This window comes from Nitrospirillum guaranorum (genome assembly GCF_034653275.1).
Classification (GTDB): domain Bacteria; phylum Pseudomonadota; class Alphaproteobacteria; order Azospirillales; family Azospirillaceae; genus Nitrospirillum.
In genome coordinates this window covers 223,256-279,772 of record NZ_JAYEES010000004.1, presented here as the reverse complement: position 1 = coordinate 279,772, position 56,517 = coordinate 223,256, and the positions used below count along the sequence as shown (strand labels likewise).

Below are 56,517 nucleotides of genomic sequence, written 5' to 3'. Positions count from 1 at the left end.
GGCTGGGGTCACCCCCGGGGGATCACTCCCAGTCCAGCGCGCCCTTCTTCCATTCGTAGATGAAGCCGATGGTCAGGATGCCCAGGAAGGCCATCATGGACCAGAAGCCGAACAGGCCGATGCGGCCCAGCGACACGGCCCACGGGAACAGGAAGGCCACTTCCAGGTCGAAGATGATGAACAGGATGGCGACCAGGTAGAAGCGCACGTCGAACTTGCTGCGGGCGTCGTTGAACGGCTCGAAGCCACATTCGTACGCCGACAGCTTCTCGCTATCCGGCTTCTGCTTGGCGACCAGCATGGAGCCGAACACCATCGCCGCCGCGATCACCCCGGCGATGGCCAGGAAGATGATGATCGGCAGATACTGGCTCAGCAGCTCGGTGGACATAACCTGACTGGACATGAGTGTGCCCCAAATTTCGTCCCGGTTGGCCCGACGGGGCTTGCGGAAGGTGCCAGCCGCAACCAAGTGCATGAAGCCCAGGCCCACACATCTGATTGTCGGTTTTTGGCCCCACCCGGCCTGCCCGCCGGTTCTGGACATAACCTCCGAACCCATGCGGGGGTCCGGACGCCTGCAACAAAAGCCCGGCTTGGGGCCGGGCGTGTTGGAATATAGGCGGGTGCCGTGCCCAAGGAAAGCAAATTACGCCATGCGCGCCGTAGGGGCCAAGGCGCTGAAAATACGGGGGAAATGTCCGGAAACGAAGTTGTTGAGATCCACTCTCAACCGTTGCTCTACCGCAGGTGCGAGAACCCCGTAAAGCAAGCAGGCCGCGCTGTTGCCAGCGCGGCCTTGCTAACGCATCGAACCGTCTATCAAGGTTCGATGAAGTGGCGCGAGTGACGGGACTTGAACCCGCGGCCTCCGGCGTGACAGGCCGGCGCTCTAACCAACTGAGCTACACCCGCGTCGTCTGCAACGTTGCTTTTCGGCCTTATTTCGCCCCGTCCGTTTCATCGTTCGGTGCGTTTCGCGCCGTCAGCGTCGCTGCGGTGCGCGGTTTGTAGTAAAAACGCCCACCCCTTGTCAAACAAGAAAAACGCGGCGGCGCCGATTTTTTTGTTTTTTTTCTAATATGCTGATTTCACGCGACTTTTTGAGCGCGACGCAGGCTGTCCAGCCGGTCAAGCGCATCCAGCAGGCGCATCGGCACGCCGCGATGGTCCACCGCATCGGGCCCGCCGAAGGCCGTCATGCTCAGTTCCAGGGCCTGGGCCAGCGGCTCCGCCACCGTAAGGTTGCCCTGCTCCACCGCCAGTTCCAGCGCGCTCAGAATCCGATCGCCCAGGCGGCGCTCATCACTCTCCATGACCCTATGCTCCGGTTCGTTGCCAGGCAGGCCCCCCGGGCTCATGCGGCCGGGGCTGGTTCGAGGGTAGCACTTTCCGGGAAGGCGCCCGACGGGAAAACGACCACTGCTGTGGGATAGGGGCAGCCATGTGCGCGCCGGCCGGCGACCCCGCCACTGCAAGTAGCGACGGCGGGACGGGGGCCCCGTGCTCAGAGCACGCGGGAGCGGCCGAGCGACGCTTCCATCATGTCCAGGCTGTGCATCATACGGCGCCAGGTCTCCTCGCTGATGGCATGGATGCGGTGCAGGCGCGCCAGTTCGTCGCGCTTCGCCCGCACGGCGACCAGACGCAGTTCCGCCTCGATGGCCAGGCGCCGCCGGTTCTGGGCCAACGCGTCCACCGGCATGTCGGGGTCCTCCACCTGCCGGCGGTAAAACTCCATCAGGCGCAACGCCGCCTCGGTATAGAGGTCGGCCTCGGACGCGGCGGGGGAGACGGCATGGTGGGCCTGCTCCAGCCGGCGCAGGGCGGCGCGGGCCAAGGCGGCCTCCGCCACCCTCTCCTCCTCCACCGCCGCATCCTCCTCCGGCATGTTCAGGCCCCGCAGCAGCCAGGGCAGCGCCAGGCTGGCCAAGAGCAGCGACACCAGGATCACGCCCGAGGCCAGGAAGATGGCGACGTCGCGCCCGGGGAAGGGCACCCCCTCCCGCAGCCATTGCGGCAGGGACAGCACGCCGGCCAGGGTGACGGCCCCGCGCACGCCGGCCACGGCGGTGACGTTGATCAGGCGCAGGGTGGAGCCGGACGGCCCGCCGGGGCGGCCGCGTCCCCGCCGCCGCCCCAGGGCCCGCCCGATGGCCAGCGACAGCCAGACCCAGACCACCCTCAAGCCCATCAGCGCGCCGCAGATGATGAGGACGTGCAGGCCCAGCCATCCCAGGCTGACCTGCGTTTCCATGGGGCCTGTGTGCGGCGCGCCCGCCTGCATGGCGATCATGGGCGCCTGGACCAGGATGCCGGGCAGCTGCCAGCCCAATAGCACGAAGATGACACCGTTGAGGGTGAACTGGATCATGTCCCCCACCGCCGTGCCCTGCAGGCGGGTGGCCACCTCGCCCGCCTCCTCCAGCGGCAGCAGGTTCAGCGTCATGCCGGCGGCCACGGCCGCCAGGATGCCGGACATGTCCAGATGCTCCGCCGCCAGATAGGCGGCGAAGGGCACCAGCAGCATGGTCAGGATGGTGGCGCCGGGGGAATCGCCCCGCGCGCGGACGATCCAGCCCTGGGCCAGGCGCACGGCGGCGACCACCACCAGCCCCACCAGCAGGCCGCCCCCCGCCGCCCAGAGGAAGGCGGCGGTCGCGGCCCCGATGGAAAAGGTGCCGGTCAGCGCCGCCGTCACGGCGAACTGCAGGCACACCAGGCCGGAGGCGTCGTTCAGCAGCGCCTCCCCCTCCAAGATGTGCTTCAGGCGGCGGGGCATGCCGCCGCCGCCGCCCGTCATGCCGGAAACGGCTACGGCGTCGGTGGGCGACAGCACGGCCGCCAGGGCGAAGGCGGTGGACAGCGGAACCGCCGGCAGCAGCCAGTGGATGACATGGCCCGCCCCCACAACGGTGAACACCACCAGGCCCACCGCCAGGGTCAGGATGATGCCGCCCAGGCGCCGCAACTCCGTCGCCGGGAACCGCCAGGCGTCCAGGAACAGCAACGGCGGGATGAACACCAACAGGAAGAGGTCGGGGTTGAGGACGATGGGAACACCCGATGCCCAGCCCAGCGCCGCCCCCAGCGCCACCTGGACCAGGGGCTGGGGCACCCGCGTCACGAACCGGCCGATGACGCCGGAAACCGCCACGGTCACCAGCAGAATCAGGACGGCGGTCATTGTTTCCATGGGGCGGGTCTAGTCCAGGCGCGGGGGGCGTGCGGGTCAGTGTCCAGGCCGGTTCCGGCCCACCAGCAGGGCCGCCGCCAGGACCACGATGCCCAGGACGATGACCAGAACGTTCATCCACGGGCCAGCGGCACGGTCGTGATTCATATCCCAGACGCGTCCGCCGATCATGGCCAAGCCCAGGAGGATGAGCAAGATGCGGTGCTGCCGGGTCAACCCGCCGGGCGCGCCATCTGGCGGCAGCAGGTCCTTCATCGGCCCCCGTCCCCCGCGACCGGCAGGACCAGGGCCGCCGTCCCGTCCTGGCTCAGGGCCCGGTGCGCCCGGGCCAGAGCCACGCCCAGCAGGGCGACGCAGATGAAGTTGACGATGGCCATGGCCAAGCTCCACAGCAGGCTGACGGCCACGTCGGGGGGCGAGGTCGTACTGGCGGTCAGCCAGTCGCCCATCAGCAGGCGGTTGATGAAGAAGCAGGGCACCTGCAGCGCCGCCTGGCTTGCCAGGACCACGCCCGTCAGGCGCCAGCCGAGGACGGACGAGGCGTTCCAGTAGCGGCTGAAGGCCGGCGCCTCCCCCGCCAGGACGGCCATCAGGCCGATGCCGAGGCGCACGGTGACATGCAACACCAGGACGCTGACGGCGATGGCACCCGCCAGGACCGCCAACCACACACCCGGACCCGCCAAATCCTCGGACGCGGAATCCGTGACCAGGGCGCGGGCGAACATCAGCACCATCAGGGCGATGAGGAGCATGAAGAAATAGAGGATCTGCCAGCCGGTGGCGGCCCATTCATTGCGGCCGAACCCCGGCTGCAGGAAGGTGACCGGCTCCTGCCCCGTGCGGACCCAGCGCCCCCAGGCGGACAGGGAGCGCATGTGCGCCCAGGTCTGGAAGACGACCAGCACCAGGAAGATGAAGCCGAACTCGCCCCACTGCTCCTGGGCGGGCTCATGGCCCAGATATTGGATGCTGCGGAACTGGAAAAAGAGGGCGGCGGCCAGGCTGAACACCGCCGGCATACCCAGGAAACGGGCGATGCGCGCGGGCGCGGCGAACACCTCGCGATAAAGGTCGACCACTTCCCCCAAGACCGACTGGCCGTTCGACGCCATGCCCCCTCCAGAACCGGACGCCGTCACCGCCGTCCAACATGCGCAACAGCCCCCTGGCCTCACCAAGAGGGGTGAGGGCGGAATGGGCCCGCGCGTTTCCCGATCACAAAAATGCCCCGTACCGCGGGATCGCCCCATCACGGGCAGACCCCATATAGGCGACCGGGGGCGATGATTACAGGTTTGGCCCCCTGGTCAAAGTGACAATCCAGGGCCAAACGGCTTGGCGCCACATCCCGCAGCCCCGCCCGGCACGTCCCTGCGGGAGCCCGGCTGCGCGAACAGAATGGAGGGAATCGCCGTCGTGAGATCGTGGCGGATGGTGGGCGGTGAGGGATTTGAACCCCCGGCCCGATGCGTGTAAAGCACCTGCTCTACCCCTGAGCTAACCGCCCATCGCGCGCTTGGCCGGCCCCTTTTTGTCGGGGGGGCCGCCGGAGCAAGAGGCTTTAGCCGCCCGCGCGCCGTTTGGGAACCCCTTTCGCGCCGGCGACTTCCGAAAATAATACGCCCCGGAAACAAAAAAGACGGGAACACCCATCGATGTCCCGCCTTTTATAAGCACTGGCCCGGGACCGGGGCCGGCCGTGGCCGGTGTCCTCCCGAGCGGGCCCGCCGTGCCCATGGGGGCGGCGGGCTTTACCGCGCGTCGTCGGGGGCTGGACCGCGGATGCGGTGGCCGGCCCCCAAGACTGGCGCATAAAAACGGCGCTTGCGCCGTTCTTAGTTCAGCGCGTCCTTCAGGCCCTTGCCGGGCTTGAACTTCGGCTGCTTGCTGGCAGCGATGGAGATCGCCTCACCGGTGCGCGGGTTGCGGCCTTCCGAAGCGGCGCGCTCGGCAACGGCGAAAGTGCCGAAACCAACCAGGCGAACCTCATCACCCTTCTTGAGGGCTTCGGTGATGCCCTCGAACACCGCATCGACCGCCTTGTTCGCATCAGCCTTGGACAGCTCCGCACTCGCGGCGACGGCGGCAACGAGATCGTTCTTATTCACTTAAGGCCCCCCTTCTTGAAGCAGGAATCTGATCTTGGATTTCGTCCCGGTCGCGGGGCACGCGCCGGGATTGGGATTCGGTTCGGACGTACGGCCCCGGGGTTATCCGCCCCGGGGCCGTCGCGTCAGGCCTTCAATTCACACGATTTCGGTTCGTACTTCAATGCCGAATCACGTCGTCCTTACCGTCTTCCGCGGCTTTCGCGGCAACGGGCTCAACGGTTTCGGGCTCCGACCATTCGATCGGCACCAGCGGCTGCACCAGCGCGTTGGCCAGAACCTCGTCCGCCGTCGTCACCGGGATGATGGTCAGGCCACGCTTGACGTTGTCCGGAATGTCAGCGAGGTCCTTCTCATTATCCTTTGGAATCAACACGGTCTTGATGCCGCCACGCAAAGCCGCCAGCAACTTCTCCTTCAGGCCGCCGATGGGCAGGACCCGGCCGCGCAGGGTGATTTCGCCGGTCATGGCGACATCCTTGCGCACGGGAATGCCCGTCAGTACCGACACGATGGAGGTCGTCATCGCGACGCCGGCGGACGGACCGTCCTTAGGCGTAGCTCCTTCGGGCACGTGGACGTGGATGTCCTTGCGCTCGAAAAGCGTCGGTTTGATGCCGAACTGGGTCGAACGGGACTTCACGAAGCTCTCGGCGGCCTGCACCGATTCCTTCATGACGTCGCCCAGCTTGCCCGTGGTGGTGACGCGGCCCTTGCCGCGCAGCATCACCGCCTCGATGGTCAGCAGCTCGCCGCCCACCTCGGTCCAGGCAAGACCGGTGGTGCAGCCCACCAGATCCTCCTTCTCCGCCTCGCCATAGTGGAACCGGCGCACGCCGGCGTACTTGTCGAGGTTGCGGCGGGTGATCGACACCTTGTCGACCCCCTTCATCAGGATCTCCTTGATGGCCTTGCGGGCCAGGTTGGCGATCTCACGCTCCAGGCTGCGCACGCCGGCTTCCCGGGTGTAGTAGCGGATGAGGTCGCGCAACGCGTCGTCGGAGATGGTGAACTCGCCCGCCTTCAGACCGTGCGACTTCAGCTCCTTGTCGATCAAGTGGCCGCGGGTGATCTCGATCTTCTCGTCCTCGGTGTAGCCCGACAGCCGGATCACCTCCATGCGGTCCAGCAGGGGCTGGGGCATGCGCAGGGTGTTGGCCGTGCAGACGAACATCACGTCGGAGAGGTCGTAGTCCACCTCCAGGTAGTGATCGTTGAAGGTGCCGTTCTGCTCGGGATCCAGGACCTCCAGCAGGGCGGAGGACGGGTCGCCCCGCCAATCGGCGCCCAGCTTGTCGATCTCGTCCAGCAGGAACAGCGGGTTCGACGACTTCGCCTTCTTCATGCCCTGGATGACTTTGCCGGGCATGGAGCCGATGTAGGTGCGGCGGTGGCCGCGCACCTCGGCCTCATCCCGCACGCCGCCCAGCGACACGCGGACGAAGTTGCGGCCCGTAGCCTTGGCGATGGACTTGCCGAGCGAGGTCTTGCCCACGCCGGGCGGGCCGACCAGGCACAGGATCGGACCCTTCACCTTGTCCATGCGCTGCTGCACGGCCAGGTACTCCAGGATGCGCTCCTTGACCTTCTCCAGACCGTAGTGATCGGCATCCAGGATGGCCTCGGCCCCCTTGATGTCCTTCTTCACCTTGGTGCGCTTCTTCCACGGAATGGACAGCATCCAGTCCAGGTAGTTGCGCACGACGGTCGCCTCCGCGGACATGGGGCTCATGGTCCGCAGCTTTTTGACCTCGGCCAGCGCCTTTTCCCGGGCTTCCTTGCTGAAGCGGGTCTTGGCGATACGCTCCTCGAGCTCGGCGACCTCGTCCTTGCCATCCTCGGACTCGCCGAGTTCCTTCTGGATGGCCTTCATCTGCTCGTTCAGATAGTACTCGCGCTGGGTCTTCTCCATCTGCCGCTTGACGCGGTTGCGGATGCGCTTTTCCACCTGGAGCACGCCGATCTCGCCTTCCATGAAGGCGTAGACTTTCTCCAGCCGCTCACCCACCGTCGCCGCTTCCAGAAGCTGCTGCTTCTCCGGAATCTTCAGCGCCAGGTGCGAGGCGATGGTGTCGGCCAGCTTGCCCGGCTCCTCGATCTGGTTGACCGAGACCAGGACCTCCGGCGGGATCTTCTTGTTCAGCTTGATGTACTGTTCGAACTGGGCCACCGCGGCGCGGGCCAGGGCCTCCGCCTCCTGCGCTTCGCCCGTCTTTTCCTCGATGGGCTCGGCATAGGCCTGGAAGAAGTCCTCGTTGCGCTCGAAGCTGACGATGCGCGCGCGCTGCCCGCCTTCGACCAGCACCTTCACCGTCCCGTCGGGCAGCTTCAGCAGCTGCAGCACGGTGCCGATGGTGCCGACGGAATAGATGTCGTCGGGCGTGGGATCGTCCTGGGCGGCGTTCTTCTGGGTGACCAGCAGGATCTGCTTGTCATCCTTCATCACGTCTTCCAGCGCGCGCACCGACTTTTCGCGCCCCACGAACAGGGGCACGATCATGTGCGGGAACACCACGATGTCGCGCAGGGGGAGGACCGGGTAAAGGGTTCCTCGGGTGGCTTCCAACATAGATCTGACCTTCCACTCAGAATCTCAGCGGCCAGCCCGTGATGGGCCTGGCCCGCCATCCACCAGCCGCCCCGTCATGGGCACGGCGTCGGGAGGTCGCCCTGGTAACGTGGCACACCGACACACCCCCTTCAAGGGCTTGAACCCGACGAAATCTGCGCTACGGAAGGGTTGGGCGGCGGGAAAATCGCGCTTTTGCAAGCATGTGCGCCGGCATGTGGGGCTTGAGCGTTCCCAAGTGCCTGGATTCCGGGCCAATTATGCGGCGAAGGCAAAATAAAACCCGGGAAACCCCCACAATCGGGGACTTCCCGGGTCTTGAAACTATCCGAACTGGCTATCGCGGATGCACGGAGCCCGTCAGGCGACGGGTGCCGCCTCCGCCTTGCGGTCGGCATAGATGTACAGCGGCTGGGCGCGGCCCTCGACCACCTCGCCATTGATGACGATCTCATCCACGCCCTGGAGGCCCGGCAGATCGAACATCGACTCCAGCAGGATGGACTCCATGATGGAGCGCAGGCCACGGGCGCCGGTCTTGCGCTGAATGGCCTTGTTGGCGATGGACTTCAGGGCCTCTTCGGCGAAGGACAGCTTCACGTCCTCCATCTCGAACAGGCGCTGATACTGCTTCACCAGCGCGTTCTTGGGCTTGGTCAGGATCTCGATCAGCGCTTCCTCATCCAGATCGTTCAGCGTCGCCACCACGGGCAGACGGCCGACGAATTCCGGGATGAGGCCGAACTTCAGCAGATCCTCGGGCTCCACCTCGCGCAGGACGTCGCCGGTGCGGCGGTCGTCCGGGCCCTTCACATCGGCGCCGAAGCCGATGGACGTGCCCTTGCCGCGGGCGGCGATGATCTTTTCCAGGCCGGCGAAGGCGCCGCCGCAGATGAACAGGATGTTGGTCGTGTCCACCTGCAGGAATTCCTGCTGCGGATGCTTGCGCCCGCCCTGCGGCGGCACGGAGGCGACGGTGCCTTCCATGATCTTCAGCAAGGCCTGCTGCACGCCCTCGCCCGACACGTCGCGGGTGATGGACGGGTTGTCGGACTTGCGGCTGATCTTGTCGACCTCGTCGATGTAGACGATGCCGCGCTGCGCCCGCTCGACATTGTAGTCGGCGGCCTGCAGCAGCTTGAGGATGATGTTCTCCACGTCCTCGCCCACGTAACCGGCTTCGGTCAGCGTGGTGGCGTCGGCCATGGTGAAGGGGACGTCAATGATGCGGGCCAGCGTCTGGGCCAACAGGGTCTTGCCGCAGCCGGTGGGGCCGATCAGCAGGATGTTGGACTTCGCCAGTTCGACGTCGCTGTGCTTGGTGCCGTGTGCCAGCCGCTTGTAGTGGTTGTGCACGGCGACCGAGAGCACGCGCTTGGCGTGGCTCTGCCCGATGACGTAGTCGTCCAGCACCGCGCAGATGTCGCGCGGGGTGGGAACGCCGTCGCGGGACTTCACCAGCGTCGTCTTGTTCTCTTCGCGGATGATGTCCATGCACAATTCCACGCATTCATCGCAGATGAACACCGTGGGGCCGGCAATGAGCTTCCGCACCTCGTGCTGGCTCTTCCCGCAGAAGGAGCAGTAGAGGGTATTCTTCGAATCGCTGCCGGTCGACTTGGTCATAAAAGCTCCGTACATCACCGGGACAGTCACCCGGAGCCATCACGATGACGGAACCGGGGCCCGATCCTCCCGGGATCGGCCGGCGGACAAGGGGATGAAACACCGCTCACCCGCCACTGCCCACCCATTCAACACCACGGAACGCTGGGCTTTCAACCCCCCGTGTGTCTCTTCGTGTCCGAACACCCATACCGGGGTATCCCGGTGGGGGCGGTCCGGCGGAAGGTCAGTCCCGCCGGAACCCGGACGCTAAACCGTTGGCACCTCAGGCCGCCTGGGCGGTCCCACCGGCGCCGGGACGGGTGGCGATGACGTCGTCGATCAGACCGAACGCCTTGGCCTCGTCCGCGGTCATGAAGTTGTCACGCTCCATCGCCCGTTCGATCTTGTCGATCGGCTGGCCGGTGTGGCGCACATAGATTTCGTTGAGGCGGTGCCGGATCTTCAGGATCTCGCGCGCCTGGATTTCGATGTCCGCCGCCTGGCCCTGGGCGCCGCCCGAGGGCTGGTGGATCATGATGCGGCTGTTGGGCAGCGAGAAGCGCCGGCCCTCGGAGCCGCCCGCCAGCAGCAGCGAGCCCATGGAGGCCGCCTGGCCGATGCACAGGGTCGCCACCGGGCAGCGGATGTACTGCATGGTGTCGTAGATCGCCAGACCCGAGGTCACGATGCCGCCCGGCGAATTGATGTAGAAGGAGATTTCCTTCGTGGGGTTTTCCGCTTCCAGGAACAGAAGCTGGGCGCAGATCAGGCTGGACACCGCGTCGTTCACGCCACCGACGAGGAAGATGATCCGTTCCTTCAACAGGCGCGAATAGATGTCGTAGGCGCGCTCACCCCGGTTGGTCTGCTCGACCACCATGGGGACCAGCGTGTTCATCTGCGGCTCAAAGTCGATCATGCCTGCTCCAGCGCTGCGTCCGACCCGGGGGCCATCCCCGGGCCCGTTGCCGGTCCGGGGGAGGGACGATCCCTCCCCCATTCCGTTTGAATACCGAGGCCCGTCAGAAACCGAAGACGGGAGACGCGACCTTAGGCCGCCTCTTCCTCATCGGGGTCCTGCATCAGCTCTTCAGCCGACACGGGCTTCTCCGTCACCTTAACCTGTCCCAGGATGAAGTCGACAACCTTGTCTTCAAAAACCGGGGCCCGCAGGCTTTCCACCGCCTGGGGGTTGTTCTTGAAGAAGTCGAAAACCTCACGCTCCTGGCCCGGGTAGCGCCGCACCTCGGCCAGCACGGCCTGGTTCAGCTCTTCCCTCGCCACCGTTATATTGTTCTTCTGACCGATCTCGGAAAGGACCAGGCCCAAACGAACACGCCGGACGGCGATGTCGCGGTACTCCTTCCGGAGCTCCTCCTCGTCCTTGCCGGCATCCTCGCCCGCGTCGCCGGCCTTCAGCTCGTCCTGCAGGCGCTTCCAGATCTGGTCGAACTCGATGTCGACCATGCCCTGCGGCACCTCGAAGCTGTGCAGCTCGGCCAGCTGGTCCAGCAGGGCGCGCTTGGCGCGCAGGCGGCTCATGACGGTGTAGTCGCCGCCCAGGCGCTCACGGATCACGGTCTTCAGCGCGGCCAGGTCGTCGAAGCCCAGGCCCTTGGCGAACTCGTCGTCGATGGTCGCCTCGACCGCCTGCTTCACTTCCTTCACATCCACCTCGAACACGGCGGCCTTACCGGCCAGCTCGGCGGCGTGGTAGCCCTCGGGGAAGGTGACGTTGACGGTTCGGTGGTCACCGGCGCGGGTGCCCTCCAGCTGCTCCTCGAAGGTGTCGATGAAGCTGCCGGAGCCCAGCTCCAGCTCATGGCCCTCGCCCTTCATGCCCGGGCGCTTCTCACCGTCAACCGAACCGTCGAAGTCGATGACGACGATGTCACCCTTGGCGGCCGGGCGGTCCTCGGTCAGCGGCGCGGAGGTCTTGCGGCCGGCGGCGATGCGGCCCACGGCCTCGTCCACCTGCTCATCGGTGATCTCGACCACCGGCTTCTCGATGGCCACACCGCTGAGGTCGGCGGGCTCGAATTCCGGCAGCACCTCGTAGGCCAGCTTGAACTCCAGGTCGCTGGCGCTCTCAACCTCGAACTTCACCAGCTCGACCTTGGGCTGCAGGGCGGGACGCAGGCTGTGCTGCTCGACCACCTTGGCGGCGCTGTCGGACATGGCCTTGTCCAACACCTCACCCATCACCGACTGCCCATAGCGCTGCTTCAGCACCGACATCGGCACCTTGCCCGGGCGGAAGCCCGGCATGCGCACGGTCTTGCCAATTTCCTTCAACTGGGCGTCCACGCGGCCGGCCACGTCGGCGGCGGGGATGACGACCGTGTATTCGCGGCGCAGGCCTTCGGTGCTGGTCTCGGTGATGTTCATGGGACTATTCGAACCTGTCTCTTTGATCGGCCCCGGATGCCGGCGTTCCCGGCCTCTGGGTGCCCGGGGCCGGACGGACCACGGGCGGTTGGGTTGATATCTCGTGCTTGGTGCGGGCGAAGGGACTCGAACCCCCACGACTTTCGTCACCGGAACCTAAATCCGGCGCGTCTACCAGTTCCGCCACGCCCGCGGCCAAACCCGGCTCTAGGATCGCTTGGGCGCCCCTTTCCCAGGACCCGCCCCCGCCGGCGCCGGCGGCGCCAATAGGGAATAGGCATGGGAATGGCGCCCGGACCCTTCCAGGCGCCGTCCGATCTATAGCACCCGCGCACCCGCGTAAATAGGAATCTAGGCCAGGGGTGGGGCCTATCAAAGGGCCGAGAGCCATCCGCCCCGGCCCCGCCGGCCAGGCCGGAAGCGGCGGCCAATCCCGGGCGTTCTGGACGAATCATCGCCGAAGCCGGCTATCGGGGGCAACGAAGTGCTTGTTATGCTGCATCTCCCCCTAGGACCACCCGCGCCAACCGAGGTTCCCCGCCGCATGACCACCGCACCGTCGACGCCTCTCATCCCCGATCTGCCCCGCCCCGCCCTGACCGCCGACCGGCTGCCCGGCCGCACGGTGGATCTGGAACGGATAGACCTGGACCGTCACGCGCCGGGCCTGTGGCGGGCGATCGGCCAGCACGCGGGCCTGTGGGACCACATTCCCGGCGGCCCCTTCGCGGACGAGGCGGCCTTCACCCAATGGCTGCGCGACCGCCTGCCCCGGCCGGGGCAGACCATGTACGCGGTGATGGACAAGACGGGCGGCGCGCCGGTGGCCGCCGGCCTGCTGCTGCTGCTGAACGCCAATCCCGACATGGGCACGGTGGAGATGGGCCTGGTCTACGGCCCCCTCCTAAGCCGCAAGGTGACGGGGACGGAGGGCGTGTTCCTGCTGATCGACTACGCGCTGGGCCAAGGGGCGGGCCAGGCGGGCTACCGCCGCCTGGAATGGCGCTGCGGCCCGCCCAATGTCGCCTCGGTCAAGGCGGCGCTGCGCTACGGCTTCACCCATGAAGGCCTGCTGCGCCAGACCATGTGGCTGAAGGGCCGCAACTGGGACAGCAACGTCTTTTCCATTCTGGACGCGGAATGGCCCGCGCGCCGCCAGCGTTTGGCCGCCTGGCTGGAGCCGGGGAACTTCACCCCGGACGGCCAGCAGAAGACGCCGCTGGGGGCGTTGTAAGGGCTTAGGTCGCCCTTAAACGGCGGGCGCGGGCATCCGCCGGCAGGAGGGGCCATGCCGGCGGCTTGGCCCCCTCACCCCAGCAACACCTTGGCGCAGGCGTCGACGATGGCGTCGGCGTCCAGGCCCTGGACCCGGTACAGGTCGGGGATGTCGGCGGATTGGCCGAACGTCTCCACACCCAGCGCCGCCACCGTCTGGCCGCGCACCGAGCCCAGCCAGGACAGGGTGGCCGGATGGCCGTCGATGACGGTCACCAGCTTCGCCCCCGCCGGCAGCGCCGAAAGCAGGCGGTGGACATGGGCGTCCCCGCCCCGCCCCTGCCGCTGGGCCGTCGTCCAGCCGGCGTGCAGCCGGTCGGGGGAGGTCACGGCCAGCAGGCCGGCGCCCGGGCAATCCTCCAGCACCTGGGCGTGGGCCTCCAGCGCCTCTGGCGCCAACGCGCCGCAATAGACGATGGCGAATTCCGCGTCCGGCGCCGGCGGGCGCAGCCAGTATCCGCCCGCGATGACGGCGTCGCGGTCCAGGCCCCGCTCCCGCTTGGGCTGGTCCACCTGGCGGGTGGTCAGGCGCAGATAGAGGGAGCCGCCGTCCGGCCGCTGCATGTGGTCGAAGCCCCAGGCCATGATGGCCGCCAGCTCATCGACGTAGGCGGGCTCATAGCTGGAGACGTTGGGCAGGCCCATGCCGATCAGCGGCGTGGCGATGGATTGGTGCGCCCCGCCCTCCGGCGCCAGGGTGACGCCCGAGGGGGTGGCGACCACCATGAAGCGGGCATCCTGGTAGGCCGCGTAGTTCATGGCGTCCAGGCCGCGCTTGATGAAGGGATCATAGAGCGTGCCGACGGGCAGCAGCCGGGCACCGAACAGATCATGGCTGAGGCCCAGGGCCGCCAGCATGAGGAACAGGTTGTGCTCGGCGATGCCCAGCTCGATGTGCTGGCCGCCGGGCGCGCCCTGCCAGCGCTGGGCGGAAACCACCTTCTGCTCGCGGAAGATGTCCTGCGTCTCGGTGCGCGCGAACAAGCCGCGCCGGTTCACCCAGGGGCCCAGGTTGGTGGACACGGTGACGTCGGGGGAGGTGGTGACGATGCGGGCGGCCAAGTCGTCATCACCTTTGGCGATCTCACCCAAAATCTTGCCGAAGCCCTCCTGCGTGGACATGCGGGCGCCCAGGTCCACGGTCAGGGTGGGCGGCACGGGGATGACGGCCCCCTTCAGGCGGCGGCTGCCCTTGCCGCCACCCGTACCCTGCGCGAAGGGCACCTCCGCCAGGAAGGCGTCCAGCGCCGCCGGGTCGATGTCCAAGCCGGCGTGACGGTCCCATTCCTGGCCGTCGGTCAGCCCGCAGGCGGCCTTGAAGGCGGCCATCTGGTCGGGGTTCATCAGGCCGGAATGGTTGTCCTTATGCCCCTGGAAGGGCAGGCCCCGGCCCTTGACCGTATAGGCGATGAAACAGGCCGGGCGGTCGTCGGTGGCGCCGTGGAAGGTTTCCAGCAGCGTGGGCAGGTCATGCCCCGCCAGGTTGGTCATGAGGCCGCCCAGGGCCGCGTCGTCATGGGCGTCCAGGATGTGGCGGATGCCGCGCGTGTCGCCCAGGTCGTGGGTCAGCGCCTCGCGCCAGGCGGCCCCGCCCTTGAAGGTCAGGGCGGAGTAGAGCTGGTTGGGGCAGGTGTCGATCCATTGGCGCAGGGCGTCGCCGCCCTCCTGCGCGAACGCGGCCTCCAGCTTCTTGCCGTACTTCAGGATCTGCACATTCCAGTCGAGAGAGCGGAACATGCCCTCGATGGGTACCCAAAGCCGGTCGGACACCACGCTGTCCAGGCTCTGGCGGTTGTAGTCGATGATCCACCAGGTGTTGCGCAGATCGTGCTTCCACCCCTCCAGCATGGCTTCGAAGACGTTGCCCTCGTCCATCTCGGCGTCGCCCACCAAGGCCACCATGCGGCCCTCAGGCTGGTCCGACAGGCCCTTCAGGCGCACATAGTCCTGCACCAGGGAGGCGAAGGCGGTGACCGCCACGCCCAGGCCGACGGAACCGGTGGAGAAATCCACGTCCTCGGTGTCCTTGGTGCGCGAGGGGTAGCTTTGCGCCCCGCCCAGGGCGCGGAAGCGCTCCAGCTTCTCCCGCGTCTGGCGGCCCAGCATGTACTGGATGGCGTGGAAGACGGGGCTTGCGTGCGGCTTCACCGCCACCCGGTCCTGCGGCCGCAGCACATCGAAGTACAGCGCCGTCATGATGCTGGCCAGCGAGGCGCTGGAGGCCTGGTGGCCGCCCACCTTCAACCCGTCGCGCGAGGGTCGGACGTGGTTGGCGTTATGGATGGTCCAGGCCGACAGCCAGAGCACCTTGCGCTCCAGCGCCTCCAGCAGGCGGATCTTGTCGGGGTGGGTGACGGGGACGGTGGAGGCGGCGTCGGGCATACCGTGGTTCTTCCCTAGGAGTGGGGCGCGCCATCGCGGAGGAAGCGGCACCCGATCGTTGCCCAGGGTTATAGACCCGGCCGCGCCGGGCCTGAAGTCCGGTATTTAAAAATTTGCCCCTTGAAAGTTTTGACGCCGTTTCACCGCTGGCGGGGCCGTCAGGCGTCCAGCGCCCCCGCCGGGCCCCCCATTTGGTCCCCCATCGGCCCATCGCCTGTTTGGCCCCCACCCCCGTCCACCCCGCGCAGCACCTCCTCGATGGCGGCGCGCAGGACTTCCGGCAGGTAGGGCTTGTGGATCAGGGCGCAGCCGGTGGCCGACGCCTCCTGGATGCGGGCGGGGTCGGTGTCGCCGGTGACGATGATGCCGGGCAAATGGCGCCGCACCTCATTGCCCAGGCGGGCCACCAGCTGCACGCCGTTGAGGGGGCCGGGCAGTCGGAAGTCGCTGATCACCAGGCCCGGCAGGCGCACGGCGTCGCGCATGGCGGCCAGGGCGTCGTCGGACCCGGCGGCGGTGATGACGCGATAGCCCCAGCTCTCGATGATGGCGCCCAGGGCCAAGCGCTGCAGGGCGTCGTCCTCCACCGCCAGGATGGTGCGCGGGTCGCTCGCGCGCTGGGCCGGGCGCTGGCCGTCGCGGGGGAAGGGCAGAAGACCGTCGGGCGCGGCGGGGTCGGCCGCCGCCCCCGCGGCCGCCGGCGCGCACGGCACCAGGACCGAGAAGACGGAGCCGCGGCCCGGCCGCGAGCGCACGGTGACGCTGGTGCCCAACAGGCGGGCCATGCGGCGAACGATGCCCAGCCCCAGTCCCAAGCCCTTGGTCCGGTCCCGCTCCGGATTGTTCAGCTGGACGAAATCCTCGAACACCGTGCCCAACTGATCGGCGGCGATACCCACGCCCGTATCCCACACCTGGACCAGCATGGATCGGCCCCGGCGGCGGGTGGAAACGAGGACGCGCCCGCCCCGGCCGGTGTAGCGGATGGCGTTCGTCAGCAGGTTGCGCAGGACGCATTTCAGCAGGACGGGATCGGTGTCCGCGACCTCCAGCGCCGCCTGCGGGCCGGTCTTGGCGGCCGTGCGCAGGCGGATGTCCACCCCCGCCTTCTCGGCATCGCCCCGGACGGCGCTGACCAGGCCGGCCACCATCGCCTCCAGACCGAAGCGCTGCGCGTTCACCGCCACCGTGCCGGCGTCCAGCACCGACACGTCCAGCAGGGCGCGCAGCAGTTCCTCCCCCGCCGACAGCGCCTCACCCATGCCGCCGATGAGCTTGCGGTCCAGCGCGGTGGCCAGACCGTTGGCGGGCGCCGCGTTGGGAAGGCCGCCAGCGCCGGCCGCGACGGCGGCGCGGCCGTTGGCCGCTCGCTCGCTCAGCATGTTGTGGTAAAGCCGCATGGTCTGCAGCGGCTGGCGCAAATCATGGCTGATCGCCGCCAGGAAGACGGACTTGGCGCGGTTGGCCCTTTCCGCCTCATCCGCCCGCGCCTGGCTTTCGGCCACGGCGGCGCGCAGGGACTCGTAAAGCTGGACGTTGGTCAGGGCCACGGCGGTGGAATGGGCGACCGCCTGCAGCAACGCCACCTCCTCCGCCTTCGGCATGCGCACCGTGGCCCAATAGGCACCGATGGCGGCCACCGGCTCATCCGCGCGCACCGGCACCATCACCAGGCTTTTCACGAAGGTGGGGCGGTAGGCGTCGTGGGGGATGCGGTCGTCCTGGTAGATGTCGGCAATGACCGCCGGCTGGCGGTTCAGCATGACCCAGCCGGAAATGCAGGTAGACAAGGGGAAGCGCCGGCCCTTCCACAGGGGGCCGATGGCATCCTCATCCGCGTAGTGGCATAGGTCGCCGTCCCGCAGGACGAAGGTGACGCCGTCGGCACCGCTCAGCGCCCTGGCCGCCATGCGCACCACGGCCATGACGCTGGGCACGTCGCGGCAAAAGGACAAGGCCTGGACCAAGTCCACCAAGTCGCCCACGGGCCCGGTGAAGGTGACAGGGGGGAATGGGGCGGGGGCGACGGGCGCGGCCGGGATGGGTGCCGACCGCACCGGGGCCGCCTCAGAGGACATCGCGTCTTTCCATCCCATGCCGACCGTCCCTGACACGCCTTCGGGGGCATACCGGTATGGCGAAATGCCAGCCGGCCCGGCCACCAGCGAGAGTGGCCCAGGTGGACGATATGGGGGATTCCGCCAACTATTCCAGGCCGTTCCCGGGGCCTACCACCTCAGGTTAGGGCGGAACGGCCAGTTCAATCGCCGTCACGGGCCGCGCCTCGGGAAACGCGCCGATATCCCGGATGGAATGGGTTGAGAAGGAAGATGTCGCGGGAAAAGGGCTTGAGCCCACCGGCGGCCACCACCGTCAGCTGGCGACCCGCTCGTTGAACAGGCGGCTGAAGCTTTCGGCCGACAGGGTGCGCTGGTCCGGGGCGCAGCTTCCTTCGGGCAGGTTGTTGCGCACCATGAAGCGCACGTGCGGGATGTGGAAACTGTCGGTGGTGATGGTCAGGACCTCCGCCGTTTCCGTCACGCTGCCGGAAACCACCCGACGATACTGCGCGCCAACCTGCAACGGATCGTCCAGGCGCGACCGGCGAAAAAGAGAGAAGCCCACACTCGCCCCCCTAATAAAGCAGGCCCGGCACTCCGCCCAGTGAACAGGGCGTTTATTGGCGCCGATGCCAGACGTTCGGGATAAAGGCCCCGTCGCCTTGCCCCGCCCGCGATATTCCGACGTGCGTCAACATCATTCCCACGGTTCCCAATACTTCGGGAAGCGGGTCCGCCCCAAGCCCGGGCCAGACACGAATGCCGGAAGCCCAGTGGGGGCGGAAATGGATATTGCGCCGGTCAGTCACGCCCCTGGTTGGGGCAAATGCCGCGAAGCAGTTTGAATCTATACCGAGAGTATCCCATTGTTTTAGTGCGAGCAATGCTTTTGGCATACCGCGAATACGGCATTCTGAATATTCCCGACGCGGCGGGGCCTCTCGGTTGGTCTGCGGGGAAAGGGAAGGCTTAGTCGGCGGTGCGAATGCCTGGCAGTTTATCTACAATTTTATAGGATTTTTATTTGGCATGCCGCCGCCGGCCCTGCGGTCATGCCGCCAACAGGTCCGCCAACAGGGCCGGCACTTGTTCGGGCAAGTCCTCGGCCACCAGGCCGGGACCGAAGCGCAGGGCGGCTTGGGCGTGCAGCCAGGCTGCGGCCAAGGCGGCATGCCAGGCGTCCATGCCGCCGGCCAGCAGGCCCAGGCACAGGCCCGCCAGGACGTCGCCCGACCCCGCGGTGGCCAGGGTGGGCGGGCCACTGGCCTCGATGGCGGCGCGGCCATCGGGATGGGCGATGACCGTGTCCGGTCCTTTCAGCAGGATAACCGCGCCCAGGTGGCGGGCGGCGACGCGGGCGCGCGTCAGCTTATCCCCCGCCAACGCGGCATGCCCCGGCCCGAACAGGCGGGCGAATTCGCCCTCGTGCGGGGTCAGCACGGCACGGCCCGCCAGATGGGTCCGCAGCGCGTCCGCCTGGCCGGCGAAGGCGGTGAAGATGTCGGCGTCGAGCACCAGGCCGAAACCGGCGCCCTCTCGGCTGGCGTCCACTCGGTTAACGTTCCTTGGGCTGCCCGCGCGCCGGCCGGCGGCGGCGACCAGGACGCGCAGCAGCGCCTGGCCATCGTCATCCGTGCCGGCGCCAGGGCCCAACACTGCGGCCGTGATGCGCGGGTCGGCCAGGATCGTTTCCGCGGCGGCCAAGTCCGCCACGGGGCGCACGATCTGGCTGGGACTGGACAGGCGATAGACCAGCTCCGCCGCGGGCGGACTGGCCACGGTCACCAGGCCGGCGCCGGCCCGCTGCGCCGCGCGCGCCGCCAGGCGCGCGGCCCCGGTCATGACCGCCCCGCCCAGCACCAGCGCGTGGCCCCGCCGGTACTTGTGGTCATCGACGCGGGGGCGTGGCAGGTGGCCCGCGAACAAAGCCGGCCCGTTCTCCCACACGTCCGTGGCCACGGCCGGGTCCGCCAGCACGGTATCGGGAATGCCGATGTCGGCCACGATGGTGACGCCGCAGGCCACGCGACCGGGCAACAGCAGATGCCCCGGCTTTTTGCGGAAGAAGGTGACGGTGACGTCGGCCCGGACCATGACATCCCCCACCGGCACGCCGGTATCGGCATCCAGCCCGCTGGGCACGTCCACCGCCACCACGACGGCCCCGCCCCGGCGCGCATCCGCCATGGCGGCCACCAGCGCCGCCGCCGCCCCCGTCAGGTGCCGGGACAGTCCCACGCCGAAGAGGGCGTCGACCACCACCGTCGCCCCGGCCAGCACGGCCGGCGCAGCCTCCAGCACCGACTCCCGTCCCCAAATCCCCATCCAACCGGCCGCCGCCAGGGCGGCATCACCCGCCAGGCGATCCAGATCACCCAGCAGGGCCAGACGCACGGGCCACCCGGCGGCTGCCAGATGGCGCGCCGCCACGAAACCGTCGCCGCCGTTGTTGCCAGGTCCGCAGAGCACCGTCACCGGGCCCAGGCCGAAGCGCGCCATGACCACGCCGGCCACCGCACGGCCGGCATGTTCCATCAGTTCGATGCCGGGCACGCCCCCCGCGATGGCGGCGGCATCGGCGGCGCGCATATGGGCCACGGACAGCACGGCGCGGGCGGAGGCGGGGATCGGGACCATGGGCGGGCACTCGGACGATGGAACGACCAGGGGTTGATGCCGCCGGCGGCGGGACAACGCCACGCTGGCGGCGGCGGGGGTGTCCAGGTATAATGACGTCGTCCGTAACCACCCGTCGAGGGCATATGTCCACCATTTGGGGACCGGGTACGTTGATCCTGGCCAGTTGGGCCACCATAGCCGCCTGGGGCGGCCATCTTATCAACAAACGACAAAGACGCCTGCGGGCCGTGTTCGCCCATGACCTGTCCTTGGCGACGGAGCGCTTCCGCAAACGGCATGACCTGGACGCCCCGGGCGCCGCTTTCTGGGAACGGGAGTTCCGGCGTTATTTCGGCCTGATGGCCGCCCCGCCCAGATGGGCAGCGAAACAGCCCCTGGGCGCGCCCGACAGCCTGGTCGATGACTATTGGCACGAGCTGGTGCTGTGCACCGCCCTGTATGCCGCCTACTGCCGGGCCTCGGCCGGCCGCTTCATCCATCATCATGTCGGCGCCGGCAGCGCGGAGGCTTATGCCCGGACCTGGATCGCCTATAAAGAGTGCTACGGGGCGCCCGATCCATTGGCATGGCCGGCGCCCAGCCTCCTGGCCATGGCCTGGGTGGACAAGACGCGAGGCGGCGGCGCTGCCGACTCGTCCGCCACCGGCTGGGATGGAGGCGACGGCCAGGGCCACCATCACGGCGGCGGGGACGGGCATGGCCATTGCGGCGGCGGGCACGGCGGATGTGGCGGCCATGGCGGATGCGGGGGCGGCAGCTGCGGCGGACACTGACATCCGCCGCAGGTCGGGCTATGCCGGACCGGCCGCGTCGAACCGCCGCACCAGGGTCTTGGGCGCCATTGCGCGCCACTGGCGGTACAGCAGGCCCGCCACCTTGTCCAATGAGCCGTGGTCAGGGATGGCGGACAAGCGCGCCAGCACGATGGGCCAGCCCACATAATGATCGGTCAGATGATAGACAGCCGGTTCGATGGCCATCAGCAGGGCGCGCTCGTCCGTGTCCACGCCGGTGACGACCAGGGTGTCGCCATCCTCGCGCAGGCGGGCCAGAAGCTTGCCGCGCACCTTCAGCGCCGGCGTCCCGTAGGAGGTGCCGTCCTCCACCCCCGGCCAGGCCAGGGCCCGGGCGCGGATGTCGTCAAACGTGAAGGTCATGGCAACGTGAAGGTCATGGCGTGCCGCCCCAGATGCCTGTCGGGCGGGCAGTTTAGCGCCTGGCGCCGGAAAAGCAAAAAGGCGCCCGGTGAGGGCGCCTTTGCCATCCTTATATATACTATAAGGAAGATGGGGCGATGGATGGGACTCGAACCCACGACCGCTCGGACCACAACCGAGAGCTCTACCAGCTGAGCTACCACCGCCGCCGTGAGGCGGGTTTCTGCACCACCTACCCCCACCCCGTCAAGCATTCTGATAAAATAATCTTCACATGCCGGGGTCGCGTCCGGCGACAGGCCGCAATCAAGGCACTGGCATTCCCTCAAATCGGGCGCGCCGCCACCCCAAAGAACAAAATACAGGCTGTTGATTAATTTTTGTGCTGTCGTTTGCACAAGAAGCGCGCATACGTTGGAGCCACCGGGGCCGGAGGGCCGGGCCCGCCCCATCCGCTCGGTTGGCATGGGGCGTGCTATCCTGTTGCCCCGGTCTGGCCGGGCCACATGGGGGCGGCGACGCCTGTTGCGGGACGCGCCCCACCCGTGTTGTCTATGGGCCAGACATCGAATTGAAAATCGTGGGGGGTTTCCGGCATAAGTTCCCAGGCATGCGGTCCCGTTGGGCCCCGCAGACCCGGCACCGGCGCCGATCATCCCCCGCCCTTGAAGCGAAGGCGTGGCCGTAAGCGATGAAAAAGATCGAAGCCATCATCAAACCGTTCAAGCTGGACGAGGTGAAGGAAGCGCTGCACGAAGTCGGCATCAAGGGCATCACCGTGACCGAGGCCAAGGGCTTCGGCCGGCAGAAGGGCCATACCGAGCTGTATCGCGGCGCGGAGTATGTCGTGGACTTCCTGCCCAAGGTGAAGATCGAGATCGTGATGGACGATCAGCTGGTCGATCGCGCCATAGAGGCCATCCAGCAGGCGGCGCACACCGGCCGCATCGGCGACGGCAAGATTTTCGTGACTCCGGTGGAGGATGTCATCCGCATCCGCACCGGCGAACGGGGGCCGGACGCCGTCTGACGCCGGTCCGCCGGACATCGCCCCCGCCGGGGCGGGGTGCGGCGCGTGCGACGACGGCGTGGACGGAAACGGCCGGGCGCTTCGCCGTCCGGGATATCAATGGTCATGGATCATTGATCATACGTTTGGGGCTGGCGGCCCGGGATGGGAGCAACCCAGGGCGCCGGAACATTATGGGATGGGGGGCGCAGCGATGTTCCCGCCCATGTACGCGAAGTCAGTAGTCACCCAACATCTCCCAGAACTTTAGGGAACCCATCAAGATGTCCGATATCGCGAAGTTCTTCGACCTGGTTAAGGAGCACGACGTCAAGTACGTCGACTTCCGTTTCACCGATCCGCGCGGCAAGCTGCAGCACACCGCCCAGCACATCAGCACCGTGAACGAGGAGATGTTCACCGACGGCGTGATGTTCGACGGGTCGTCGATCGCCGGTTGGAAGGCCATCAACGAGTCGGACATGATCCTGATGCCCGACCCGGCCACCGCCGTGCTGGACCCGTTCGCCGCCCAGCCGCTGCTGACCGTGTTCTGCGACGTGCTGGAGCCGTCCACCGGCCAGCCCTACAAGCGCGACCCGCGCTCCATCGCCAAGGCCGCTGAGAACTACATGGCCAGCGCCGGCATCGGCGACACCGCCTACTTCGGCCCCGAGGCCGAGTTCTTCGTGTTCGACGACGTGAAGTTCGAAGTCTCGATGAACCGCGTCATGTACGAGTTCGACAGCGAGGAAGGCCCCTACACCTCCGGCAAGGCCTATCCGGAAGGCAACCTGGGCCACCGTCCGGCCGTCAAGGGCGGCTACTTCCCGGTCGCCCCGATCGACGCCGGCCAGGACCTGCGCGCCGAGATGGTGACCGTGATGGCCGACATGGGCGTCGAGGTCGAGAAGCACCACCACGAGGTGGCCGCCTCGCAGCACGAACTGGGCATCAAGTTCGGCACCCTGGTCAGCATGGCCGACACCATGCAGATCTTTAAGTACGTGGTGCACAACGTCGCCCACGCCTACGGCAAGACCGCCACGTTCATGCCGAAGCCCGTGTTCGGCGACAACGGTTCGGGCATGCACTGCCACCAGTCCATCTGGAAGGACGGCAAGCCCCTGTTCGCGGGTTCCGGCTACGCCGACCTGTCCGAGACCGCCCTGTATTACATCGGCGGCATCATCAAGCACGCCCGCGCCCTGAACGCCTTCACCAACCCGCTGACCAACAGCTACAAGCGCCTGGTCCCGGGCTATGAGGCGCCGGTGCTGCTGGCCTACTCCTCCCGCAACCGGTCGGCTTCCTGCCGCATCCCGTACGTGAACAGCCCCAAGGGCAAGCGCGTCGAAGTCCGCTTCCCGGACCCGGGTGCGAACCCCTACCTGGCCTTCGCCGCCATGCTGATGGCTGGTCTGGACGGCATCCAGAACAAGATCCACCCCGGCGACGCGATGGACAAGAACCTGTACGACCTGCCGCCGGAAGAGCTGAAGGAAGTGCCGACCGTCTGCCGTTCGCTGCGCGAGGCCCTGGAGTCCCTGGCCGCCGACAACGCCTTCCTGAAGAAGGGCGATGTCTTCACCGAGGACTTCATCAACAGCTACATCGACCTGAAGATGGAAGAAGTGCTGGCGTTCGAAACCTCGCCGCACCCCATCGAATACAAGATGTACTATTCCGTCTGATTGGATTGGCTTCCTTCGGGAAGCCCCCTATCGGGAAAGGGCCGTCCAGCCGGGCGGCCCTTTTCTTTTGCGCGGAACGCGCCGCCGCCCCCTCTTTCGCACCCTTGCCCACCGCCGTCCTGTACCGGAGGATAGAGCCAGCCCCCTGTCCACCACCGTCGGCAGACGTTAAGCTCAGGGGATAACGTGTCTTTTCCCGCCCGGGGCACCGTCTGGACAGCACCAGCCGCCCCGATGCCGGGATAGGCACGACGGCGGATCGCAAGCGGAAGCATGGCTCATGGCACAGTCCTCCGGCCCCCGGTCGCTTGAAATGGGAACGGCGGAGATGGCCGCCACCGCCCCGTTCCTGCCCCCGGCCGATTTGTCCAACCGGATCGCGCGCACCGCCGGCGGGTTGACCTTGCGGCTGCGCCTGCTGCTGGCCTTCAGCCTGCTGACCCTGGGTGTGGCGCTGGTGGGCGGGCTGGCCATGGACCGGCTGGGCGCGCTCAACGACAAGGCGGCCGTCATCCGCGACAACTGGCTGCCCAGCACCGCCGTGAACGGGCAGATGATCTCAGCCATCAAGAGCCACCGCCTGGCGGAGGCGCGGCTGTTGTTCGCTCCCGAGGCGGATCTGGAGCGCAGCCTGCAGGCGCTGGACCAGCGCAACCAGGATGTGGAGATCGCGCGCCGCGACTATCAGCAATACATCGTGATGAACACGGAGGATGAGCAGCGCCTGCACGCCTTCGACCAGGCCTGGGCCGCTGGGCAGCAGTACCAGATGCGCCTGCGCGAGCTGGTGCGGGAACACAACCGGGACGAAGCCATCGCCCTTTACAACGGTCCGCTGCGGGATGCCGACACCCAGGCGACCGACGCCATCCTGCGCGACCTGGCGTTCAACGTGAACCAGGGCCGGGCCACGGCCCGCGAAGGCAACACCATCTATGCCGCCACCCGCCTGCTGCTGTGGTCCGCCATCGGCCTGGCGGTGGTGGCGGGCGCCACCCTGGCCTGGCTGGCCATACGCACCATCGCCGCCCCCATCCAGGCCATGACCCTGGCCACCGAGGCCTTCGCCCAAGGCCATTACGACCATCCCCTGCCCTGCACCGACCGGCGGGACGAGATCGCCGGCCTGGCAGCCGCCCTGGCCGTGCTGCGCGACAAAAGCGCGGAACGCGACCGGTTGATCGCCGCCCGCACCACCGAGGCGCAGTCCCTGTCCGCCGCCAAGACCGAGGCGGAGACCAACCTGGCCACGCTGCGCCAGCTGCAGGACCAGCTGGTGGAATCGGAGAAGCTGGCCGCCCTGGGGTCCCTGGTCGCGGGGGTGGCGCACGAGGTGAACTCCCCCCTTGGCGTGGCCGTCAGCGCCAGCAGCACACTGGCGTTGGAGACCAAACGCTTCCTGGCGGCCATCGAGGCCGGACAGTTGCGGCAGAGCACGGTGGACCGCTTCGCCCGGGTGGCGCGTGACAGCACCGACCTGCTGGAGCGCAACCTGGACCGCGCGACCACCCTGGTGCAGCACTTCAAGCAGGTGGCGGTGGACCGCGCCAGTTCCCAGCGCCGCCGCTTCAACCTGGGCGAAATGGTCTCCGACACCCTGACCACCCTGGGCCCCATGCTGCGGCGCGCCTCTTTCAGGGTGGAGACCGCCATCCCGGATGGCATCGACCTGGACAGCTACCCCGGCCCCCTGGGCCAAGTGCTGACCAACCTGATCCAGAACGCGGAACTGCACGCCTTCGACGCCGCCCTGCCGGCGCGGGAACGCCAGGCCACGGGGCAACTGCTGCGCATCGAGGCCAGCCGCAACGCGCGGGATGTAACCCTGCGCGTGCAGGACAACGGCGCCGGGATGGGCGAGGATGTGCGGCGACGCTTGTTCGAACCATTTTTCACCACCAAGATGGGCCAGGGGGGATCGGGCCTGGGCATGCATATCGTCTACAACATCGTCACGGGCATCCTGGGCGGGGCCATCGCCGTGGCCTCCACGCCCGGTGAGGGGACGACCGTGACGCTGACCGTGCCCCTGACGGCGCCGCATGCCGCCGACGACGCGTCCCTCGGGCCCGGCACCCGCGCCAGCGCGCTGGGCGGGCCCTCCCCCGACGCGCCGTCCCCCTCACCAAGGGAGCCCGGCTGATGGCGAACCCGGCCGAGGCTCTGATCCATATCGAAGATGACCGGGGAACCGCGCGGCACAGCGGCCCGGGCTGGCGCATCCTGGTTGTCGACGACGACGAGCAGGTGCACCTGGCCACCCGCCTGGCGCTGGAAGGCATGGATTTTCGCGGCCGGCCGCTGACGCTGGACAGCTGCTATACCGCCTGGGAGGCGTTCGAGTACCTGGCCGGCACGCCCGACATCGCCGTCGTGCTGCTGGACGTGGTGATGGAGGATGAACGCGCCGGCCTGGATCTGGTGCGCCGCATCCGGGAGGAATTGCGCAACGACCAGGTGCGCATCGTGCTGCGCACGGGCCAGCCGGGCTACGCCCCCGAGCTGGAGGTCATCCGCCAGTACGACATCAACGATTACAAGGCCAAGACCGAGCTGACGGTCACCCGCCTGGCCTCCAGCATCATCACCGCCCTCAGGTCCTATGAGCAGATCGTGGCGCTGGACCGGCACCGCCGGGGGCTGGAGCAGGTGATCAAGGCCTCCGCCGACCTGTTCAGCGAGCGCAGCCTGAACGAGTTCAGCGCCGGCGTCCTGATCCAGCTGGCGGCCCAGATGGGCATGGAGCCCGAGGGCCTGTTGTGCGCCCAGGGCACGGTGGACGGCCCCGTCATCGTGGCGGCCGCCGGCCGCTTCGCCGGCCACATCCGCAAGCCCTTGGCCAGCCTGGGCAATGTTGAGATCGAGGCCGCCTTGCTGGAGGCGTTCTCCCGCCGCGAGGGGTTCAAGAGCCGGGGCGGCGACATCCTGTACCTGCAATCGGGCAGCGCCCACCCGGCGGCCATCTACATGTCCACCCCCACGCCGGTGGATGAGCAGAAGCGCGACCTGGTGCGCCTGTTCACCATCAACGTGGCGCTGGGCTTCGAGACCGCGACCCTGTTCGAGCACCTGCGGTCCGTCGCCTTCACCGACTCGCTGACCGCCCTGCCCAACCGCGCCGGCTTCATCGCGGCGTTGGACCGGGCGGCGTTGGACCGGGCGGCGCCCGGCCAGAACCTGGTGGTCATCCTGCTGGATCTGGACCAGTTCCACTTCATCAACGCGCGCCTGGGCTTCCAGGTCGCGGATGCGCTGCTGCGCGCCGTTGGGCACCGCCTGGTGGCCAATTTCCCCGAAGCCGTGGCCATCAGCCGCTTCGGCGGCGACCGCTTCGCCCTGGCCCTGCCCGCCCCGGTGCAGGCGGACCTGTCGCTGGCCCTGCTGGAAAGCCGGCTGGAGGTGGCGTTCGAGACCGGGTTCGATGTCGCCGGCCGCCATGCCAGCCTGTCGGCCACCAGCGGCTGCACCTTCACCGGCGCCGATGCGACCGGGGAGGATGGGGGCAGCCGACCGGCGACCTGCTGGTGCAGCAGGCGTCATTGGCCTTGAAGGATGCGAAACTGCGCGCGCGGGGCCGGCTGATCGCGTTCAATCCGGAACTGGAACGGCGCAACCATGCCGGCCTGGCGCTGCTGGCGGAATTCCGCGCCGCCCTGCGCAACCGCGAACTGGTGCTGCACTACCAGCCCAAGCTGGACCTGATGACCAGCCGACCCGTGGGGGTGGAGGCGCTGGTGCGCTGGCAATCCCCCCGGCACGGCCTGCTGATGCCGGCCCAGTTCCTGGATCTGGCGGAGGCCAGCGGCCTTGTGCTGCCCATGGGCCTGCAGGTGCTGGAAATGGCCATCCGCCAGCGCCGCGCCTGGCGGACGGAGGGATTGGACATCCCGGTGGCGGTGAACGTCTGCGCCCTGCAGGTGCAGCAGGCGGATTTCCTGCAAGGCATCGACGGTGTGCTGATGGCGCAGGAGGCCTCAGCCGAAGGCATCGAGATGGAAATCACCGAATCCGTCTTCGTCGGCGACGACGCGCGCACGTTCGACCATATCCAGGGCCTGCGGGACCGGGGCTTCGGCGTGGCCTTGGACGATTTCGGCACCGGCTATTCCTCGCTGAGCTACCTGAACCGCCTGCCCGCCACGACGGTGAAGATCGACCGCCGCTTCGTCCAAGGCATGAACCAGGACGCCAAGTCGGACATGCTGGTGCGCGCCATCATCCAGGTGGCGGCCGTCATCGACGCCAAGGTGGTGGCCGAGGGCGTGGAAACGGAGGACCAGGCCGAGCGGTTGCGCGCCCTGGGCGTGCCCGTGGCCCAGGGCTTCCTCTACAGCCCCGGCCTGCCGGCCGAGGAACTGGCCATATGGTGGCTGAAGCAGGACGCGCCGGGAGTCAGGAACTAGGTTGGGTTCTTGCGGGCGCGTGTCGGCTGGCTATTTCCTTTTTCGGGGCCGTGTCGGCCCCAGGGCCACCGCCAACCGCCACGCCGCCGTCACGGCGCCGGTCAGCGTGGCCTCGTCGGCGGCCCCCAAGGCCACATGGGTGGCGCCGCTCCGGCCCCAGCCGCCCGGGACCGGCTGGAAAACGGCCGGCGCCGCCGCCACACGCATCTCCTGCTCCTCCACCGCCAGCTTGACCATGCCCCGCCCGAGGTCCGGATCCAGGGTGGCGAAGATGCGGTTCCCCGCGCGGAAATCGGCATGGCCCATGTGCGCGCCCTCTTCCACCCCGGCCAGCGAGCACGCGATACGGCGGAAATCGTCTGGCGTCATGGCGGCAATTCCCCAAAGCGACGGGACAGGTGGTGAAGCCAGTGTATCATCAACGGCTTAAGGCATGGATCGAGGATGGGAGGGAACACCGTGGCCTACACCTTGCGCAAGGCGACATTGGCGGACAAGCCGGCGTTGCAGGCCTTGATCCAGGCATCCGCCCGGGGCCTCAGCGGCGACCACTACACGCCCGAGGTGGTGGAGGGCGCGCTGGCCGGCGCCTTCGGTGTGGACAGCGACCTGATCCATGACCAGACCTATTTCGTGGCGGAGGAGGCGGACGGCCTGTTCGTCGGTTGCGGCGGGTGGAGCCGGCGCATGACCCTGTTCGGTGGCGATGCCCGCCCCGACCGCAGCCCGCAGATGCTGGATCCGGCCCGCGACCCCGCCCGCATCCGCGCCTTTTTCGTCCATCCCCAGCGCGCGCGCCAGGGCATCGGCCGCGCCCTGCTGGAAGCCTGCGAGGCGGAGGCGCGGGCGGCCGGCTTCCAGGCGCTGGAACTGATGGGCACCCTGCCCGGCGTGCCGCTCTACCGCGCCCTGGGCTTCCACCCCACGGGCGAGGTGCTCCACCCCCTGCCCAACGGGCAGACCATCGCGTTCGTGCCCATGCGCAAGGAATTGGTGGCTTAACCCTGGCGGATCGCCGCCGCCAGGATGCGCACGGCCGGAGCCATGGCCGCCTCCGCCGTGCCGGCGAAGCCCAGGACGAAGCCGCCGGCAGGTGCGACTCCCTGGTAATAGGGGGAGAGGGCGGCCGCCTTCACGCCCCGCGCCAGGACGGCGCTGGCGATGGCGGCGTCGTCGCCCGGCACCCGCAGCCGCGCCACCAGATGCAGGCCGGCCTCGGGATTGCCGGTGGCGTCCAGCACATCGGGGGCGTGCTCGGCCAGAGCCGCCACCAGGGCCAGGCGCCGGGCGCGATAGAGGGGGCGCATGCGCCGCACGTGTGCGGCAAGACGACCCTGGGTGATGAAGCGCGCCAGGGTCTGTTGCGTCAGGCCGGGCGCCCCCCGGTCCTGCATCCATTTGGCCTCGGCGAACCGGTCCGCCAGGACCGGCGGTACGATGAGGTACCCCAGGCGCAGGCCCGGGGCCAGGACCTTGCTGAAGGTCCCCAGGTACAAGACCCGCCGCCCGCCATCCAGGGTGTGCAACGGCGTCAGCGGCCGGCCGCCATAGCGGTATTCCCCATCGTAATCATCCTCCAGCACCCAGGCATCGGCCCCCTCGGCCCAATCCAGCAGCGCCAGGCGGCGCCCCAGGCTGAGTGTGGCGCCCAGGGGATATTGGTGGGTGGGGGCGACCAGGGCCAGGCGGGCGCCTGGACGGACGGCCAAGCCGGCGGCGACGTCCATGCCGTCGCCATCCACCGGCACCGGCACGACCTCCAGCCCCGCCGCCGCCAGCACGGACCGGCCGGCAACATAGCCCGGCTCCTCGAACCAGACGGCGTCACCGGGGAACAGCAGGGTGCGGGCCACGAGGTCGATGCCTTGCTGGGCGCCACTGACGACGATGATCTGCTCAGGCACGCAGGCGATGCCCCGCGCCACCGCCACATAGGCGGCGATGGCGGCCCGCAGTTCCGCCCTGCCGCAAGGGTCGCCGTAGGCCAGCAGGTGCGCCGGGCGTCCGCGCTGCGCCGCCATCCCCGCCTTGGCCCAATCCGCCCAGGGGAACTGGTCCAGCGCGGGGATGCCGATGGCCAGGGGCAGCGGGGGCGCCGTCGGCGCCGTGGGGCTGGCGGACGCCAAGGCGCCGGGGATGGCGCGGGGTGCGGCCGCGGCCACCCCCTCCGCCACATACATGCCGGCACCGGCACGGCCCAGCACATAGCCCTCCGCCACCAGCCGGTCATACGCCTGGACGACGGTGATGCGGGCCAGGCCCTGGTCGCGCGCCAGTTCCCGGCTGGACGGCAGCCGCGTGCCGGCAGGCAGGCGGCCGGACAGGGCGGCATCGCGAAAATAGGCGACGATCTGGTCCTGCAACGACATGGGCGCCCGCCGGTCCAGCATCAGGCTGTTCCAGAGGGGGGCGATGGCGGACATGGACGGGTAATCCTGATACCGGAACCGACCTACTGGACTTATCAGAATGTGATAACTGGCGCTATGGGACGATCCAGTTTGGCGGGAGACTGCGCGTCCCTTATCGCAGCATGGAAAGCCAGCCGCCATGTACCGCCCGACGCACTTCAAGGAAGACCGCCTGCCCGTATTGCACCAGGCCATGGCGGCCATCGGCCTGGCCAACCTGGTGACGGTGGGCGCGGACGGCGTGCCCCAGGCCAGCCCCCTGCCCCTGCTGCTGCGCGCGGATGAGGGGCCCTACGGCACGCTCTACGGCCATGTCGCCAAGGCCAATCCGCAATGGCGGGAGACGCCGGCGGGAAGCGCGGCGCTGGCCATCTTTATGGGGCCGGACGCCTACATCACCCCATCCTGGTATGCCACCAAGGCGGAAACCGGCAAGGTGGTGCCCACCTGGAACTACGCCACCATCCACGCCCGGGGCCCCATCACCTTCTTCGAGGACACCGGCGCCCTGTTGGATCTGGTGACCAGCCTGACCGACCGGCATGAAGGGGGCCGCGCCGCGCCCTGGGCGGTCGGCGACGCGCCCGCTGACTTCATCCAGGCGCAACTGCGCGGCATCGTCGGCTTCCGCCTGACGCTGACCAGCCTGGAAGGCAAATGGAAGATGAGCCAGAACCGCCCCGCCGCCGACCGCGACGGCACGGCGGACGGCCTGGCCCGGGATGGGGCGGCCGATGTCGCGACCCTGGTGCGGGCGGGTGGTGCCAATCCGCCTGGATGAGGGCCATAGCCGGCCGCGTTCAATCGGAACCACAACAGCCGGCTACAGCTGCGTCCGTCCGCGAGCGGATCCACGCCTAAACGCGATCGCGCCTGTAGGCGATCCGCTCTAATGGGCCCCCTCGAACAACGCGTCGATTTCCTGCTGGGTGCGCAAGGCATCAGCCGACAGGCCGGTGGTGCTGGGGATGACCACATCCTTCACCGGCGCGGCCGGCTGCGCCGCCACCGCTTGCGTGGGCGAAACGGCACTGAACAGGGCATCGATGGTGGTCTGCGACGGCGCCTGCAGGGCGGGACCATGCAGCAGATGGGCATCGGGCCGGGCGTCGTCATGCTTATACGGCAGCAGCACCTCGCGCGGGGCATCCGCCGGCGGCATGGCCGGTGTGGTTGAGGCCTGAGGCAGGGTGCGCCACAGGCCGGTGATCACGCCCACGCGCTCCTCGATATAGCTCAGGGTGTTCACCACCTTGGCGGTGCGCTGGCCACAGATGTCCTGGAAAGAGCAGGCCATCATCACGTCCATGCAGGCGTTCTCCAACGCCGTCAGCAGTTGGCCGTCGACCATGCGGCCCGGGCGCAGGCGACGCAAGGCACCGGTCATGCGTTCCACCGTGGTCAGAATGCGGTTGGTCGCCTCCTCCGTCGCGGTGACGATGGCATCCAGTTCCGAGGTCGCCGCGCTGATGCGGTCGGCCTTGGGATCGCTGGGTTTGATGGCCGCGATCTCACGCTTCACCAGACGGATGGTGTTGGCCATGGCCTCCACCTCCGCCTTGAGAAAGGCGATTTCCGGGTTGCCCAGTTGGCCGCTGGTTTGGGCCGGCGCCGCGTCATTGCGGGAGGCCGCGATCAATCGCTGGACACTGGCGATGGTGCGCCGAAGCTCATCGGTTTCCACCGAGCGGGCGCGGCGCTGAACCTCATAAAAGAAATCACGGCCCTTGGCCGTGGCCAGCAGGGACTCCTCCATCTGCCGGTATTCATCCAGCGTCAGGCCGGACCCCCGGGTCGTCTGCATGCCCATAACGCCCTCTCGCAAATATGCCGCGCGGCCGGCCTGCCCCGGCTTACGGTGCTCAATCCTAAGTTCCTCATGAGCATGACTTTTCCGTCAATATAGGCTTCCTCCGTAGACGTATGTATTTCAGATGAGTTTTACCTTACGCAATGTGGGTAGTTCTCGTCACATTTGTGATAAAATCTATTACATCTGCCCGGCACTTACCTCCTAAGAAATAAAAGTGTCGCCCTCTTGCGTATAAGCGCGGCACCTGGTTGGTGCGACGGCCAACGGCTGCCACCATCGTGACGGCGGCCGCTCGCCGGTGGTACCATCGCGCTCAATGGTAGGTCGCCCGTTCCCAGGGCGGCCCCTTCCCGAGACGAGTGACAGATGCGGACCTTCCTCCACAGCCTTTCCCGCCTTGCGAGGCGTATGGTCGCCCCGTTACTGGCCGCCCTGTTACTGGCTGGGGTGGTGACGGGGACGGCCGGCGGCGCGCTGGCGGCGGAATCGGAGGCGGAGGCCAAATCGGTGGCGCTGGAGGCCAGTTGCAAGCCGAACAAGGTGGAGGCGGTGCAGCGCTTCGTCGGCAACAATCCCGACATCGTCTACAAGATCACCTGCCAGAACGGAAAGGACCTGGCGGTTTATGTCCGCTGCCAGGGCCGCACCTGCTTCCTGGTGCGCTGATGCCCATGCGGTGGTGGTCGGCCCCCCTGGCCTTGGCAGGCCTGATCGCCACGACGGCACCGGCGGGGGCCACCTTCTCCATCATCGCCTGCGACCACGGCCGCTGTGGGGTCGCCGTCGCCACCAACAACCTGGCGGTGGGGGCCAGCGTGGACTACGCCCAAGCCGGCGTCGGCGCCGTCGTCACACAGTTCGAGACCAATCCCGCCATGGGACCCAAGGGCCTGTCCCTGATGGCCGCCGGCCATACCCCGGCCGATGCGCTGGCCATCCTGCTGCGGGAGGATGGTGACTTCGATGGTGAGGGCGTGGAGGCGCGCCAGGTGGCCTTGGTCGACGCCCAGGGACGCACCGCCGTCTTCACCGGACGCGAGGCGATGGCGTCCGCTTACGCGGGGGACAGGCAGGGGCCGGGTTATGCCGTGCAGGGCAACGGCTTGGCGGGCCCCGCCGTGCTGACGGCCATGGAGGATGCCTACAAGGCGGCGCGCGGCGGGCTGGAGGATAGGCTGCTGGCGGCGCTCGAGGCTGGCCAGGCGGCGGGCGGGCAAAGCATCGGCAAGTTGTCCGCCGCCTTGGTGGTGCGCACGTCCGATGGCTTCCCCCAGGATTTGGACCTCCGCGTGGATGCCAGCGCCCAGCCCCTGCCCGACCTGCGGGCCCTGGTGGAGCGCCACCATGCCTGGCAAGCGGTGATCCGCGCCGACAGGGCGGCCGGCAAGGGCGACAAGGCCGCGGCGCGGGCGGCCCTCGCCGAAGCGGCTCAACTGGCTCATGGCTGGGACCGGGTGTGGCGCCGCGCCGCCCGGGTGGCGTTGATGCTGGGCGATACCGCCGCCGTGCGCGATTATCTGGCGCGCATGGTCGCGGCCAATCCGGTGTGGGGCCGGCAGGAGGCAGCCGATCCCGCCTATCGCGACCTGGCGTCCCCGGCTGACGCGGCTAGCGCCCCCAGCCCCGCCAAGTGAAGGTGGGGCGGCGCTTGGCCAGGAAGGCCTGGCGTCCCTCTTCGAAATCCACGTTGCGCGCGGCCTCCTCCAGGAAAGTGGCGGCACCGGCATCGGTGACGGCCGTGGCGCCATCCTGGACGGCCTGGATGATGCGCTTGGCCGCCTGGATGGAGAATTGCGATAGCCCGCAGAGGGTCGCCGCGTACTCGCGCACCGCGTCCGCCAGCGCGGCGTCCTCCACCACCCGGTCCACCAGGCCGATGGCCAGCGCCTCCTCCGCCCGGATCAACCGGCCGCTGAACAGCAAATCCTTGGCGCGGGCGGGCCCGACATGGTCGACCAAGCGCCGCGTGTCTTCGAACGGATAGACGAACCCCAGTTTGGCCGGGGTGATGCCGAAGCGGGCGCCGGCCCCGGCGAAGCGCAGGTCGCAATGAAGCGCCAGGCCACAGCCGCCCCCCACGCACAACCCTTGCACCATGGCGATGGTGGGCTTGGGGCAGCGCTCCAGCGCCAGGTTGGCGGATCGCACCGCGGCGTTGAAACGGGCGGTGCCCTCCACCGTGGCGAACAGCTCGGCGAATTCGGCAATGTCGGCCCCGGCGGAAAACGCGGCGCCGCCGGCCCCGGTCAGCACCACCACCCGTACCTCGGGGGCGGTCCCCAGCCCATGCAGGACGCCGGGTAGGGCCAACCACATCTCCAGCGACAGCGCGTTGTGCTTGTCCGGGCGGTCCACCGTCAGGGTGGCCACCCCATCCCGCACCGCCAGGCTAAAGCCCGCAACCTGCTCATCCATCCCGTCCACCGGTATTTGAACCAAACGCCGCGGCATAGTGGCCGGGACCGGCCGGCCCGGGCAATGGCCTTAGCCTCTTAGGGGACGGAAATAGCGCAGGACGGACTGCAGTTCCGTACGCAGGCCGGAATCCTCGCGTAACCGCGCCTGCAGAGCGTTGTCGCGCTTGGCCAGATAGACCACGTGGTCCTTGGGTGGCAAGGAACGGTAGGAGGGCTTGGCGGCCAGCGTTCCATCATCCTGCACCGTCGACAGGAAAAAGGAGGAGCGCATGAATTTGGAGAATAACTTGTTCGCCCCCTCTGCCGGCTCTCGCGAAATGATGGAGCAAATATAGAACAGACGGAAGTAGTAATAATTATTGTAGATACGCTGAACAATGAAGAACTGTTCGCTGGGGGCAGAAACTTTTGAGATCAGCTGCTGGTCCTTGAAGCCCGCATAAAAATAGTTTGACGCCTCGCGCGCGAACAGCAGCGGCTTCTCCCGTTCCTGGCTGATGCGCTTGCGATAATCGATCAGCGTACGGCCCACCAGGGTCTGGATCATGCGCCGTTCCACGTCCAGGTCCGGCGGCAAGCCCATCAGGAATTCCATGGCGGGCAGCAATTGCACGGGGTGGGTGATGGCGACGCGCTTGGCCCGGCCCTTTCCCAGCAAGGAGGCCTGCAGCCATTCGATGATGTCATGCGCCTGCCAGCGCAGGCGGGTCATCATGGGGATGGTGGACAGGCCGCTGGCTTGCAGGAACAGACGCAACTGATCCCGCCACGATTTTTGCGGCAGGGTGAAATATTCCACATCGGTCAGGCGCAGGGGCGAGGCAACACTTTCCCCCGCCACCGGCTCCGGCCGGTGGTTGAGGCTGCGTCCGAAGATGACGCCCTTGGTCTTCCGTTCCCGTTCCGCCAAGCTCATGACAGCAGTCCGTCCGCCCGCAACGCCCCCGTCCGTTCTCCGCCTCACCCGCCCGCGACGCTTCGCGCGGTAATCTTCATGCGCGGGAAAGGTATCATATTTGATCACATTGATTAACTAATAGCGCGCACCACTTTCGCGAGCAGGCATATAAAATGACATTGACCGCCGCCTGTCCGTTCTGTCGCACCCCTAGATAGCGCAGGGTTGCCCAACGGCCCGACGTACCATAACCAAGTCTATGTCACCGGCGTAGGCGGCTTTTCAGGTGGCATCGCCGCTTGGTCTTCCGCTTGCCGCTCGTAGATGCACAACCTAACCAGGCAAAATCCGCAAGGGATGCCGTCGCCCATGCCCCCCTCTTCCCCTTCCCGCAGTTCGACCGTCACAGCCGTGCCCTCACCCGGCGGGGAGGGCTACGCCTATGGCCTCTCTGGCGTAAAGGCCGCGATTGGTCTAACTACGCGGGTGGGCGACCTCTTGGGGCTGCCCTTCACCCGCGACGGTAAAGGCGACCCTGTGCAGCGGAGCGATGGCCAGAACCTGGCCACCAGCAGTGATGAATACTTGGTCGGCCGGGTCGCCCAGGGCGACGCGCAGGCCTTCCGGGTGCTGACGGATCGGCATTTGGACCGGACGGTCACGCTGGCGCGCCGCGTCCTGGGCGGGGCGGCCGATGCCGAAGACGTGGCGCAGGAAGCCTTCATGCGCCTGTGGCAGCATGCCGAGCGTTTTCGCCCGGCCGAGGCCCGCTTTTCCACTTGGTTCTACCGAATCACCGTGAACCTGTGCCTGGACCGCAAACGCCGGCCGGCGCACGACGCGCTCGAGAACGTGCCTGAACCGGTGGACCCATCCCTCGACGCCGTCGCCCTGGTGGAACGCTCGGAACTGGGCCGGCTGGTGGCGCGGGCGGTGGATGATCTGCCCGAACGGCAACGGGCCGCCATTTCCTTGTGCTATGATGCGGGCTTGAGCAACGCCGAGGCCGCCGCCGCCATGGACGTCAGCGTCGGCGCGCTGGAAACACTGTTGGTGCGGGCGCGGCGCGCCTTGCGGGCGACATTGGCGCCCCTGGCGCCGTCCGATGCCCAGGACGGTCGACGCTCACGAACGGGAGGACCGCGATGATGGATGGGATGATGACGATCGCGGAGTTCGAGGATCTGGTCGACCTGCACGGACCGGACCCGGAGTTGTGGCGGGCGGCGGACCGCCCCCGGGCGGCTGCCCTGCTGGCGCAATCGGATGCGGCGCGGGTGGTGCTGTCCCAGGCTCGCCTGTCCGAACAGGCGCTGACCGCCATGCCCCTGGACCGGGCCGGCGCCGAATTGCGCCGCGCCATCCTGGCCATCCCCAACACAGCGCCCGCTGGGCGACCTGCGCGCGTGACGAACCGCAGGTTGCCCTTCGCCGGAGCGGGACTGCCCGGCCGGAGCCCTGCCTTCGCCGGCGGAAGCCGCGCGGTGTGGGCGGGCGGTATTCCCGCCGCCTTGGTATCCGGGCTGGCGGCGGCCGTGGTCGGCATCGTGTTGGGGGTGCATGGCGTTTCCCCTCTGGCTCTGCCGTCCAGCGACGGGCGAGCCTCCGCGACGACCGAATATATGAAGGCCATGACTGAAATCGACACGGAGATTGGACAGTGACCGAGGGGCGTGCGCACTCCGACCCGGGCACCTCCCCTGGAAGCCCCTCCCTGTCCAAGCTGGTGATCGTCCTGCTGGCCATCTCCGTCTCGATCAATCTGCTGGTCGCGGGCATGGTCGTGGGCCAGCGCCTCGACGGCATCCGCCCGCCCGGCCGGGCGAACGCCGCCCGTAGCGACTCCACCCCCAATACCAACACACGCCCGGGCCCTTATGACCTGTTCGTGAAGAACGCGCCGGAGCAGGTGCTGCCCTTCCTGAAGGACGCCATCGCGGCCCACCAGGACCTGTCGCAGATTCAACTGCAGCAGTTGCGGGATGCCCGCCGCGAGGCGGTACAGCAATTGAAAGCGCAACCCTTCGATGCCGCGGCCGCCAACGCCGCCTTCGCCCGTGTGCGCGGTTTGATCGCTGAAATTCAACAGAATGTGCATGAGACCGCATTGGGCGCCTATGCCCGCGCCTACGGCCAGACACCACCTTCCACCAGCCCCGACAAGCCGCAATAAGAGGGGCGTGGCTCCACGTCCACCGATAAGGCGGCTTGCTCGCGCCCACTGTCCATCGTCTATGATGCCCCGCGCATGTCCTGAGGACGACGGAAGGATGGCCACATGGCCGAGGAAAATAAGGAAGTGACAACACCCGGCGCTGTCGAGGCGTCGGCGGGGGAGACCGCCCAGGCTTGGCCCCCAGCGGACACCGTTGGCCGATGGACCGACGTCTATTTCAAACGCACCCGCACCATCGTGGAGCGGCACGGCGACGTTCCCGTCACCTATGCCGTTTTCATGCGACGGCCCGTTGTGTTCGCCCCCCGGCTGGCGCTGGACTGGCTGAAATCAGTGGCAGCGGCCCGGGGTTTCGCGCCGGAAATCGAGGTCCGATACCACGAAGGCCAGTGGGTGGGCGCTGGTGAACCCATGATGTGGATCACCGGACCCTTCTCCCAGCTCGTAGAGCTGGAAACCCTGTTCTTGATGAAGCTGGGCCCTGCGTGTGTGGCGGCTCATAACGCCTTCGTAATGAGTGCGGGCCTGCCCAAATCCGCCTTCCTTGCCATGGACGCCCGCCATTGCGCCGGCACCGAAATGGCCGACCTGATGGCCTACGCCGCCAGCGTCGGCTCCGAACGGGCCAAACGCAAGGTCGGCGCCATCGGCTTCATCGGCAACGCCACCGACGCGACCGCCCGTTATTTCGGCCAAACCCACGGCTTCGGCACCATGCCGCACGCCCTGATCGGCTACGCCGGCTCCACCGTCAAGGCGGCAGAGCTTTACCATGACACCTTCCCCGACGAAGCGATGACCGTGCTGGTCGATTATTTCGGTCGTGAGGTCAGCGACACGCTCGCGGTATGCCGGCGTTTCCCCGAGCTGGCCGCTGCGGGCAAGCTGTCGGTACGCCTGGACACACCCGGCGGACGCTTCGTCGAAGGCTTGGATCCTCCGCAAAGCTACGCGGTGCTGGAGCGGCGCGCGCCGGACAGCATCCGGGGATACCGGGACGAGACCGAGCTGCGCTATTTGATTGGCGCCGGCGTCTCCGCCGCCGGTCTGCACTGGGTGCGTGAGAACCTGGACCAAGCTGGTTTCACCAAGGTACGCATCGTCGCCTCAAGCGGTTTCAGCCCCGCCAAGTGCCGGGTCATGGCCGATGCCCACGCCCCCATCGACGTGGTGGGTACCGGCAGTTTCCTGCCCGAACATTGGGGGGAAACCTATGCCACCGCCGATATCGTCGCCTATGACGGCGTTGCCCGTGTGAAAATGGGGCGCGAGTTCCTGCTAAAACGTTGATCGTCCAAAAGCAAAAAGACCCCCCGGGTGGCCTTTCCGATCGCTCGGAAAGGGCCACCCGGGGGCATTGTCGAAATGACGTAGGCGCTATTTGACGCCTTTGACCTTTTCTAAGGTCCGGAGGCCACCAAGGCCCAGCATGCCAAGCAGAATAGTCGTCAGCTGATCATCAAGCTTAGGCGGCGGGACCACGGAATGGCCAGCGATCAACCCTGCCACCCAGACGAACAGCGGCATGGCGATGTACTGATAGGCCAGCGCGGCGCCACATACCCAGCCAATGAAAGGACGCCACCCGGCAACGAAAACGCTGCCGTTTCCGGCCTCCGCACGATTGACGTCCAGCTGGGCCAGATCCAACTGCTGGATCCTGTCAGCGGCCTCTTTGTAAGCGGCGGCCTCAGCCTGCGCCCGAGCGGTCGGATCCGGGATGAAGTCAAGCAGCTTGGTCACGACCGGGCCGATCACGCCGATGGCCGGTGACAGGATCTCTTGTAAAATTCCCATGGGCAAGCTCCCGTGACGTCATTCAGCCGGCCTTGAGCAGCGCCGCGATGCGGCTGGCTCTAGCACCCACCTGGCCGGCCCAACGAGAGGCCAAGGCCGACTCCGCCGCGGCGTCGAAGCGACCGGCCTGAAGGTGACCCAGGGTCGTGTGGAAAGTAAGCAGGGTAGGGACGCCCATGTTGAAGGCCATATTGGCCAGGGCGCGCTGCCGCGCCTCGGATAGGGTGCGCCACCAGGGCAGAGCCTGGTCCAGCTCCGCGACAACGCGGGCGATGTCGTTGGCCAGCAGGGCGTCGACTTCGCAGGCCGACAAGCCAACATCACTCAGGTTGCGGCCAACACCAATAGTAAGCTTGCCGACGGTGTCCGTGTAAGGCTTGAGGCGAACGCCTTCGTCACGGCGCAGATCGGCAGCCAGCGCCATTGAATCCCAAGTCATCGACGTCTTCCTATCGTTCGGTTGTTTAAAGGGATGCGACCTCGTGTCAGACCGCGCCTTGCGCGAACTGGTTAGCGGCCAAGCGGTGCAGATCGTCGATGCGCTCGTGCGCACGGGTCAGGTTCTGGCTCTGCCTGTCCAGTTTGGCGCCCAGGGCTTCAATATGGGTGGCGAGCGCCGCCAACTGGACGATGACAGCCTTCATTTCGCCCTGAGCCGCGGCAAAGGCCTGTCGCCCTTGCTTGTCATTGGCGATATCACGCTCCGCGCGATCCAAGCGGCTGGCCAAGACCGCTACCCGTTCCGCCAGGCCGCCGTCCTCGTCCTCTTCGGCACGCCGCCGGCGCGAGCTGCGGTGTGCCAGGGCGGAAACCGCTATGGCCAAGGTAGAGCCCAGGGTGGCGCAGATCGCCAAGGGCGTCTCTCCTGCGGAGATATCCATGTGTTCACCGATCCTTATCGGAACAAAATCGCCAACGCGGGCAGAGAGACGGATGGAGGTAGCCAAGGCTCAAGCCAGGCGCTCGCCCGCCAGAATGGCCTTCACCCGCTCGGCCGAAAGCAGCCCCGCCGTCTGAAACAGCTGGAGCGCGGCCGCGGTGGCGGGGTTGTCGAGATCAACCGTATTGGCGCCCAGTGCCGCTTGGCGGGTTGCCCGTACATCGGCGTCCGAGCTTGTGGAAACGGCCAGCCATTCCTCCGGTGTCAGCAGGCAGACGATGACATCTCGCGGTGTCATGGTGCGCGGCCAGCGGACCCGCATCAGCGCCCGCCAGGTGGCGGCCTCTTCAGCCGTCAGGGGCCGGGCGTCGGACCACGTGCCCGCGACCAGGTCGACCGTCTGGGTGGCCGGATCGATGGTCGGGAGCGGCGGGGGCGCCAGCTCGAACGGCGCCTCGGACGGCAGGCCGGTGACCGGGTCCGTCTCCAGAGCGTCATCCCGGGTGCGGATCAGGTGCAGCAGGTCGGCTGGGGCGTTGGCCACCAGCGTGCCGGCCGCAACCCAGGCGGCATGGGCCGGGTTGGGCTGGTCGCCCACCGCGGCGCCGGTCGCGTCGAACAGCGGCACGGTGGCGTCCGGCTCTGGCCGGCTGGCCAGCAGGACCGCGTCATCATAGGCGTCGACCTGCGCCTGGACGGCGCGCACGGCCCGGTTGATAGCCAGCTGCCCGGCGATGTCCGCCAGCGGCGCGATAGCAACCTCCACCGGGTGGTCGGCGCAGCGGGGGCGGCCCTCCACCAGGCACCAGCGGCGCACCAGGCTGTCGCCCTTGTAGAAATCGGTCATGTCGGTCGCGCGGATCATGGGTACGCCCTCCTTCAGGCGGCATAGCGGGTGGAACCCGCGCGGTTGATATGCACCAGGGTCGCCCAGACCAAGCGCTTGGCGGTCACGCCGGTCGCCTGGACGCAGACCGTCTGGGAAGTGGCATCGGCCACCACCGTGATGTCGCTGGTGGTGGTGTTGCTCTCGTAGTCAGTGCCCAGCGTCTGAACGGCCACCACCGTGACGTTGCCATTGGGCAGGCGGTAGACCCTGGCCCGGCGCTGATAGCCCATGCGCTCGGTTGGCGCCGCGCCGTACTCGCTGGCCTCGACGTCCACGAACAGCTGCAGCTCGTCGCCCTCCGCCACCGGCAGGCGGGCGATCACCGTTGGTGTGGCGTCCGTCGTCACCGCCGGCGGGAAGACGACACGGTTGGCATCGATGGGCGCCACCGGCACACGATCGGCCAGGATGCGGTCACGGAAGACGATGGCCGGCTGGCTGGCCACAGCCTGGTTGGCGGTGGCGATGACGTAGCCGCCCTGGCGCGCTGCGACGGCCGTGTGGTTGTCGCTGTTGCCGGCGGTCGCGAGGCCGGTGAGGTGCGCGGTGCGTACCAAACCCTGGAACACGGACGTGCCGTCTCCCTTGGCGGCGTAGAGCGCACCCGTATCCGGATCATGCGCCAGACCCTGAACAGCGGCCGAGGTGCCACCCAGCACGCACTTGGCGCCCGGTTGGAACAGGGGCCGCTCGTCCGCGTACATCCGGGCGATCTGCTCAGGCGTGGGGGCCGTCGCGCCCAGCCTTATCTGAGCAATGGCGTTGATCAGCGGAGTGGTCAGCGTGGCGCCCAGGCCAATCCGCAGGACATGGGCTGCGGCGGTCATGCTTGTGGTCCCGCCGGTGGTAGATGTGGCGACACGGGTGCCGTTCCACCACAGCTCCCAGGTTCCGGCCCTGCGGCCGGCGATGGCGAGCCCCCACACGCCCACGGGCACGGATGCCATCGTCAGTGTCATTATGCCAAACACGTCGAACACCAAGTTTCCAGCGTTCTTGCTCAGCCCCCAAGAGCCTGCGTCATAGGCAGCCGCCGCGCAGCGGGTGATATACGTCTCGTTGCCACCACCGGGATTGACCCAGGCAGCCACCATGAAATCGCCCGCCCCGAAGTCCAGCGCGGTATTATAGGGCTGCTCCAGATAGGCCGACGCGCTGAAGCCTGACCATGCCGCCAGATCAGCCGTGCTCGCCACCAGCGATTTGGTCAGGGCGCCGACGGCCCGCATGCCGACGGCTATGGCGGAGCGATCCGGCTCCGCAAGGTCGACCGAAAGACTGGTGACCAGCCCCGTCTGACCAGATGTGTATGGGCTGTCGAACGAGATCCGCACCTTCGGAGAGGTATCCGTGGCCCGGAACTGGACCAGCACGGTCGAGGCAGCGGTGCTGTTGGTCAAGCCACCAGCCAGCTGGGTTGACTGGGCATTATCAGTGACATCGACCCGCATAATGGTCGCCACGGTGCCGCGCCTCAAATTGATGGCCAGCAAGTAGACCTGGCCCACGACGCAGCCGCTCACCTGATAAATCGCCTTGCTGGCGGTGGAGGTGCTGGCCGTTTCCGCGATCTGAAGGTCGGAACCGCTGATCGACAGCGTCAGATTGCCGTCCGTCGTAGTCCAACCGGTGGTGCCGGCCGAGCTGGTCCAGCTGGCGATATTGGTTCCGGTCATGCTGGCCGTGCTGGTGGTGGACAAGACCAGGCGGCAGTCGCCCACCATCCACCCGCTATTGAACGCCCCGCCTCCAGCATAAGGGCCGCCACTGGCGGTGATCATCGCCAGCATGCCCGCCGCCGGGTTGATAGGGTCCTCGTGATACCGCCACATAGCGCCCGGATTGCGTAGCGCCCCGTCGATGACGCCTGTCATCCCGATTGATTCAGGCCGTTGGATGGCACCACCGGAAGAGGGTGTGCCCACATAGTATTGCATCCACGCTGACCGGCTCATCGACACGTAGGGGATGGGACCGTAATCGACCACCCCTGAGTTGTTGGCGAGGATGGCGGCCAACCGCTGCCCCTCCAGGATGGAACACAAAAAATATCCTCCGCTGGCCGACACATTAGCGATCTGTCCCGACGCGTGGATGACGCTGATACCGTTGGTATGGGCGACCACGACGGTTGACTTGGGCAAGCCGGTGGCGCGATCGATGGGGGCGCCAGGAACCACCGTCACCGCCACCGAATTGCACATCGAGCCGCCGATGGCGGGGCCGATGATGGCGGCGGATGTGGCCGCCGTATTGCGGTCGATGAGGCGTGGATTGTTCGGGCGATACTGATAGCCCGAATGAATACCCCACTGATCGTCCCGAATAAAATCCAGGCAGTAGGTATCGCCGTCCGTCCCGGTGTTGGCGCTACGGATGATTTTGCCATCCCGCGCCGTCACGCTGGTGATCGTCCCCCACCCTTTCAGACCCACGCCCAAGTTGATCATCATCCACATGGCCGGCGTCGCCTGGTCGGCGTCATAGATCGTCATGACGCTGCCCTGCACCACGATCAGCGCCTGGGCCGGGAAGGACGACCGACTACCCCGGGTGCTGCTGGTGGCCTCGGTCACCCAGCTCTGCCAGGTGCAGCGCCGACGCCAGGCGCCGCCGTCGCTGTCGCGCGTGGTGTCGTACCAGAACACCGCTGCCGGCGCCCCAGCCTGGATTTGCCCCAGGAAGCTGTTCAGCGATGACAGGCCGCTGACCGCCACGGCCGCCGCCTGGGCACTTTGGGCGGCGGCGGCCGACGACGCGGCGGTGGTCACGGCGGCTTGCGCTGTGGTGGCGCTGGTGCCGGCTGCACTGACGGAGGCGTCCAAGGTGGCCTTGGCGACGTTCACGGCGCTGGTCAGCGCGTTGACGCTGGTGGTGAGGCCAGCGACTTGGGTGGCGAGATCGGTCATGGGCGGGCCCCTTATCGGAAGGCGATGGCGGTGACGTAGCGGGTCTGGCTGTCGGTGAAGGCTGTGGCCATGCTCACCAGCAGACCGTCGATGCTGTCGGCGGTGGACTGGGCAGCGGCGGCGCTGCCGGCGGCGGCCGTCGCCTGGGTGGCGGCGATGCCGGCCTGAGTGGTCGCCGTGGCGGCGGCGGCCTGGGCCGCCTGGACGTTGACGTAGGCGTTGACCGCCGTGGCCGTCTGCTTGCCCAGCGCCAGGATGGCGCGGTTCACCACCACGTTGGTGTTGCGCAGGCCATGCGACAGCAGGGGCGCGCCGGTGGACGGGTCGAAGTCCCGCACCGCCTCATAGGCCGTGTTGGTGTAGGAGGCGCCGGGCCAGGGCGTTTCCAGGGTCAGGCTGCCGTCGGCGGTCACAGCGGCGACGACGGCCACGGGATCATCCTCGCTGACCGTCAGCAGGGCGCCGGGCGCCAGGTTGGCCAGCCAGACCGTGCCCATGCCGGTGACCGTGGCGCTGCCGTTGGTGAGGGTGATGGTGCCGGTGGTGTATTGGGTCATGACGGCCTCAGCTGGGCGGGACCGGCCACGCCACGGCGGCCGGGTCGGTGGTGGTGGCGGGGAGGTCGCGCAGCGCCTGGCGATAGGCCGTCCAGGCCGCGCGCTGTGCGTCGGTCATCGCGGCCCAGCGGTCGGGCAGCACCCGGATGTCGCTGGCGGACAGCATCAGGTCGCGCTGCTCCCGCAGGGTGCCCAGGGCACGGACCTGGGCCGCCGCCGCGAGGTCGGCCACGTCCCGAGGCGCCAGCGCGCCATCCACGACCCGGCAGGACCAGATGCCGTCGGCCTGGTCATCAGCAATCTTCAGCCGGCCGATGCCGTCGCCGCCTATTCCCTCCTCCAGCGGGCTGAGCGGGTCACGGTGGTGCAGGGCGAGGACGCGGCCGGTGGCGGGGTCGTAATCGACGTAGAAATGCACGGCCGCGTCAGCCAGCGCGGGGGTGTCGGTCATCGGAACCACCTCACTTGCATGGTGACGCCGCTGAACTGCCAGGCGTCGTAGACGATGGTGCCGCCGCTGTCGCCGCCACCGACAATGTCAGCGGGCCGCCAGGCTTGCAGGGCGTAGGTGTAGGTATCCAGGTTGGGATCGCTGTAGGCGCCGTCCGAGGCGAAACCCTGGTAAGGAGAGGCCGTCAAGTTTAGCCCTATGGTGGATGTGGCCCCGGTGCGGGTGTTGGTGCGCAGAACCTGGACCTTGACCCCATAGGCGTGATTGCCTCCGGACCCGGTGATGGCGACGGACGCGCTGAATGTCACTTTGATATCGCAGGGGTTGCCGCGAACCTGGAAAGCCGGCACCGACGTGATCGTGGTCCAAGCCCCCTTGGTGCTGGCGGTAACGCTGGACCCGTCCTGGTAGGCTGAGACAGACGCCACACCGCTGGCCACGCCCACACCCAAGTCGTTGCTGTCGAATAGAAGTCGACCGCTGCTGTCCCATGACCAGAAGCCGTAGTCGGAGACATTTTTCCCCATCAGGCAGCGCCCGCGGTTCCCGTCGGCGACCCAGATATTGCGGTTAGGCCCATTGATGGTCAGTCCCGACGTGCTGGGCTGGCCATTGTCCGTGGCATAAATGATCTGGCCGCTGATTGAGCCGCCCCTGATCTGGTCCGCCGTGATGGTGCCGGCATAGACGACACTCGCGCCCAGCGTGCCGGTGGTGATCTTGCCGGCGTCCAGGCTGGGAATGCGCACGGCGTCAAAGGTGCCGCTGGTGATGACGCTGGTCGCCAAGCCAGCGGCACTGATCAGGCTGGCGGTGATCGTGCCGGTTCGGATATTCGCGCCATCGATGGTCGTCCGGCCATAAGTGGCGTTCAGCCAGGTGTTGCTGTTGTAGGTCGCGAACACCACGGCGTTGCCGCCCATGGCCACGGACGCGTCGCTGGTGGCGCTGATCGCGTTGGCGCCCTGCACCCAGTAGAGGTACAGCAGTTGGCCGGTCCAGGTGGCGGAGCCGCCGCTGATGCCGGCGACCTGCGTCGCGCCGTTGTTGTCGGTGTACGTGACCGACCCACCGACCCACGACACCGTGTTGGTGGTGGGATCGGCGGTGAAGCCCAAGCCTTCAACCGCCAGTCCCCGGTTGCCGATGGTCAGCTTGTTGGCGGTGATGGTGTTGGCGGCGATGGCGCCCCCGTTGATCTGGGTGTTGTCGCCGCCATACAGCCAGTTGGTCAGCGTGGTGCCACCCGTCAGCTGAACCTTGCCGGGAGCGATGAGCGTGCTGTTGGCGTTGACCTGCGCCGCCGGGTTATTGGCTTTGGATTGCGCGTCATTGGCCGTTGCCTGGGCGGTGTCGGCCGTATCCTTCACCGTGCCGATGCTGACGCCGGTGGTGCCCACGGTGATGGTGGCCGGCAGGCTGGTGCTGGGTGCGAACAGGTTGCCGGTGAGGGTTTGGGCGGCGATCTGCGTCGCGGTGATGGTGCCAGTGGCGATCTGGCTGGCGGTGATGGTGTTGGCCGCGATTGTCGCGGCGGTGATGGCGCCGGCGGCGATCTTCTCCGTCGTGATGGCTCCGGCGTCCAACTGGGCTGTCTTGATCGCACCGGCGGTGATCGCCCCGCTGGTGATGCTGTTGCTGAGGATGTCCGCGCCATCGGTGGCACGGGTCCAGGCCCCTCCCGACAGCCGGTACAGCTTGGCATCCGTGGTTAGCAGCACGACGCTGGGCCCGGTATACCCGCTCACCGCCGGAAGGCTGCCCACCACGCCAACGGGGCTGAGGCCTGAGGCAAAAGCGGTGTAGTTCAGGCTGCCGGGGCTGAAGTCGGCCGCCACGGCCTGGGCCACCGTGCCGGACACACCGGCCGTGCCGCTGGATGGAAACCAGGGCCCGATGTTGCCGGACGTGTCCACCGCCCGCACCCAGTAATAGCGTGTCTGGCTGGCCGGCAGGCCGGTATGGGTGAACGCGGTGGACATCACCGACGCCACCTTGACCGCCGCCGCCCGGTCATTCGTCGTCGACGCCCAGATCTCGATGGCCGCCAGGTCCGCGTCGCTCGGGTTCACCCAGGACAGGTAAGGCGCCCGCAGGCCGGGCAGCACCGTCAGGCCGGAGCACGCCCCCGGCGGCACCGTGTCGCCCGCCGTGGTCAGGCTGACAGCGGCGCTGTAGTCGGAAGCGATGTCGCTCTTGGACCGGGCGCGCACCCGCACGCTGTAGGCCGTGGCCGCCGACACCGTCCACTGATAGGCCGGCGCCGTGGTGGTGAACACGATCTCCGACCCCGTCCCCTGCTCGATGGCGACGTCGAAGCTGGCGAAGTTGGCGCTGGGGCTGGCATCCCAGGTCGCCTTCAGCACCGTCAGCGCATCGCCGGCCGGCGTGATGCTGGTGGAGGAGGTCAGCGCCAGGCCGGTGGGGACGGCCGGCGGCGTCACGTCCAGGACGATATCTTCCACCTTGATGGGGATTTCCCCGGCGATGTTCAGGCCACTGGTGCCGAAGGCGTCATAGGCCGCCGCCCGCACATAGTAGCTGCCCAGCGCTTCGGGCAGCACCAGCAGGTTCAGCAGGCCCTGATAGGCCGGCTCGGTGGCGGTGGGGTCGAAGCCCTGGGTCTGGCTGATCCAGACGATATAGCCGGCCAGGTCGCGGTCGGTCACCACCGGGATGTCCACCACGATGGTGCCCACGCCCTGCCGCACCTGGGCGGCGACGGCGGGGGGTGCGGGGTTGTTGACCGTGAGGGTGGCGGCCTTGCTCTCCCCACCCAGCTTGTCGCGGATGGTGACGCTGAAGGTCAGGCGGCGGTGCGGGCCGCCGGCGTCCTTCGCGTTCATGCTGTCGAAGAGGTAGAAGTACTCCTCCGTCGTCACCAGGTCGGTGCGCAGAACGGCACCGCTGTCGGGCTCGATGACGGTGACGGCGTAGGCCTGGAAATACGGGTTCACGTAGCCGGAGCCCGCGCCATAGGGCTGGTTGCCCAGGCTGGCGCTGGTGGCGGGGAAGTTGCCCTGCCACACCAGATGGATGTCCCGCCCCACGAACTCGGTATCCAGGCCCTGGCCGTACAGCTCTAGGTGGGTGACGCTGGCGCCGCCCAGGACGCCGCCCACCTCGATGCTGACGGCGGGGCCCCAGGCGGAGCGCACGTCGGTGCCGATGCCGCTGGCCGCCTGCACCGTGTAGGTCACCGCCTGCGTCACGGGCATCAGCAGGGTATCGGTCGATCCGGCCGGCACCTTGACCTGCTGCCAGTCGGTAACGCCGCCACTGCCAGCCACGCCCCAGCGCAGGATGGTGTCCGTGGACATACCGGCATCGGCCGGCGTCCAGCGGGCGCGGATGCCCAGCTGCACCGTGCCGTCGGCCAGCACGGCGTTCTCCACCGCCAGGGTCAGGCCCGTGGGCGCCGGCAGCGCGCCCACCGCCCCCACCGGGCTGTAGAGGTAGGCATTCACCTCCGCCAGGCTGCGTTCCGCCGCCTGGAAAATGTTGAAGCTGGTCAGCTTGATGTACAGCGTCTGGCCGATGTAGGCGGCGGGCAGGTCATACTTGAAGACGGCCTCGTCCAGCCGCAGGAAAGGCGTGCCCGCCGGGTGGTCGACGGCCCCGGTGCCGTACAGGCCCCGGTTAAGGTCAGCGAGATGGTAAGCGGCGCTGCCTGTCAGGGTAGCGGGGCCGTAGGCGACCATCTCCGCCCCCAGCAGACTGAGCGTACGCCCGGCGGCGGCATCCGCGGCGCTGCCGCCGGCCAGCTTCAGGCGGCTGGTGGCCAGACTGACATAGGCGTCCGCCGCCCCCGCCGTCAGATCCTGGCCCAGCGTGCCCAACCGTGCCGGCGCCGTGATCTGGCCCACCCGCTGATAGGTCAGGTCGTCGGCCGACACCCAGACGGAACAGCCGCCCCAGTTGGGCGACAGGCCGCAGGCGCCGATCCATACCTGCTGCACGCCGCCGGAGAGGCCGGGCGACGGCTCGAAGATCACAGGGTCGGCCAAGTCGCCCGGGTCCACGCCGGTGTTCAGGGGCGTGTTGCTGGTGACGGGCGTGGGGTACAGCGTGGCCGTGCCGATGCCGGCCGGCAGTTCCTCCGCCGTGAAGGTCAGCAGGCCGTCCTCATCCTCATCGATCTGGGTGATGCGGACAGGGAACTTGGCCAGGCCCAGGGCAGCGTCGGTCAGGGTGACGATGTCGCCCGGCTCCAGCAGGGCGAAGGTCCAGGCCAGCTTGAACTGGTAGGTGTTGCGGACATAGAGCTGACGCTGAAGGATCAGGGTGGCGATGGCCGACGCCGTGGCGGCGCTGCAGATCTCATGAGCCTGCACGGGGTCGCCGGTGCGCAGGCCATAGGCGTCGATGGCGGCCAGGTCGCGCACCTCTGCCGTCGCAGTCTGGTAGGAGTTGTCGCGGTCCTTGTACTCCACCTTGGCGGTGTTGATGGCGTCGGCCGGGTCGGAGCGGCTGAGCGTCACCGGGTCATCGCCAGCGCCGGCGATGAAATCGTCGTCGGTCAGGTCATAGACGGGCGTCAGGTCGGGCGTGAAGGTGACGCCGTTGCCGGTCAGCGGCTGGTCACCCAGGGGCAGCGCCCGCACCTGGTCGCCGGACCAGTAGATCAGGGTGTTGGTCAGCTGGGCCCAGCGGTTGACGATGTCGCTGGCGGCCTCCTGCTGTGCCAGCAGGGGCGACATCAGCAGGCCGGCGGCGGCGCAATAGCTGCGCCAGGCGCCGAGGTCGCCGATGCGGTCGGCCGGCAACCCCACGCCATAGCGCTCGTTGGTCAGGAAATCGACCAGGATGTCGGCGGGGTTGGCGTCGAAGGCGCTGGGACCGGTGCGCGACACGGCGTCCGACTGCACCTCGAAATTATGGTTGGGCAGGCTGGCACTGCTGCCCAGGTCATAGGATGGCGAGGCGACATAGGCGGTGTAGGGGTAACCCAGGGCCTGGTCGGTATGCTGGGTATAAAGCGAGGCGAAAGGCGCCTGATCGGCGGTGCCGGTGAACAGGGTCAGGTTCAGCTTGGCCAGGCTGGTGTCGGTCTTGTCCGCCCACACGCGGCCGATGCCGGCAATCTCCCCCTCGCACAGACCCATGGCCACGGCGCAGCTGTAGACTTGGGTGGTGGATTGCGCCCCGCCGCCCTTGCCGCCGCCGGTGTCGCTGGCCACGGCCTTGGAGGTGAAGTCGTCGTACCAGATCAGGTTGGGGGCGACGCGCTGGGTGCCCCACAGCAGGGGAATGGGCAGACCGGCGGCGCTGGTCTGCACCTGCAGGCCGGTATAACTGGGCTTGGTGTCGGCATTGGTCTTGCCGCCACCGAATAGGCCGGACATGGCATCAACCCCACAGGCTGTAGAAGATCAAGGGACGGTCGAGGAAGGGCTGTTGGCGCAGGTCGCCCACCACGCAGCGGCCGTCCCGGGCGTAGGCGTGGACGAGTTCGAAGCGGCCGGTCATGACGGCGCCGTGGCTGAAGCACCGGCCGAAGCGGGCCAGCACCACGTCGCCCGCCTGCGGCGCGCGGGTCGCCGGATCGAAGGGCTGGCCAAAGCGTTCGGTCCAGACCACATAGCGCTCATCCGAGCGATGCAGGTGCCAATCCGGTGGATAGGGGCGCGGGTCGAAGGGCGGCAGCACGCCCGTGTCCACGAACACGCGGACCAGCAGCATGGAGCAATCGACGCCCGCCCCCTTCACATCGGCCAGCTGGTGATAGGGCGTGCCCACCCAGCTCAACGCCTCCGCGACCACGGCGGCGCGCTGGGCGGCTTCACCGCCGTCAGCCGGAATGTCCGCCATGGTGGAACCTCCATTCGGATCGATTTGTCGCTCACGCGCGCGGATGAACAGGCGTAGACTGACAGCCTGGAGTCGCCCGGCTATCCGGGCCTCCCTCTTCAGCGAGGACAGCCATGGCCGAGAAGACGCAAGGCTTCTGGAGCGATCTGCTGCTGGAAGAATTGGTGGAAAGCCTGGAGTGGGCGCGATCGCCACTACCCCTGATCATTCCCCCGCCGGATCAACTGGCGGATATGGCGGCGGGCATGGTGCCGGCCAGCCTCAGGCGGCCCGGACGTGTTCATTTAACTCCGCCGGTGCTGCCCCGTCATTGACCGCGGCGGCACTCAAGCCGCAGTCTCCGCCGCCGGGATGTAGGGGAAGGCGCGGATGTTGGCCAAGTTGTTGAACCGCGCCTGGCACGTGGCGGCGGTGTGGTCGCAGCCATAGGTGATGGTGAACGGATCGCCCATGGCCGGCGCATGCGGCAGGGGATAGGCCAGCCCCATGTTGCCGCCGCTGACCACCTTGATGGTCCGCACCACCCCGGCGTTGACGCCGCCCGTGAAGCTGATGGCGCCCTGAACGAAGGCCTGGGGATCGACCGCGGCGCCCGCCCCATCGGGGGCCAGGGCGGTCAGCGGCGTCGCCGGCACGATGGTGCCGACAACCGACCCTTGGCCCACGCTGTTGCTCCAGCTGTAGCGGGAGCGCAGCAGGGTGCAGCCGCTGTCATACAGGGTGTGCAGGCAGTTGGCCTGATAGAGGTTGCGCGGCATCTGCTGGTCCAGCAGCAGCAGGTCGCCCTTGACCGTCAACGTGGCCCGCGCCCGCCCGGCCTGGGCGGTGGACACGCGGCCCTCGAACAGCAGGATGGTGCCGAAGGCGGCGGTGCTGGCGCCGGGCATCAGCGCCCGTTCCAGCCGGATGCGGGCGCCGTCGAAGCCACCATTGTTGACGAAGGCGTTGACCGGCACGTCGCCCAGCAGCTCACTGGCGGCGCTGTCGATGGTGAGTTCCATCTGCGGCACCTCCAGTTGCGCCTTGCTGGACCAAGTGGTGCGGGCGATGCGGGGCCCGGTGGCCAGCCAGGTGTTGCCGCCGTAGCTGATGGCCCGGTCGGTGTTGGTCCAGCGCCAGACCGTGCCCGTGGGGGCGCTGGGGTTGCTGACCTGGGCCGCCAGGGTGACGGTGAACAGGTCCGCCGACCACAGGTTGGGCGTGGTGCGCAGCCATTGGATGAAGGCGGTGTCGGTGGAGCGCATGGCTCAGGCCCTCACGCTGACCAGGTTGACCTGCTTCGCCTGCCACAGCTGGGCGGCGAACTTCTCGAACTCCAGGCCGTCATCCTTGAAGCGGCACAGGAAGGCGTATTGGAAATCGGCGGTGATGACGGCCCCGTTGGCCGGCGGGCTGCTGAAGGTCAGGACGTTGCCGGCGACGCTGTAGCCGGAGGTCTGGCGGGCGCCGCCGACATAGACCGTGACGCCGCCGATGACGGCGCCCACAGGCTCGACAGAACCGCCATAGGTGCGGACCAGGGTGAACGACGTGGACGCACCATCGCCCACCGCAACGGTCTGGGCCGTGGCCTGGTTGTCGTCCGGATCCTGGAACAGGAACGGCGTGAACGCGCCCTGCATCTGGAGATAGAAGCCCAGCAGCTGCTTCAGCTCGTTGGCCGCCGCCGTGTCGCGCAGGAAGTCGTAGGTCAGCGTGAATTCCCAGATGGGCGCCGACCACATGGCCATGCGGGTCTCCCGGCCGGATGCCGCCGTTGCGATCTTGGTGGAGAACGTCGGCTTCTTGGTAACGGAATAGCCCAGGCCCGCCAGGGCCGGATAGATCGCGGTCATAGGCAACCCCTAACAAAAAAAGGGCGCCTTGAAGGCGCCCTTACTATAGGTATTAAAATAAATCTACCGCTACTGAATCGGCTTTATTTCATAATAAGCCACAAAACCGGCGCTTTTAATTCTGTGAGTGAAAACATCCCGATTCATATAGGGATAATCAACCCATCTAACGGAAACGCCACACATCTCTCCTAATTTTCTCCCTTCAACAGGCGGGCGGCCAATTCGGCTATGTGGCAAAACTTCGTTATAGATAAACTTAAACAAATCAATGTCCTTTATACCAGGACATGTATTTGCCATGACAGGATACATTAATTCATATATGTGAAGCTTCCGAAATTCGTCCTCAGTGCTGGCAGTCAACGTTAAACCGCCGTCACCCTCTGGGGATATTTTTATTGATTCTACTTTTCTATCCTTAGAATCATCCGTATATATTTGAATGTTATATGCAACACCTTCATACCCGCCGATTGGCGTCGGAATTATCCGCCGATTCTCCAGGAGAATTTCTGTATTCGGCCTGGAGAATCCGTTTATATTAGGCCTTTCGTCACCAAAAAAAGTTTTCATCTCCTCAAAAACTGGAGACATAACAATGAAATTCATTGAAGAAAAACTCGCAACACATTGTGCAGCAGCTAGTCCGATACATCCAGGGCTTTCTAAATGATCCCGAATGGCCACCACATGCTGCATCGTCGACTGAAATTGTGCATCCCCAGAAAATATCTGGGTAGCCGGGACAGTTTTAAAATCTCTATCGTGAACCGCCAGGCCAGGATATATTTTCTTCGGTGCTCCAATACCGGAGCACGAGGCAATCGCCACGGCGATCAACGAAAGTACCGCCGGCTTCTTTAGCTTCATTCACGCCCCCGTCAATTAGTCAAATTGCTAGATTGCGAAGTTCCGCTTTTGCCCACGCAGGGCAGCCACCAGCTTGTCGCCATGGCGATTGAAAAAGCTGGCGACATCACGGCTGTCCATGGCCTGGACGTTGAACGTGACACCGCCATCGCCGCTCGTCGCCACCTGAGCATTGGCATTGGCCGCGCCACCGCCCGGCAAGTTAAAATTGGCCGCCGCCAAGGCGGGCACCGCCAGCGATGGCAGCCTTTGGGCCGCCAGCATGGTACGCAGAGGCGAGGCGATACCGGCCGGCAACACCATCTCGTCCTTATGTAACTCCGTCAGCATGCCGTCCGCCGGCACCCGCCCCCAGCCGCCGGCGGCGCTGGACAGGCTGCTGGTCAGGCCGGAGATCGCCAGTTGCACAGCGGCGGAAATGGCTGGCGCCACCCACCAGGCCGGGCCTGCGCTGGCAGAGGCATAGGCATTGGCGGCGCCTGTAGCCGCCGCGTTTTTAATCTGTGAGGTCGCCGTCTCCACCGACTGCGCCATGGCCTTGTTGGCCGTGTCCTGGTCAGAGTTCAGCTTGATCACATTGCTCATGATCCAGGCCGTGGCCTGCTGCTCCGCCATGTCCACCAGTTCGGACAGGACCTTGTTGGCCATCTCGCTGACCGACTGGCGGACCGTCTTCGTGCCGGTGATCAGGCCCTGGACCATGCTGCCCATGGATTTGGTGATACCGCTGACCGTCTGCTGATATTCCTTGTGCTGGTCGCGGGCGGCCTGACGATTGATTTGGACGATCTGAGCGGCAGAGCTCTTTTCCAGATTATCCTTTTCCTTCAGGAAGCGGTCATGGATGACACGCCTCTGCTCATCGCTCGTCGCCGCGGCCTCTGTCCGAATCCTGTATTCTTCGAGAATCTTGAGGGTGGCGTCACGCTCAGCCTCGACCTCCTTGGCCTTGGCGGCGGCCATGTCCATGACGGACAGGTTCATCATCTGCCGCCGGAGGTCATTGTCCGCCACGTCCTCCTTCTGATCGGCCTTGCGTTGCTTATCCTTGTCTCGCGCTTGAGCCAGACCGGCTTGTGCCAGCAGGTCGGCATCCTGTTTCAAGGCGTTGCGGAGTTCTTCGGAGCCTTCGCCATAGCGTTCGGTTTGAAGGGCCTTCAGCCTGGCCTTGTTGTACTCCAGGGTGCCGTCATACTCGATATTGGCGGCCAGGCTCTGCTGCAGGTCCTTGATTTCCGCGTCCAGTGTCGCCTTGTGCGCGGCGGTGATTTCCCGTTGAACCCGCCGCGCCTCAGCCGGCAGGTCGGCGGAATGGGCCTGGACGAAGGCCAACTCGCCGGCCAGCGCTTGTTCCCGCTCCGCCATGCCCTCGCGGGTAGCCGCCACACCGTCGCGAATGCTGGCCAACTGATCAGTCAATGCCTGGCGGTCGCGACGCCGCCGCTCCGCCGCGGCGGCCTCCTCCTGGGCTTGGCGGGCCCGCGACGCCGCATCGGCCTGAGCCTTTTCCTCAGCGGCAACACGCGCCTTTTCAGCAGCCCGTGTTTGCTCGGCCTGCGCCGCCCTCTCATCGTCTTCTTTGGCCTTCTGATCGGGACCGGAGGCGTGCTTTAACGTGTCTACCCGGTGCTCGGCGGTGTTGACCTTAGCGTCCGCCTGATCTTGCGCCTGGGAAACACCGCCCCAGTCATACCCTTCCCCGACGTAGCGCGACCCCAGGGCTTCTCGTTCACGTTTTGCTTCCGCCAAATCATGTTCCGCCTGGACCAGCGCGTCGTATCTCTGACTCAAGGCGTGCATCAATATCGCGCGCTCGGCCATCAAATCATTGTTCTGCTTGGCGGCGCGCAACGCCTGTTGGTCACTGACCGTCAGGAAGTTCAGGGACTTGTCCAACTCCAGGATGGCATCCGCCCCACCTTTGAATGCCCCAGCCAGGGCCTGGGCGATCTTATCCGCCCCGCCCAGGGCCGGCGCCAGGCCGGCCAGCATGCCGGCATAGCCCTGCAGCTTGTCCTTTTCCTCAACCGAAGCCACGCCGATGGAGCGGATGCCATCCACGACGGCGGCGGCATCCTTCTGCGACAGGCCGAAATCATCATGCAATGAGTTGATCCAAGCCTTGACCTGCTCCGCTGAACCGGTGGCGCCCAGCCCAACCGCCGTCAGATGGCCGGCGATGTCCTTCGACAATTGTTTGAGTTCAACAAAGTCACCAATCACCACATAAGCAGCGGTACCCAACGCCGTCAGCCCGAGGCTGACAGCCACCCCCACAGGCCCGAATCCCGCCAAGGCCCCAACCACC

The 56,517-nt window shown here is 67.2% G+C and carries 49 protein-coding genes and 4 tRNA genes (1 of these 53 running past the window's edge); 16 read left to right on the top strand and 37 right to left on the bottom strand.

From position 1 onward, the window contains the following. Window positions 1–22: 22 nt before the first annotated feature. From UAJ10_RS23100 to UAJ10_RS23040, 13 genes are all read right to left on the bottom strand, one after another. Window positions 23–391: an NADH-quinone oxidoreductase subunit A gene (locus UAJ10_RS23100; protein ID WP_040849814.1), complete on the bottom strand. Its 369-nt coding sequence runs from the start codon at window positions 389–391 to the stop codon at window positions 23–25. A gap of 447 nt (window positions 392–838) precedes the next feature. Further along, window positions 839–915 (bottom strand) — tRNA-Asp (locus UAJ10_RS23095). A gap of 176 nt (window positions 916–1,091) precedes the next feature. Then, a complete protein-coding gene (locus UAJ10_RS23090; RefSeq protein ID WP_145608533.1) occupies window positions 1,092–1,316 on the bottom strand; it encodes a hypothetical protein in 225 nt (74 codons plus the stop codon). Between the two features lie 191 nt (window positions 1,317–1,507). Beyond that, window positions 1,508–3,187 carry a Na+/H+ antiporter gene (locus tag UAJ10_RS23085; protein WP_322917605.1) on the bottom strand — a complete coding sequence of 560 codons (1,680 nt, stop codon included), beginning with the start codon at window positions 3,185–3,187 and terminating at the stop codon, window positions 1,508–1,510. Window positions 3,188–3,232: 45 nt separating this feature from the next. Beyond that, window positions 3,233–3,451 (bottom strand): hypothetical protein, encoded by a 219-nt coding sequence (locus UAJ10_RS23080; protein ID WP_322917604.1) that lies wholly within the window; start codon window positions 3,449–3,451, stop codon window positions 3,233–3,235. Beyond that, window positions 3,448–4,311: a hypothetical protein gene (locus UAJ10_RS23075; RefSeq protein WP_322917603.1), complete on the bottom strand. Its 864-nt coding sequence runs from the start codon at window positions 4,309–4,311 to the stop codon at window positions 3,448–3,450. The genes UAJ10_RS23080 and UAJ10_RS23075 overlap by 4 nt, the downstream gene beginning before the upstream one ends. A 320-nt stretch (window positions 4,312–4,631) precedes the next feature. Then, window positions 4,632–4,706, bottom strand: a tRNA-Val gene (locus tag UAJ10_RS23070). Window positions 4,707–5,034: 328 nt separating this feature from the next. Beyond that, window positions 5,035–5,307, bottom strand: coding sequence for an HU family DNA-binding protein (locus UAJ10_RS23065; RefSeq protein WP_004274300.1), 273 nt, complete (start codon window positions 5,305–5,307; stop codon window positions 5,035–5,037). A 160-nt stretch (window positions 5,308–5,467) separates the two neighbouring features. Beyond that, window positions 5,468–7,876, bottom strand: coding sequence for an endopeptidase La (gene lon, locus UAJ10_RS23060; protein WP_322917602.1), 2,409 nt, complete (start codon window positions 7,874–7,876; stop codon window positions 5,468–5,470). Window positions 7,877–8,236: 360 nt separating this feature from the next. Then, window positions 8,237–9,502: an ATP-dependent Clp protease ATP-binding subunit ClpX gene (gene clpX / locus UAJ10_RS23055; protein WP_040849805.1), complete on the bottom strand. Its 1,266-nt coding sequence runs from the start codon at window positions 9,500–9,502 to the stop codon at window positions 8,237–8,239. A gap of 265 nt (window positions 9,503–9,767) precedes the next feature. After that, window positions 9,768–10,403, bottom strand: coding sequence for an ATP-dependent Clp endopeptidase proteolytic subunit ClpP (gene clpP, locus UAJ10_RS23050; RefSeq protein ID WP_145608540.1), 636 nt, complete (start codon window positions 10,401–10,403; stop codon window positions 9,768–9,770). Between the two features lie 131 nt (window positions 10,404–10,534). Then, entirely contained in the window at window positions 10,535–11,872 is a 1,338-nt protein-coding gene (gene tig / locus UAJ10_RS23045; RefSeq protein WP_322917601.1) for a trigger factor, read from the bottom strand. Between the two features lie 108 nt (window positions 11,873–11,980). Next, window positions 11,981–12,065: transfer RNA gene (locus tag UAJ10_RS23040), tRNA-Leu, on the bottom strand. Between the two features lie 351 nt (window positions 12,066–12,416). Here UAJ10_RS23040 and UAJ10_RS23035 point away from each other — a divergent pair. Continuing rightward, window positions 12,417–13,106, top strand: a complete 690-nt coding sequence (locus tag UAJ10_RS23035; protein ID WP_322917600.1) for a GNAT family N-acetyltransferase — start codon at window positions 12,417–12,419, stop codon at window positions 13,104–13,106. 74 nt (window positions 13,107–13,180) lie between these two features. On the opposite strand, the gene UAJ10_RS23030 is transcribed toward UAJ10_RS23035, so the two are convergent. From UAJ10_RS23030 to UAJ10_RS23015, 4 genes are all read right to left on the bottom strand, one after another. Beyond that, window positions 13,181–15,529, bottom strand: coding sequence for a transketolase (locus UAJ10_RS23030; protein ID WP_322917599.1), 2,349 nt, complete (start codon window positions 15,527–15,529; stop codon window positions 13,181–13,183). A gap of 158 nt (window positions 15,530–15,687) precedes the next feature. After that, complete coding sequence (locus UAJ10_RS23025; protein WP_322917598.1) at window positions 15,688–17,607, bottom strand: hybrid sensor histidine kinase/response regulator; 1,920 nt, start codon at window positions 17,605–17,607, stop codon at window positions 15,688–15,690. A gap of 295 nt (window positions 17,608–17,902) precedes the next feature. Further along, entirely contained in the window at window positions 17,903–18,154 is a 252-nt protein-coding gene (locus UAJ10_RS23020; RefSeq protein WP_138918590.1) for a hypothetical protein, read from the bottom strand. A 485-nt stretch (window positions 18,155–18,639) separates the two neighbouring features. Further along, the gene (locus UAJ10_RS23015) at window positions 18,640–20,226 is read right to left on the bottom strand and encodes an NAD(P)H-hydrate dehydratase (RefSeq protein WP_322917597.1); all 1,587 of its coding nucleotides are present in this window, start codon (window positions 20,224–20,226) and stop codon (window positions 18,640–18,642) included. A gap of 125 nt (window positions 20,227–20,351) precedes the next feature. Between UAJ10_RS23015 and UAJ10_RS23010 the strand changes: the two genes are divergently transcribed. Next, on the top strand, window positions 20,352–21,002 hold the full coding sequence (locus UAJ10_RS23010; protein ID WP_322917596.1) for a glycine-rich domain-containing protein: 651 nt from the start codon (window positions 20,352–20,354) through the stop codon (window positions 21,000–21,002). Between the two features lie 18 nt (window positions 21,003–21,020). Here the strand turns inward: UAJ10_RS23010 and UAJ10_RS23005 are convergent, their stop codons facing one another. After that, entirely contained in the window at window positions 21,021–21,386 is a 366-nt protein-coding gene (locus UAJ10_RS23005) for an MmcQ/YjbR family DNA-binding protein (RefSeq protein ID WP_322917595.1), read from the bottom strand. A gap of 130 nt (window positions 21,387–21,516) precedes the next feature. Continuing rightward, window positions 21,517–21,592, bottom strand: a tRNA-His gene (locus tag UAJ10_RS23000). 485 nt (window positions 21,593–22,077) lie between these two features. On the opposite strand from UAJ10_RS23000, the gene UAJ10_RS22995 reads away from it, so the two are divergent. From UAJ10_RS22995 to UAJ10_RS22975, 5 genes are all read left to right on the top strand, one after another. Further along, complete coding sequence (locus tag UAJ10_RS22995; RefSeq protein WP_004274165.1) at window positions 22,078–22,416, top strand: P-II family nitrogen regulator; 339 nt, start codon at window positions 22,078–22,080, stop codon at window positions 22,414–22,416. 263 nt (window positions 22,417–22,679) lie between these two features. After that, window positions 22,680–24,089, top strand: coding sequence for a type I glutamate--ammonia ligase (gene glnA, locus UAJ10_RS22990; protein WP_322917594.1), 1,410 nt, complete (start codon window positions 22,680–22,682; stop codon window positions 24,087–24,089). Between the two features lie 280 nt (window positions 24,090–24,369). Beyond that, the gene (locus UAJ10_RS22985; RefSeq protein WP_322917593.1) at window positions 24,370–26,232 is read left to right on the top strand and encodes an ATP-binding protein; all 1,863 of its coding nucleotides are present in this window, start codon (window positions 24,370–24,372) and stop codon (window positions 26,230–26,232) included. Further along, window positions 26,232–27,638 carry a DUF3369 domain-containing protein gene (locus UAJ10_RS22980; protein WP_322917592.1) on the top strand — a complete coding sequence of 469 codons (1,407 nt, stop codon included), beginning with the start codon at window positions 26,232–26,234 and terminating at the stop codon, window positions 27,636–27,638. Before UAJ10_RS22985 ends, UAJ10_RS22980 begins: the two co-directional genes overlap by 1 nt. Beyond that, window positions 27,635–28,492, top strand: a complete 858-nt coding sequence (locus UAJ10_RS22975) for a putative bifunctional diguanylate cyclase/phosphodiesterase (RefSeq protein WP_322917591.1) — start codon at window positions 27,635–27,637, stop codon at window positions 28,490–28,492. Before UAJ10_RS22980 ends, UAJ10_RS22975 begins: the two co-directional genes overlap by 4 nt. Before the next feature lie 30 nt (window positions 28,493–28,522). On the opposite strand, the gene UAJ10_RS22970 is transcribed toward UAJ10_RS22975, so the two are convergent. After that, window positions 28,523–28,861, bottom strand: coding sequence for an MmcQ/YjbR family DNA-binding protein (locus UAJ10_RS22970; protein ID WP_322917590.1), 339 nt, complete (start codon window positions 28,859–28,861; stop codon window positions 28,523–28,525). 75 nt (window positions 28,862–28,936) lie between these two features. Here UAJ10_RS22970 and UAJ10_RS22965 point away from each other — a divergent pair, with 75 nt between their 5' ends. Next, complete coding sequence (locus tag UAJ10_RS22965; RefSeq protein WP_322917589.1) at window positions 28,937–29,494, top strand: GNAT family N-acetyltransferase; 558 nt, start codon at window positions 28,937–28,939, stop codon at window positions 29,492–29,494. On the opposite strand, the gene pdxR is transcribed toward UAJ10_RS22965, so the two are convergent. Then, complete coding sequence (pdxR, locus tag UAJ10_RS22960; RefSeq protein ID WP_322917588.1) at window positions 29,491–30,915, bottom strand: MocR-like pyridoxine biosynthesis transcription factor PdxR; 1,425 nt, start codon at window positions 30,913–30,915, stop codon at window positions 29,491–29,493. The two genes, UAJ10_RS22965 and pdxR, sit on opposite strands and share 4 nt — an antisense overlap. 127 nt (window positions 30,916–31,042) lie before the next feature. Here pdxR and UAJ10_RS22955 point away from each other — a divergent pair, with 127 nt between their 5' ends. Continuing rightward, the gene (locus tag UAJ10_RS22955) at window positions 31,043–31,684 is read left to right on the top strand and encodes an FMN-binding negative transcriptional regulator (RefSeq protein WP_322917587.1); all 642 of its coding nucleotides are present in this window, start codon (window positions 31,043–31,045) and stop codon (window positions 31,682–31,684) included. Between the two features lie 108 nt (window positions 31,685–31,792). On the opposite strand, the gene UAJ10_RS22950 is transcribed toward UAJ10_RS22955, so the two are convergent. After that, window positions 31,793–32,707 carry a hypothetical protein gene (locus UAJ10_RS22950; RefSeq protein WP_322917586.1) on the bottom strand — a complete coding sequence of 305 codons (915 nt, stop codon included), beginning with the start codon at window positions 32,705–32,707 and terminating at the stop codon, window positions 31,793–31,795. 417 nt (window positions 32,708–33,124) lie between these two features. Between UAJ10_RS22950 and UAJ10_RS22945 the strand changes: the two genes are divergently transcribed. Further along, window positions 33,125–33,382 (top strand): hypothetical protein, encoded by a 258-nt coding sequence (locus tag UAJ10_RS22945; protein WP_322917585.1) that lies wholly within the window; start codon window positions 33,125–33,127, stop codon window positions 33,380–33,382. After that, window positions 33,382–34,350 carry a DUF1028 domain-containing protein gene (locus UAJ10_RS22940; RefSeq protein ID WP_322917584.1) on the top strand — a complete coding sequence of 323 codons (969 nt, stop codon included), beginning with the start codon at window positions 33,382–33,384 and terminating at the stop codon, window positions 34,348–34,350. The genes UAJ10_RS22945 and UAJ10_RS22940 overlap by 1 nt, the downstream gene beginning before the upstream one ends. Here UAJ10_RS22940 and UAJ10_RS22935 read toward each other — a convergent pair. Continuing rightward, window positions 34,325–35,131, bottom strand: coding sequence for an enoyl-CoA hydratase-related protein (locus UAJ10_RS22935; RefSeq protein ID WP_322917583.1), 807 nt, complete (start codon window positions 35,129–35,131; stop codon window positions 34,325–34,327). The two genes, UAJ10_RS22940 and UAJ10_RS22935, sit on opposite strands and share 26 nt — an antisense overlap. A 69-nt stretch (window positions 35,132–35,200) precedes the next feature. After that, complete coding sequence (locus UAJ10_RS22930; protein WP_322917582.1) at window positions 35,201–36,157, bottom strand: hypothetical protein; 957 nt, start codon at window positions 36,155–36,157, stop codon at window positions 35,201–35,203. 243 nt (window positions 36,158–36,400) lie between these two features. Here UAJ10_RS22930 and UAJ10_RS22925 point away from each other — a divergent pair, with 243 nt between their 5' ends. From UAJ10_RS22925 to UAJ10_RS22910, 4 genes are all read left to right on the top strand, one after another. Beyond that, on the top strand, window positions 36,401–37,180 hold the full coding sequence (locus UAJ10_RS22925; RefSeq protein WP_322917581.1) for an RNA polymerase sigma factor: 780 nt from the start codon (window positions 36,401–36,403) through the stop codon (window positions 37,178–37,180). Between the two features lie 8 nt (window positions 37,181–37,188). Further along, on the top strand, window positions 37,189–37,695 hold the full coding sequence (locus UAJ10_RS22920) for a hypothetical protein (RefSeq protein WP_322917580.1): 507 nt from the start codon (window positions 37,189–37,191) through the stop codon (window positions 37,693–37,695). Next, window positions 37,692–38,204, top strand: a complete 513-nt coding sequence (locus UAJ10_RS22915) for a periplasmic heavy metal sensor (RefSeq protein WP_322917579.1) — start codon at window positions 37,692–37,694, stop codon at window positions 38,202–38,204. The genes UAJ10_RS22920 and UAJ10_RS22915 overlap by 4 nt, the downstream gene beginning before the upstream one ends. A 105-nt stretch (window positions 38,205–38,309) precedes the next feature. Then, window positions 38,310–39,497 (top strand): beta/alpha barrel domain-containing protein, encoded by a 1,188-nt coding sequence (locus tag UAJ10_RS22910; RefSeq protein WP_322917578.1) that lies wholly within the window; start codon window positions 38,310–38,312, stop codon window positions 39,495–39,497. Between the two features lie 87 nt (window positions 39,498–39,584). Here UAJ10_RS22910 and UAJ10_RS22905 read toward each other — a convergent pair whose 3' ends face one another. The 9 genes from UAJ10_RS22905 to UAJ10_RS22865 form a co-directional block, all read right to left on the bottom strand. Further along, window positions 39,585–40,004 (bottom strand): 3TM-type holin, encoded by a 420-nt coding sequence (locus UAJ10_RS22905; RefSeq protein ID WP_322917577.1) that lies wholly within the window; start codon window positions 40,002–40,004, stop codon window positions 39,585–39,587. A gap of 22 nt (window positions 40,005–40,026) precedes the next feature. Then, window positions 40,027–40,443, bottom strand: coding sequence for a glycoside hydrolase family protein (locus UAJ10_RS22900; protein ID WP_322917576.1), 417 nt, complete (start codon window positions 40,441–40,443; stop codon window positions 40,027–40,029). 46 nt (window positions 40,444–40,489) lie between these two features. Beyond that, window positions 40,490–40,885 carry a hypothetical protein gene (locus tag UAJ10_RS22895; protein WP_322917575.1) on the bottom strand — a complete coding sequence of 132 codons (396 nt, stop codon included), beginning with the start codon at window positions 40,883–40,885 and terminating at the stop codon, window positions 40,490–40,492. Window positions 40,886–40,954: 69 nt separating this feature from the next. Next, window positions 40,955–41,749 (bottom strand): hypothetical protein, encoded by a 795-nt coding sequence (locus tag UAJ10_RS22890; protein WP_322917574.1) that lies wholly within the window; start codon window positions 41,747–41,749, stop codon window positions 40,955–40,957. A 14-nt stretch (window positions 41,750–41,763) separates the two neighbouring features. Further along, a complete protein-coding gene (locus tag UAJ10_RS22885) occupies window positions 41,764–44,682 on the bottom strand; it encodes a hypothetical protein (protein WP_322917573.1) in 2,919 nt (972 codons plus the stop codon). An 11-nt stretch (window positions 44,683–44,693) separates the two neighbouring features. After that, on the bottom strand, window positions 44,694–45,239 hold the full coding sequence (locus UAJ10_RS22880; RefSeq protein WP_322917572.1) for a hypothetical protein: 546 nt from the start codon (window positions 45,237–45,239) through the stop codon (window positions 44,694–44,696). Window positions 45,240–45,246: 7 nt separating this feature from the next. After that, window positions 45,247–45,690 carry a phage tail assembly chaperone gene (locus UAJ10_RS22875; protein WP_322917571.1) on the bottom strand — a complete coding sequence of 148 codons (444 nt, stop codon included), beginning with the start codon at window positions 45,688–45,690 and terminating at the stop codon, window positions 45,247–45,249. Next, the gene (locus tag UAJ10_RS22870; protein ID WP_322917570.1) at window positions 45,687–51,035 is read right to left on the bottom strand and encodes a phage tail protein; all 5,349 of its coding nucleotides are present in this window, start codon (window positions 51,033–51,035) and stop codon (window positions 45,687–45,689) included. Before UAJ10_RS22870 ends, UAJ10_RS22875 begins: the two co-directional genes overlap by 4 nt. Window positions 51,036–51,039: 4 nt before the next feature. Beyond that, complete coding sequence (locus tag UAJ10_RS22865) at window positions 51,040–51,501, bottom strand: C40 family peptidase (RefSeq protein ID WP_322917569.1); 462 nt, start codon at window positions 51,499–51,501, stop codon at window positions 51,040–51,042. Window positions 51,502–51,614: 113 nt separating this feature from the next. On the opposite strand from UAJ10_RS22865, the gene UAJ10_RS22860 reads away from it, so the two are divergent. Beyond that, the gene (locus UAJ10_RS22860; RefSeq protein ID WP_322917568.1) at window positions 51,615–51,815 is read left to right on the top strand and encodes a hypothetical protein; all 201 of its coding nucleotides are present in this window, start codon (window positions 51,615–51,617) and stop codon (window positions 51,813–51,815) included. A gap of 12 nt (window positions 51,816–51,827) precedes the next feature. On the opposite strand, the gene UAJ10_RS22855 is transcribed toward UAJ10_RS22860, so the two are convergent. From UAJ10_RS22855 to UAJ10_RS22840, 4 genes are all read right to left on the bottom strand, one after another. After that, window positions 51,828–52,745: a DUF2163 domain-containing protein gene (locus UAJ10_RS22855; RefSeq protein ID WP_322917567.1), complete on the bottom strand. Its 918-nt coding sequence runs from the start codon at window positions 52,743–52,745 to the stop codon at window positions 51,828–51,830. A gap of 3 nt (window positions 52,746–52,748) precedes the next feature. Further along, window positions 52,749–53,336 carry a DUF2460 domain-containing protein gene (locus UAJ10_RS22850; protein WP_322917566.1) on the bottom strand — a complete coding sequence of 196 codons (588 nt, stop codon included), beginning with the start codon at window positions 53,334–53,336 and terminating at the stop codon, window positions 52,749–52,751. A 69-nt stretch (window positions 53,337–53,405) separates the two neighbouring features. Beyond that, entirely contained in the window at window positions 53,406–54,209 is an 804-nt protein-coding gene (locus tag UAJ10_RS22845) for a hypothetical protein (protein ID WP_322917565.1), read from the bottom strand. A gap of 27 nt (window positions 54,210–54,236) precedes the next feature. Further along, on the bottom strand, window positions 54,237–56,517 hold the 3' portion of the coding sequence (locus UAJ10_RS22840; protein WP_322917564.1) for a hypothetical protein. Its footprint extends 401 nt past the window's final position; only the last 2,281 of its 2,682 coding nucleotides appear in the window; the start codon falls outside the window, past its right edge; its stop codon occupies window positions 54,237–54,239.

Bases quoted from the DNA above. Each gene is read 5' to 3' on its own strand.
- UAJ10_RS23100 (WP_040849814.1), bottom strand. From the start codon at position 391: ATGTCCACCGAGCTGCTGAGCCAGTATCTGCCGATCATCATCTTCCTG.
- UAJ10_RS23090 (WP_145608533.1), bottom strand. From the start codon at position 1,316: ATGGAGAGTGATGAGCGCCGCCTGGGCGATCGGATTCTGAGCGCGCTG.
- UAJ10_RS23085 (WP_322917605.1), bottom strand. From the start codon at position 3,187: ATGACCGCCGTCCTGATTCTGCTGGTGACCGTGGCGGTTTCCGGCGTC.
- UAJ10_RS23080 (WP_322917604.1), bottom strand. From the start codon at position 3,451: ATGAAGGACCTGCTGCCGCCAGATGGCGCGCCCGGCGGGTTGACCCGG.
- UAJ10_RS23075 (WP_322917603.1), bottom strand. From the start codon at position 4,311: ATGGCGTCGAACGGCCAGTCGGTCTTGGGGGAAGTGGTCGACCTTTAT.
- lon (WP_322917602.1), bottom strand. From the start codon at position 7,876: ATGTTGGAAGCCACCCGAGGAACCCTTTACCCGGTCCTCCCCCTGCGC.
- clpX (WP_040849805.1), bottom strand. From the start codon at position 9,502: ATGACCAAGTCGACCGGCAGCGATTCGAAGAATACCCTCTACTGCTCC.
- clpP (WP_145608540.1), bottom strand. From the start codon at position 10,403: ATGATCGACTTTGAGCCGCAGATGAACACGCTGGTCCCCATGGTGGTC.
- tig (WP_322917601.1), bottom strand. From the start codon at position 11,872: ATGAACATCACCGAGACCAGCACCGAAGGCCTGCGCCGCGAATACACG.
- UAJ10_RS23035 (WP_322917600.1), top strand. From the start codon at position 12,417: ATGACCACCGCACCGTCGACGCCTCTCATCCCCGATCTGCCCCGCCCC.
- UAJ10_RS23030 (WP_322917599.1), bottom strand. From the start codon at position 15,529: ATGCCCGACGCCGCCTCCACCGTCCCCGTCACCCACCCCGACAAGATC.
- UAJ10_RS23025 (WP_322917598.1), bottom strand. From the start codon at position 17,607: ATGTCCTCTGAGGCGGCCCCGGTGCGGTCGGCACCCATCCCGGCCGCG.
- UAJ10_RS23015 (WP_322917597.1), bottom strand. From the start codon at position 20,226: ATGGTCCCGATCCCCGCCTCCGCCCGCGCCGTGCTGTCCGTGGCCCAT.
- UAJ10_RS23010 (WP_322917596.1), top strand. From the start codon at position 20,352: ATGTCCACCATTTGGGGACCGGGTACGTTGATCCTGGCCAGTTGGGCC.
- UAJ10_RS23005 (WP_322917595.1), bottom strand. From the start codon at position 21,386: ATGACCTTCACGTTTGACGACATCCGCGCCCGGGCCCTGGCCTGGCCG.
- UAJ10_RS22995 (WP_004274165.1), top strand. From the start codon at position 22,078: ATGAAAAAGATCGAAGCCATCATCAAACCGTTCAAGCTGGACGAGGTG.
- glnA (WP_322917594.1), top strand. From the start codon at position 22,680: ATGTCCGATATCGCGAAGTTCTTCGACCTGGTTAAGGAGCACGACGTC.
- UAJ10_RS22985 (WP_322917593.1), top strand. From the start codon at position 24,370: ATGGCACAGTCCTCCGGCCCCCGGTCGCTTGAAATGGGAACGGCGGAG.
- UAJ10_RS22980 (WP_322917592.1), top strand. From the start codon at position 26,232: ATGGCGAACCCGGCCGAGGCTCTGATCCATATCGAAGATGACCGGGGA.
- UAJ10_RS22970 (WP_322917590.1), bottom strand. From the start codon at position 28,861: ATGACGCCAGACGATTTCCGCCGTATCGCGTGCTCGCTGGCCGGGGTG.
- UAJ10_RS22965 (WP_322917589.1), top strand. From the start codon at position 28,937: ATGGGAGGGAACACCGTGGCCTACACCTTGCGCAAGGCGACATTGGCG.
- pdxR (WP_322917588.1), bottom strand. From the start codon at position 30,915: ATGTCCGCCATCGCCCCCCTCTGGAACAGCCTGATGCTGGACCGGCGG.
- UAJ10_RS22955 (WP_322917587.1), top strand. From the start codon at position 31,043: ATGTACCGCCCGACGCACTTCAAGGAAGACCGCCTGCCCGTATTGCAC.
- UAJ10_RS22950 (WP_322917586.1), bottom strand. From the start codon at position 32,707: ATGCAGACGACCCGGGGGTCCGGCCTGACGCTGGATGAATACCGGCAG.
- UAJ10_RS22945 (WP_322917585.1), top strand. From the start codon at position 33,125: ATGGTCGCCCCGTTACTGGCCGCCCTGTTACTGGCTGGGGTGGTGACG.
- UAJ10_RS22940 (WP_322917584.1), top strand. From the start codon at position 33,382: ATGCCCATGCGGTGGTGGTCGGCCCCCCTGGCCTTGGCAGGCCTGATC.
- UAJ10_RS22935 (WP_322917583.1), bottom strand. From the start codon at position 35,131: ATGGATGAGCAGGTTGCGGGCTTTAGCCTGGCGGTGCGGGATGGGGTG.
- UAJ10_RS22925 (WP_322917581.1), top strand. From the start codon at position 36,401: ATGCCCCCCTCTTCCCCTTCCCGCAGTTCGACCGTCACAGCCGTGCCC.
- UAJ10_RS22920 (WP_322917580.1), top strand. From the start codon at position 37,189: ATGATGACGATCGCGGAGTTCGAGGATCTGGTCGACCTGCACGGACCG.
- UAJ10_RS22910 (WP_322917578.1), top strand. From the start codon at position 38,310: ATGGCCGAGGAAAATAAGGAAGTGACAACACCCGGCGCTGTCGAGGCG.
- UAJ10_RS22905 (WP_322917577.1), bottom strand. From the start codon at position 40,004: ATGGGAATTTTACAAGAGATCCTGTCACCGGCCATCGGCGTGATCGGC.
- UAJ10_RS22900 (WP_322917576.1), bottom strand. From the start codon at position 40,443: ATGACTTGGGATTCAATGGCGCTGGCTGCCGATCTGCGCCGTGACGAA.
- UAJ10_RS22895 (WP_322917575.1), bottom strand. From the start codon at position 40,885: ATGGATATCTCCGCAGGAGAGACGCCCTTGGCGATCTGCGCCACCCTG.
- UAJ10_RS22890 (WP_322917574.1), bottom strand. From the start codon at position 41,749: ATGATCCGCGCGACCGACATGACCGATTTCTACAAGGGCGACAGCCTG.
- UAJ10_RS22885 (WP_322917573.1), bottom strand. From the start codon at position 44,682: ATGACCGATCTCGCCACCCAAGTCGCTGGCCTCACCACCAGCGTCAAC.
- UAJ10_RS22880 (WP_322917572.1), bottom strand. From the start codon at position 45,239: ATGACCCAATACACCACCGGCACCATCACCCTCACCAACGGCAGCGCC.
- UAJ10_RS22875 (WP_322917571.1), bottom strand. From the start codon at position 45,690: ATGACCGACACCCCCGCGCTGGCTGACGCGGCCGTGCATTTCTACGTC.
- UAJ10_RS22870 (WP_322917570.1), bottom strand. From the start codon at position 51,035: ATGTCCGGCCTATTCGGTGGCGGCAAGACCAATGCCGACACCAAGCCC.
- UAJ10_RS22865 (WP_322917569.1), bottom strand. From the start codon at position 51,501: ATGGCGGACATTCCGGCTGACGGCGGTGAAGCCGCCCAGCGCGCCGCC.
- UAJ10_RS22860 (WP_322917568.1), top strand. From the start codon at position 51,615: ATGGCCGAGAAGACGCAAGGCTTCTGGAGCGATCTGCTGCTGGAAGAA.
- UAJ10_RS22855 (WP_322917567.1), bottom strand. From the start codon at position 52,745: ATGCGCTCCACCGACACCGCCTTCATCCAATGGCTGCGCACCACGCCC.
- UAJ10_RS22850 (WP_322917566.1), bottom strand. From the start codon at position 53,336: ATGACCGCGATCTATCCGGCCCTGGCGGGCCTGGGCTATTCCGTTACC.
- UAJ10_RS22845 (WP_322917565.1), bottom strand. From the start codon at position 54,209: ATGAAGCTAAAGAAGCCGGCGGTACTTTCGTTGATCGCCGTGGCGATT.